The organism is Isoptericola sp. F-RaC21, assembly GCF_038593535.1.
GTDB lineage: Bacteria > Actinomycetota > Actinomycetes > Actinomycetales > Cellulomonadaceae > Isoptericola.
Genome location: NZ_JBCFYX010000004.1, coordinates 393,819 through 451,489, shown reverse-complemented (window position 1 = coordinate 451,489; position 57,671 = coordinate 393,819). Strand labels below are relative to the sequence as shown.

Genomic DNA, 57,671 nt, shown 5'->3' with positions numbered 1-57,671 from the left:
GCTGCCAGCGGGCCGTATCGGTCGACGGTGACGCCGCCGATCGCCCAGTACGTGCCGAGCCTGCCGACGGACCTCGCCGCCGACACCGAAGAAGCGACAGCGGCCCTGACACGCCTCGACACGTATGCCCGATCCGTGCTCGGTGCGGACAGCCCGACGCTCGGGCCGATGTCGTCGATCCTGCTGCGTACCGAGTCCACCTCGTCATCCCAGATCGAGAACCTGACTGTCGGCGCCCGACAGCTGGCCCTCGCCGAGATCGACCAGTCGAGCTCGCCGAACGCCAAGGTGGTCGTGGCCAACGTGCGCGCCATGGAGGCCGCGCTCGAACTCGCCGACCGGCTCGACACCGACGCGATCCTCGCCATGCAACGCGAGCTGCTCGAGGCTCAGCCAGGCTGGGAGAAGCACGCCGGTCGATATCGCGAAGGGTTGGTCTGGGTCGGCTCCAGCGGACTCACCCCGATCGGGGCCAGTCACATCGCCCCGCAGGCCGAGCAGGTGCCGAGGGCGATGGATGACCTGGTGGCGTTCATGCGTCGCGACGACCTGCCCGTGCTCGTCCAGGCCGCCATCGCGCACGCGCAGTTCGAGACCATTCATCCGTTCGCCGACGGCAACGGTCGCACCGGACGCGCCGTCGTGCACGCGCTGCTGAAGTCCAAGGGAGTGATGACGAGCACGACCGCGCCGGTCTCGGCGGGACTGCTGCGTGACACCGAGGCCTACTTCCATGCGCTCGGTGCCTTTCGCGCCGGCGACGCGAGACCGATCATCGAGAGCTTCGGCAACGCGAGCCGCTTCGCCGCCTCCTCCGGCGCGCAGCTGGTCGATGACCTCGCCGCACAGGTCGAGCGCTCCCGCGAGCAGATGTCGAGAGTGCGCCGCAACGCGGGCGCGTGGAGGGTGCTGCCGCACCTGGTCGCGCACCCGGTGGTGAACGCGAGCCTGCTGATCGAGCAGGTGGGCATGAACGGGATGGGGGCCCAGCGCGCGCTCGGCCAGCTGGTCGATGCCGGAGTGCTGGAAGAGCGCACGGGGATGCAGCGCAACAGGGTCTACCAGCACACGGGCATCATCGAGGTGCTCGACGTCTACGCGCAGCGCCTGCGCCGTGGCTGAGCCGGTCCTCGCGCCGCCGTCTACGTCAGGTTGCGCAGCGCCGCCGGGATCGCCGTGTCCCCGGACGAGAACCGGACGAAGCGCCCGACGGTCGCGGGCTCCCGCAGCGTGGCGGCGACGACCTGGGCGACGTCGGCGCGCGGGACGCTCGTGTCCGTCCCGGCGGGCACGGCGCCCGTCTCGGGCAGGACGGTGATCCGCCCGGTCGGGGGCTCGTCCGTCAGCGTGCCGGGACCGAGGATCGTCCAGTCCAGGTCGGTGGTGCGCAGGTGGTCGTCGGCGGCGAGCTTGGCGTCCGCGTAGGGGAAGAAGCCCGCCGTCTCCGGGACGCCGTGCTCCGGCGTCGAGCCCACCCACGACACCATCACGTACCGGCGCACGCCGGCGCTCGCGGCGGCGTCCATGGAGCGGATCGCGGCGTCGCGGTCGACGGCGTACGTGCGGTCGGGGTCGCCCCCGCCGGCCCCGGCGGACCACACGACGGCGTCCGCGCCGGCCAGAGCGGCGGCGATCTCGTCGGTGCTGGCGTGCTCCACGTCCAGCAGCACGGGGTCGGCACCGAGGTCGGCGACGCGGTCGGTCTGGTCGTCCTTGCGCACCACCCCGACGACGTCCATCACGGGGCCCGTGCCACCGTCGGCGAGGAGCGGGACGAGCTGGCGTGCGACCTTGCCGAGCGCGCCGATGACGACGACCTTCATGACGACCTCCGAGCGGGCGAGGGGGACCGGACTCCCACCGTAAGCATCAGCGCGGGTGCCGCCACCGCGCGTCGACCCGAGGTCACCGTCAGCGGGCGCGAGCGACGCGGGCGGCGAGCGCCGCGAAGGTCAGCGCGAGCGCGGCCTGCACGACGACGGCGACGACGAACCCGGTCGGCAGCCCGGCCCCGGCGCCGCCGGCCCGCGCCGCGACGGACTGGAACAGCCCGCCGAGGACGGCGACGCCGAGGCCGAGGCCGAGCTGCTGCAGCGTCGTGAACAGCCCGCCCGCGACGCCGGCGGCCCAGGTGGGCGTGCGGGACAGGACGGTGCGCAGCACGGGCCCGTACATGAGCGCCTGCGCGGCCCCGAGGGCCATGAGCAGCGGCTGCAGGGCCGCCGTCGAGCCGGAGTGCCCGCCCACCTGCCCGCTGCCGACGACGAGGGCGAGCCCGCCCAGCACGGCCGCCTGCGCCACGGCGGCGCCGGTCATCGTCCAGCGGCCGGTGCGGCGCTCGATCGCGGGCGTGGCGAGCGCCGTCGCCACGAACGCCCCGCCGAAGCCGAGCAGCAGCACGACCGTGCCCCAGGCGTCGGCCCCCAGCGCGCCCTGCGCGAGCGCCGAGAACTCGTACAGGAACGCCCCGTAGCCGGTGAAGAACAGCAGCGTCATGACCAGCCCGTCCCGCACGACCCGGGCCCGCAGCACGCTCGGCGGCACGACCGGCAGCTCGCCGCGCCGCTCCGCCGCCCGCTGCGACCGGGCGAACAGGGCGAGGACGACGCCGGCCGCGGCGAGCATCCCGAGCAGCGCCGGCGGCCAGCCGGCGGACGCGCCGAGCGTCAGCGGCACCACGAGCAGCAGCAGGCCGGCCGCCAGCAGTGCGGCACCGCGCAGGTCGAGGGCGAGGGGCGCCGTCGAGCGCGACTCGGGCACGGTGCGCAGCGCGAGCAGGGCGGCGATCGCGATGGCCCCGGTGGCGGCCTGCACGGCCCGCCAGCCCAGGTGGTCGCCGGCCACGCCGGCCACCGCGCCCGCCAGCACCTGCCCGGCGATGGTCGCGACGCCGCTCACGGCCGTGAACAGGGTGACGCCGAGGGCGCGCAGCCGGTCGGCCGCCGTGGCCTGGATGGTGGACAGCACCTGCGGCGTGAACAGGCCCGCGGCGACGCCGAGGCCCGCGCGCAGCGCCACGAGCGCCGGCAGGCCGGGGGCGAACGCCGCGAGCACGGAGAGCGCCGCGAACACCGTGAGGCCGACGGCGAGCAGCCGACGCCGGCCGTACCGGTCGCCCAGCCGCCCGGCCACCACCAGCGTGGCGGCGAACGTCGTCGTGTACGCGGAGAGCACGAGCTGGCCGCCCGACGCGGCGACGCCGAGGTCGGCCGTGATCGCCGGCGCGAGCAGGTTGACCGACCCGAACGTCATGTTCACGGGCAGGTACGCGACGAGCAGGACGGCGAGGCCGAGGCCGGTGAGGGCGCGAGGTGACGCCGCCGCGGCGGTGCCGGCAGGGGCGACGGCCGGGGTGCCGGCCGTGGTGGTGGTCGTGGTCATGCTCCGACGGTGCGCCGGCGCCCATCCTGGTACCAGGAGCCTGCTGATCGTGGTACCGGCACCACCTGGATGCGCCCGCTGCGCGGGGCGACACTGGGACGGTGACCGCGACGACCCCCGACCGCGCCGCCCTCGGCGGCTTCCTGCGCGAGCGCCGCGGGCGCGTGACCCCCGGCGACGTCGGGCTGCCCGCGAGCGGCCGCCGCCGCACGCCCGGCCTGCGCCGCGAGGAGGTGGCGCAGCTCGCCGGGGTGGGGGTGACCTGGTACACGTGGCTGGAGCAGGGGCGGGCGAAGAACGTGTCCGACCAGGTGCTCGAGGCCGTCGCCCGGGTGCTCCGGCTCGACGACGCCGAGCACCGCCACCTCATGGTGCTCGCGGGCCGCGAGCCCGCCGTCGCGCCCGCCGCGGGGACGCCCGTGCGGCCCGAGCACCTCGCGGTGCTGGAGCGGCTGCTGCCGTACCCCGCGGCGCTGCAGACCGACGCCTACGACCTCCTGGCCTCCAACCGCACGTACCGCTACCTGTTCGACGACCTCGACGCCCGCCCGGCCGGCGACCGCAACTGCGCGTGGCTGATGTTCACCCACCCGCGGTGGCGCGGCAGCCTCGTGGACGACGAGGACGTGCTGCGCGACATCGCCGGCCGGCTGCGCGGCAAGGAGCCCGAGTACCGGGAGGACCCGCGGTGGCGCACGCTGCTCGCCCGGCTGCGCGAGGCGTCGCCGGACTTCGTGCGGCTGTGGGACGCGTACGACGTCGCGGGGGACCGCACCCAGCTGCGCCGGTACGACTCGCCGCGCGCCGGCCGGCTCGACGTGCACTTCCAGAGCCTGTGGCTCGACCGCGCCCGCGGGGACCGGATCATCGTCATGACGCCCGCGGACGAGGACTCCCGTCAGCGGCTAGAGCGGCTCGACACGCTGGTGGGAGCCGCGCCGTCGGTCACGACGGCGGACGACGCGGCGTCGGAGCGGCTCGCGACGAGGTAGCACGCGCCGGCGACGACCGCGGCCGCCGTCATCGTGAGGCCCAGCGGCAGCGCCGTGCCCTCGCCGCCCAGGCTGACGAGCGGGCTCGCGACGGCCGCCAGCCCGAACTGCAGCGCGCCGAGGACGGCGGAGGCCGACCCGGCCGCGCCGGTCACGGCGCCGAGCGCGAGCCCGGTGGCGTTGCCCAGCACGAAGCCGACGGACAGGGCGGTCACGAAGAACGGGGCGACGAACCACCACGCCGACACGGGCAGTAGCGCCAGGGCCAGCACGGCGAGCGAGCCGACCAGCACGCCGGCTAGCCCGATCCCGAGCAGCCGCCGCGGGCCGACGGTCGGCACCAGCTTCGCGGACACGCCGCTGCCGACGGCGATCGCCACGGCGTTGATGGCGAAGAGCAGCCCGTACATGGCCTCGGAGACGCCCATCATCGTCTGGTACACGAACGGCGACGCCGAGATGTAGGCCATGAGGACGGTGAAGCCGAACGCGAACGCGCCCGTGTACCCGAGGTAGCGGCGCGAGCGCAGCGCGCGCAGCCCGCCGCGTCCCGAGGAGCGGCCGCGCTCGGAGCGCGGGAGGGACTCGGGCACGGCGGCGAGCACGCCGACGAGCATGACGACGGCGAGCACGAGCACGACGGCGAGGATGCCGCGCCAGCCGAGGGCGTCGGCGAGGAAGCCGCCCGCGACGGGGGCGACGACGGGGGCGACGCCGCCGATGATCATCATGAGGCTGAAGGCCTTGGCGGCGGCCGGGCCCCTGACGAGGTCGGAGATGACGGCGCGGCCGATGACCATGCCGGCGGCGCCGGCGAAGCCCTGCGCGACGCGGCCGACGGTCAGCACCTCGACGGTCGGGGCGAGCACGGTGACGGCGCTCGCCGCGACGCACAGCACGGACCCGAGGATCAGCGGCCCGCGGCGCCCGAAGCGGTCGGACAGCGGCCCGAAGGCGAGCTGGCCGACCGCCGAGCCCAGCAGGAAGCCCGTCAGCGAGAGCTGCACCGCGGTGGCGGTCGCGCCCAGGTCGGCGGTCATCTGCGGGAACGCCGGCAGGTACAGGTCGGTGGCCAGCGGCGCGATGGCGGAGAGCAGGGCGAGGACGACGAGCAGGCCGCCGGTGAGGCGGTCGCCGGAGCGCTCGGGGACGGCGGGCATGGTGGTGCTCCAAAACAATTGTGGGGACACAACTATTGTGCCACGACGACTAGCGTGGTCCCATGACCGACGCCGACCGGCCGCACGACGAGCTGCTCGCCGACCTCGTGGACGCGATCCTCAACGTCGAGCGGGAGCTCCACCACCGCCATCGCGGCGAGCCCGACGTCATCCCGCTCAACGACACCGAGCGGCTGGTCATGCGGTACGTCGACCGGCATCCCGGCGCGCCCGCCGGGGTCGTCGCCGACGGCACGCGGCTGCTGCGCAGCAACCTCAGCCACGCGCTGCGCGGGCTCGAGGCCAAGGGCCTCGTCGTGCGGACGCCGGACCCGGACGACGCCCGGTCGTCGCGCCTGCACCCGACGCCGCTCGCCGCGACGAACCTCGCGCGCCTGCGCCACGTGTGGGCCGGCGCCGTCGCGGGCGCGCTGCCGCCCGGCTCGGACGACGACGTCGCCGCAGCCGTGCGCCTGCTCGAGGGCGTCGCGACGAGCCTGGCCGCCCGCCGGGCGGAGGCGGGCTGACCGCTCGCGCGCCGCCGTCGTCGACGGGAAGGGCCGCCCGTCGCGGAATGGCCGTGTCGGGTACCCCGGGTGCGGGGGGATGATGGTTCCCGTGCGCACCATCCACCAGAGCCGCAAGCTCCGCGGCGTCCGCTACGACGTCCGCGGTCCCATCCTCGTCGAGGCCCAGCGCCTCGAGGCCGAGGGCCACCGCATCCTCAAGCTGAACATCGGCAACACGGCGCCGTTCGGCTTCGAGGCACCGGCGGCCATCCAGGCCGACGTCGTGCACCACCTGCCCGAGGCGCAGGGGTACAGCGACTCGCGCGGCATCTACGAGGCGCGCACCGCCGTCGCGCAGTACTACCAGTCGCGCGGGCTGCGCGACACGACGGTGGACGACGTGTTCATCGGCAACGGCGTCTCCGAGCTCATCTCGATGGTGCTGCAGGCGTTCGTCGACGAGGGGAACGAGATCCTCGTCCCGGCGCCCGACTACCCGCTGTGGACCGGCGCCGTCACGCTCTGCGGCGGCACCGCCGTGCACTACCGGTGCGACGAGGAGAACGGCTGGATGCCGGACCTCGAGGACCTCGAGTCGAAGATCACCGAGAACACGCACGCCATGGTGATCATCAACCCGAACAACCCCACCGGCGCCGTGTACAGCAAGGAGATGGTGGAGGCGATGGTCGACATCGCCCGCCGCCACGACCTCGTGGTCCTCACCGACGAGATCTACGAGAAGATCCTGTTCGACGGCGCCACCCACCACCACGCCGCGGCCGCCGCGGGCGACGACGTGCTGTGCCTGACGTTCAGCGGCCTGTCCAAGGCGTACCGCGTGTGCGGCTACCGCGCCGGGTGGGTCATGGTGTCGGGCCCCAAGGAGACCGCGACCGAGTTCCTCGAGGGCCTCACGCTGCTGGCCAACATGCGCATGTGCGCCAACGTGCCCGCGCAGCACGCCATCCAGACGGCGCTGGGCGGCTACCAGTCGATCGACGAGCTCATCGTGCCCGGCGGTCGGTTCTACGACCAGGCGATGCTGGCCGACAAGCTGCTCAACGAGATCCCCGGCGTCACCTCCGTGCGGCCGAGGGGCGCGCTGTACTGCTTCCCGCGCCTCGACCCGGAGATGTACCCCATCGACGACGACGAGCAGTTCGTCATCGAGCTGCTGCGGGCCAAGAAGATCCTGGTCACCCACGGCACCGGGTTCAACTGGTTCGAGCCCGACCACTTCCGCCTCGTCACCCTGCCCGACGAGGAGGTCCTCACCGAGGCCATCGGCCGCATCGGGGAGTTCCTGGCCACGCGGCGTCGGTAGCGGCGCGGATCCGCGCGTCAGGTCTTCCTCTCCGGAAGGGCTCGGCGACAGCATCGCCTGGCCGGGGCGGGTGTCTGGTCGAGTGAATCGTTCTCTCCCTGGTTCTGCTGGGATCGTCTCCGCTACGATCGATCCTCGATGAAGCGATTCACAGGGGAATCCACGTCCCGGACGGACCTCGATCCGACGCTGTCGCCGTACACCGGCTGGACCCGGCGCACCTGGGAGGCCCACGCCGACGCGATGCTGCGCGCCGCCGCCGCGTACGGGTCCGCCGGGCACGCCCGGCTCCGGCTCCCCGGGCCGGAGAGCGCGAGCGGTCGGGACAGCGACGAGCTGGAGGGGTTCGCGCGCACGTTCCTCCTGGCGGCGTTCCGCCTCAAGGGGGCAGCGGACGGCGAGTGCGAGGACCTCGTCGAGTGGTACGGCGCGGGCCTCGACGCCGGCACGGACCCGCGGTCGCCGGAGCGCTGGCCGGGGCTCGACGACGCGCGGACGGCGCAGCCGCGCGTCGAGGCGGCGTCGGTCGCGCTCGGTCTGGCGCTGACCCGGGAGCGGCTCTGGGACCGGCTGGACGAACGCGTCCGGAACAACGTCGTGGACTGGCTCCGGCCGGCCGTCGGCGCGCACTACCTGGAGCACAACTGGCTCTGGTTCCAGATGGTCACGGAGGCGTTCCTGCGCAGCGTCGGGGCCCTGGTGCCCGGCACGGTCGACGGCGCGGTCGGCGAGGCGGACCGCGCCTGGGGGCTGCGGCGCCACGAGCTGCTGTACCGCGCCGACGGCTGGTACAGCGACGGCGACGGCCGCGACTTCGACCACTACAACGGCTGGGCGTTCCACCTCTACCCGCTGCTGTGGACGACGATCGAGCCCGACCGTGACCTCGCCGACGAGTACCGGGCCCGCTTCGAGCCGCGACTGCGCCGGTACCTGGACGACGCCGTGCACCTGGTGGGCGGCGACGGGTCGCCGCTGATCCAGGGGCGCTCGCTGATCTACCGGTTCGCCGCGGCGGCGCCGTTCTGGATGGGCGCGCTGACGGGCGCCACCGACCTGGCGCCCGGCCTGCTGCGGCGGGCCGCCTCGGGGATGGTGGCGCACTTCGCCGAGCGCGGCGCGCCGGACGAGCGCGGGCTGCTCCCGATCGGCTGGCACCACGAGTGGGTCGCGATGCGCCAGACGTACAGCGGCACCGGCTCCCCGTACTGGGCGTCGAAGGGGATGCTCGGGCTCGCGCTGCCGGCGTCGCACCCCGTCTGGACCGCGGTGGAGGAGCCGCTCCCGGTGGAGCGCGGCGACGCGACGCGCGTCGTCGCCGCCCCCGGCTGGGCCGTGAGCGCCACCCGGGACGACGGGATCGTGCGCATCGCGAACCACGGCACGGACCTGGTGCCGGAGGGCCGGCGGGAGGCGGAGCACCCGCTCTACGCACGCGTCGGCTACTCGACGGCGACCTTCCCGCCGCTGCTCGGGCCCGACTCGACGTCCCCGGTCGCCGGCGCGGTGAGCGTCCTCGATGACGCGGGGCGCGGCAGCCACCGCACCGGCTTCCAGGCGCGGGGCACGGCCACCGGCGACGGCGTCGCCGCGGCTCTCTCCCGACACACGGCGTTCTGGCTCGACGACGACGGCGACGGCGGCGCGCAGGACGGGCCGCGGGTCTCCGTGGCGTCCGTGCTGCGCGGGTCGTGGGAGGTGCGGGTCGTCGAGCTGGCGGGGGCCGGCAGCCGTCGCGTCCGCGTCGGCGGGTGGGCCCTGGCCGGGGAGGACGACCCGACCGACGTGCCCGGCTCCGACCGCGACGCAGGCGGTGCCTCCGACATCGTCGACGGCTCCGGTCTCCGGAGCCGCGTCGTCGACCTCGCCGGGTCGAGTGTCGAGACCGGCGCGTACCGCGACCGGGGCGTCAGCCCGCTGGGCGACCGCGTCGCGGTGCCGTGGGCGGTCGTGGAGGTGTCTGCGGGCGCGCCGGCCGTCGTCGCCGTCGGCCTCGCCCGCGGCGACCTGGACCGGGCGCCCGGCCTGACGCGCCAGGCCGCCGGACTCATGATCGAGTGGCCCGACGGCACCCGCACCGAGCTGGTCGGTTCGGACGAGGACGGCCTGCGGGAGTGGCGCCTGGCGTCCGCGGACCTGCGCGCGCCCGTGCCGCCCCGCGCGACCGTGGTCGAGCGGCCGCGCCTCGTCGTCGCCGTCGACCCGGACATGCTGGACCGCCTCCTCGACCCTGCCGACCTGGCGCGGCTCGAGCGGCTGACGGACCTCGTGCGCAGCCCGGCCGGCGGCCGGCTGGAGGCGCCCGAGGCCGCCGAGGCGCTGGCCTCCGCGGACATCGTGCTCACCGGCTGGGGCAGCGGTCCTGTGACCCGCCCGCTGATCGAGATCGCGCCGCGCGCCCGGCTGCTGGTGCACGCGGCCGGGACGGTGCGCCCGGTGATCGACGAGGGGTCGATCCGCCGCGGCATCCAGGTGTCGTCGATGGCGGACCTCAACGCCCTCCCGGTCGCGGAGTACGCGACGGCGATGATCGCCCTCGCGGCGAAGCGGATCCTGCCGGCCGGGGCATACGGCCCCGACCGGAAGCCGGAACCGCTGGGCGCCGAGGACGGCGGCTTCGGGGGCGTGGTCGGGATCATCGGCGCCTCACGTATCGGCCGGGAGGTCATCGCCCGGCTGCGCTCGTCGGACCTCACGCCGCTCGTCGCCGACCCGTACCTCGACGACGCGGCGGCACGGCGCCTGGGCGTGGAGCGGGTGGAGCTTCCCGAGCTGTTCGCCCGGAGCCGGGTGGTCTCGCTCCACGCGCCCCTGCTCGACAGCACCGTGGGGATGGTGAGCGCCGAGCTGCTCGCCGCGATGCCGGACGGCGCCACGCTGATCAACACCGCCCGCGGCGCGCTCGTGGACGAGCCGGCGCTCACCGCGCAGGTGGCGACCGGGCGGATCTCCGCGATCCTCGACGTCACGTACCCCGAGCCGCCCGCGGACGACTCGCCGCTGTGGACGCTGCCCGGGGTGCTGCTCACCCCGCACGCCGCCGGCACCGCGGGCAACGAGCTGCGCCGCGTGGGCCGGGGCGCCGTGGACGAGATCGAGCGCTACGTGCACGGGCGGCGGCTGCGGCACGAGGTGACCGCGGACGCCTACGGCCGCACGGCCTGAGCGTCCAGGCGCGCTACCCGCGGCGGCGGGCCGAGGTCACCAGGTCCGCGGGCGCCCGCTCGCGCCGACGTCGCCCAGGTGGAAGCCGTCGCGGACCGCGCCGTCCGTGCCGTGCAGGGCGAGCGGGTCGGCGCCGCCGCCCTCGGTGCGCAGGCCCACCTCGATCTCGACGACCTGCGCGGCGCCCGCCCAGCCGGCGAGGTCGACGGCCACGCGGTTCCAGCTGGCCGGCCAGGCGCGCGCCGTCGCTTCGCGCTCGGTCCCGTCGGCGGCCCGTACTCGGAGCCACAGGCTCGCCGCGGTGTCGGGGCGCTCGCGGCACAGGTCGACGAGCGCGTAGGCGAAGGCGGACCCGGACAGGTCCCGCGGGTGGTCGAACGGGAGGACGACGGACGGCGCCACCCCGGTCTGCGTCGCCTCGACGTCGAGCACGCCGGACGCCACCTGGGCGTGCGGCACCGGCATGCAGCGCAGCCGACCCCGGGGCGAGAGCGTCGGGTCGCCCGCGCCCGGGCGCAGGGCGGCGAGGTCGAACGGGGGCAGGTCGACGTCGGCGGCCACGGGAGCCAGGGCGGGCGGCGACCACGGCGCGGCGGGCTCGGGCGAGCCGCCGGCCTGCTCGACGGCCGGCTCCACGACGGCCTCGTGGTGATGCGTCCCGGGCCCGAGCGGCGTCGGCACGTGCCCCGGGAGCCGCAGCGTGCCAGTGCTGCCGGTGGGGACCGTGACGTCGACGCGGAGGCGGCGGCCCACGCGGCGCACGGCGACCGACAGGTCCCCGCCGGGCAGCGGCGTCGTCACGGCGAGCCGGCCGACGCCGTCCACGAGGCGGGGCGCGAGGTCGAAGGTGCCGTACCCGGCCGACATCGGGCGCAGGCCGAGCAGCCCCTCCCACACCCAGGCGGCGAAGGGGCCGCCGAGGCCGACGTGGTCCAGCGACCCGGTGCCGGTGTTGGCCGGGTCGACCCACCAGCACTCCCAGAACGTGCCCGGCCCGCTCGCGAGCATCGCGCCGATGCCGGGCTCGGCGGGCTGGGCGAGCGCGTCGAACAGCACCTGGTGCCGCCCGGCCGAGCTCAGCGCCCGGACCACCCAGCGGACGGCGCCGAACCCCGCGGACACGCGGTCGCCCCGTCGGCGGACGTCCGCCTCGATCCGCCGGGCGGCCTCGGCGGCCTCGGCGTCGTCGAGCAGGCCCGCCTCGATCGCGGCGGCGTAGGAGCCCTGCGAGCCGTTCCCGACGATGCTTCGCTCGGCGTCGACGAAGCGGCGCCGGGCGGCCACGACGAGCCCGTCGGCCTGCGTCGCGCGGCGGGCGGCCTCGGCCGGGTCGCCGGCGTCCGCCTCGAGCCGGGCGAGCACGCGCAGGCACTCGATCGTCGCCGCCGTGTGGAGCAGGGGCGCGGGCGTCTGCTCGAGCGCGAGCCAGTCCTGCCCGTAGCTGATCGGGGCGCGGGAGACCACGCCGTCGTCGTCGCGGCAGCCGAGCTGGAAGTCCGCCCACCGTCGCAGCGTGGGCAGCGCATGGCGGACGAGCTCGGTGTCGCCGTGGTGCAGCCAGTGCCCGAGCAGGACGCGGTGGAGCGCGGCGCCCCACACCGGCTCGCCGCGCAGCCGGTCGGCGCGGACGTCGGGGGACACGGCCGGGATCTCGCCCGAGGGGAGGGCGCTGGTGACGAGGTCGTCGACCCACTTGCCGAGGAAGGCCTCGGCGTCGAAGGCGGCGAGCTCGTACTCGGCCACCGACGCCGTGTCCCCCGTCCAGGCGGCCTGCTCGCGGGTGGGGCAGTCCTCGGGGACGCCGTGCACGTTGTTGAGCAGCGTGCGCTCGGCGCGCTCCATCAGCGTGGTCAGCAGCGGGGAGTCGGTGTCGACGACGCCGGACGGCCGGAGGTCGGTGTGCAGCACGTCGACCTCGACGCGCGCGGTCGCCCCGGCCGGCACCCCCGTCACCTCCACGTACCGGAAGCCGTGGTAGGCGAACCACGGCTCGACCTGACGCGAGGCGCCGTCGCCCTCCCACTCGAGCACCTGGCGTGCGCGCCCGTGGTCGAACGGCATGGTGAGGTTGGTGGTGTCGATGCGCCCCGCGGCGTCGAGGTGCTCGCCGTGCACGACGCGAACCTCCGCGCCGGCCGGCAGCGGGCGGTCCAGGACGAGGCGGGCCCGGCCGGCCACGTTGGCCCCGGCGTCGAAGACGCGGACGTCGGGATCGGCGACGTGGCGCCGGAAGGCGTCGAGGGTCCGGACCACCCGCACGGGCGGCGTGGGGTCCGGGCGGACGGTGCGCGGCAACGGCGGCACCGCGTCCGCGGGCACCTCCCGGACCGCGGCCGTCGACCCGCCCTCCGCGCGCGACGCGTGCCGCTCGAGATAGAAGGGATCGTCGACGACGACGCGGCTCGATCGCGCCACCGAGCGTCGCGAGGGCGCCACCCGCACGAGCGTCCTGTCGTGCTCGCGGGCCACGAGCTCGACCAGCACGCGCGGATCGTCGCCCGTGCGGGCCCACTCCCCGGCGCCGAGGGTCACGGCGAGCTCCCGGGCACCGCGGGCCACGAGGTCGGTGACGTCGTAGCACCGGTACAGCGCGCGGGCGGTGTCGGTCCGGGTGGGGTCCAGGCGCCCGGCGTTCACCGCCGCGCCGCCGAGCTCCGCTCGGACCAGGCCCTGGCCCGTGACCATCAGCCAGGCGCGCACCGTCCGGGGAAGAGGCGGGAGGGGCGTGACGACGGTGGTGCCGCGGGGCGCGGACAGCCACGTCGCCGTCCAGTCGGCCTCGGTGAGGGCGGCGGTCTCGAGCGCGGCCTCGGCCGTGGCCCACGTGTCCCCGACCTGCGCGCTCACCGACCAGGTGTACGAGGTGAACGGCTCGAGCGGAGCGCCGACGCGTACCGTCGTCGGCGCGCCCGGCGCGAGCGTCGTCTCCCAGTGCGTGCCACCGCCCGGCCCGAGCACCCGGACCCGCGTGCGCGGGCTCTCGGGCGCGGCGCCCGTCAGCGACCAGGCGAGGCGCGGGCGCCCCGAGACGGCCACCGCGACGTGGCGGTCGACGCCGGGCTCCGCGCCGTCGACCCGGAGGCGCACGGGGACGCTGCCCGGCGTCGTCGCCGGGGCGGGCACGGCATGGTCGTCGGTGACTCGAAGCGGCATGAGTAAATGGTTTCACCTCCACCGGCGCGCGGGCAAGTCGCCGGGTCCGCGGCGTGCCAGGCGCGAGTTTTCGTGGAATCTGCAGCGCTCTTCCGTGCTGGCGGACCCGCTGTGCTCCCGAGGGGTTGACAGTCCGCTCGCGTGGCCTGCATGATCCGGTGAATGGATTTATCCACGGTGGATGAGTCCCCGCATCATCGAGGAGGATGGATGCCCGCCATCAAGGAACGGCCGGCGCCGGCCGACGAGGCCACGGTGCCGCCTCCCGTGGCGCCCGTCCGGCAGCGCCGTCGCAGGGTGTCGTGGGGTGTGTATCTGGCGCTGATCCCGGTGTTCGTGATGTTGGGGGCGTTTCAGTACTACCCGGCGGTCAACGGGATCGTGCATTCGTTCTTCGACTGGAAGCCGGCGGCTGTGTCGGAGTTCCTGGGGTGGGAGAACTATTCGACGATGCTCGCGGATGCGGTGTGGTGGGACTCGTTCCGCAATCTGGGGATCATCTTCGTGTTCGGTGTGGTGATGTGGGTGATCCCGCTGACCGCGGCGGAGCTGTTGGTGAGCCTGCGCAGCAGGCGTGCGGCGTTCGCGTATCGGACGTTGTTGATCGTGCCGATGGCGTTCCCGGGCATGGTGACGGCGTTGGTGTGGCAGTTCTTCTACCACCCGAACAACGGTGTGATCAACGTGTTGTTGGAGCAGCTCGGGCTGGGCTCCTTGGCCCACAACTGGGTGGGCGATCCGGACACGGCGATGCTCGCGTTGTTGTTCGTGGGGTTCCCGTTCATCGCGGGGCTGCCGTTCCTGATCTTCTACTCCACGTTGCAGAACATCCCGGCGGAGGTGCTGGAGGCGGCGCAGCTGGACGGTGTGGGCCGACTCGCGCGGGTGTGGCGGATCGATCTGCCGTTGATGGCGGGTCAGATCAAGATCCTGTTCTTCCTGGCGATCGTGGGGACGTTGCAGTACGGGTTCACGGCGTACGTGGTCACGGGCGGTGGTCCGGACGACGCGACGGTGGTGCCGATCCTGCGGATCTTGAACGTCGCCTACCAGGGGCAGGACTGGGGCTATGCGGCGGCGCTGTCGACGACCTTGTTCGCCATCACTTTGGTGCTCAGCTGTTTCGTCGTGTTCGCGCGGCGTCGCAACCGGGCTTCGGCCTGACGACCGGTCTGAGAGGACACGACATGACTTCTGTTGTCGCCCCTGCGGGCGTCTCGACCCGTGCGCCCGCCGTCACGCAGCGGCTGCGTCGTCCGCGCCCTCAGGTGGGGGTGCACGTGGGGCTGGTGGTGCTGGTGGTCGCGAGCCTGGCGCCGTACGTGTTCATGCTGGTGACGTCGCTGAAGGACAACCAGCAGTATCACGAGAACTTCTGGGCGCCGGCGTTCCCGTTCCACTGGGAGAACTACGCCACGGCGTGGGAGCAGGTGCGCCCGTACCTGATCGCGTCGGTGATCGTGGCCGCGGCGTCGGTGGTGGGGATCGTGGCGGTGTCGCTGCTCGCGGCGTTCGTGTTCGCCCGGTTCTCGTTCCCGGGCCGGAACGCGTTGTTCGCGCTGATCGCGGCGTTGATGATGGTGCCGTCGATCGCGAGCCTGATCCCGTTGTTCGTGATGATGCGGAACCTGGAGCTGTTGAACACCTACTGGGTGCTGATCATCCCGCACATCGCGACGGGTGCGGTGCTGGGCACGATCATCATGCGCACGTTCATCGCGGGGATCCCGCAGACGTTGTTCGACGCGGCGCAGCTGGACGGCGCGTCGCACCTGCGGATCTTCCGCTCGATCATGATGCCTTTGTCGCTGCCGGTGATCGGCACGGTCGCGCTGGTGAACGTGCAGGGCGTGTGGAACGACTTCTTCTGGCCGCTGCTGACGATCAGCGAGAACGACCTGCGCACGATGTCGGTCGGGTTGTTGTTCTTCCAGGGCCAGTCGGGCACCGAGTTCGGGCCCCTGTTCGCGGGCTATCTCCTCGCGAGCCTGCCGCTGCTGCTGCTGTTCGTGTTCTTCTCCAAGTACTTCCTCGCCGGGGTCCAGGGCGGCATCCCCGGCTCCCACTGACCTGTTCTGTCTTTCTCATCCACTCAGCACGTCGAAGGAGACGTCATGCCCATCCGACACCGTCGCCCCTGGGCGATCACCGTGGCCGCGGCCACGTGCCTCGGCCTCGTCACCGCCTGCTCGGGCGGTGGGGGCGGTGACAGCGACGCGGCCGTGACCATCACGCTGGCCGGCCCCAACCAGTGGAACAACCAGGCCGACTCGTTCGGCGAGCCGTGGGAGGACCTCGTCGCCCGGTTCGAGAAGGCCGAGCCCGACATCCACGTCGAGACGACGGTGCTGCCGCTGGCCAGCTACAGCGACACCCTGTCGACCCAGCTCGCCGCGGGCACCGCCCCCGACCTGGTCTTCGCGCAGACCCCGCACACCCCGGAGCAGGTCACGCCACTCACGGACTACCTCGACAAGCCGAACCCGTACGAGGACGGCAACGAGAAGTGGCTGGACCAGTTCGACGAGAACTACTTCGGCGACGCGCAGCGCAACGGCGCCGGCGACTTCGAGTCGGTGCCGCTCAACCTGGTGATCGCGGGCATGTTCTACAACAAGGACGCGTTCGCGAAGGCGGGGGTCGAGGCGCCCATCACGACGTTCGACGACCTCATCACCGCCTGCGGCAAGCTCACCGACGCCGGCTACACCCCCATGGCGATGGACAACGGCTCGCTGGGCGCCGGCTGGATCAGCGAGAGCATCTACGCGATGCTCCTCGACAAGTACGTCGACGACTGGGACGTGTACGCGTCCGACGGCAGCGAGGGAACGGCCGGGAGCGTCACCTGGAAGAGCCAGGCCCGCGCCATCCTCACGGGCGAGCTCGACGCGGAGAAGACGCCGGAGATCGCCGAGGCCGTCGAGCTCACGAAGAAGGTCTACGACAGCTGCGCCACCCCGAACTGGTCCGGCATCGCGTCGTCCCCGACCTTCGTCGGCGCCGACGAGTTCCTCGCGGGCGACGCGGCGATGGCCTGGGGCACGAACTTCGCGACGGACGCGCTGGGGGACGTGGACTGGGACTGGTCCAGCTTCGGCTTCCCGACCATCACGAAGGACACCACGCCGCTGTCCACCGACGCGCCCGCGCAGTTCGGGGCCGCCGCCGGCGGCACCAGCTACATGATCCCCACCAGCACGACGGGTGCGGAGCTCGACGCCGCGGTGAAGTTCCTCCAGTTCGCCACGAGCACCGACGGGGGCCAGCCCTGGCTCGAGGCGAGCGGCGGCATCCCGTCGACGGTCGACGCGAAGCCGGCGCCCGGGCTCGAGGACCTCATGGCCGGCGAGTGGGCGGAGAAGCGACGCTTCAACCTCAACGGGCGGTCGATGGCCAGCGCGGGCAAGAACCTGCTGGACGGGTACCTGCTCGGGTCGAAGACGCTCGACCAGCAGCTCGCGTCGCTCGAGGACGAGTGGACCGCCTGGGCGCAGGAGACCGCGGAGAAGTCGGGCTGGACGGAGGACTGGGCCACCCAGAAGTAGCAGCACCGCACAGGACCGTACGGACGCACGACGACAAGACACTCGACGGTGAGGACTTCGACCATGCGTGAACGACCACGGCGGCTGCTGGCCGCGACGACGGCGACCGTGACCCTCGCGACCCTTGCCGGGTTCGCGGGCTCCCCGGCGCAGGCGCAGGACGGCGCGACCTACTACGTCGACGGCCGGGACACCGCGGCCTGCTCGGACACCGGGCCCGGCACCGACCCGGCCGCGCCGTGGTGCGGCTTCGGCCCGGTCAAGGGGCTGGAGCTCGGCCCGGGCGACCGGCTGCTCCTGGCCCGCGGGGCGTCCTTCGACGAGCAGCTCGTCGTCGACGCGCCGCACGGCGAGGCCGGCAGCCCCGCCCGGATCGGGGCGTACGGCGAGGGCGACGCGCCGCGGCTCGTGGCCAACGGGACCAACACGGCGGCGGTCGTGCGGAACGCGAACCACACCGTGGTGAGCGACCTCGACATCGGCCAGAAGGACAAGGAGACGGGCCGCGGGGTGTTCCAGTACGGGCTGCGGCTCGACTACTCCACGAAGGGCCACACGGGCGTGACGGCGGAGCGCCTGAACATCCACGACAACCGCGTCGTCGGGCTCTTCGTGCGCAGCACCGGCGCGGTCAGGCTCGCCGACACCGTCGTCGACGGCGTCACGCTGCGGGACGTCGAGACCACGCACAACGCGCACGGCGTCACGTTCTCCCACCAGGGGAGCGTGACGGACGCGAGCGGCGGCGGCACGGTCGAGACCACCGCCAACCGCGTCTTCCGGAACGTGCTGATCGAGGGGCTTCGGCAGAAGGACGACGACAACAACAACCCGCCGCCGGACGAGGTGCCCTCCCAGATCGACGCGGGCTGCCCCGACAGCCTGGCGATCTCGCAGGCGTCGGACGTCATGGTCCGCGACTCGGTCCTCGACGGGTCCGCGGGCTGCCGCACCAACTACGGGACGGCCGCCCTCTACCTGGGCAGCGTCCGGGACGTCGTCGTCGCCAACAACGTGTTCGTCAACACGCCGAACACGCAGAACCCGGACATGGTCGCCATCGACCACGAGGCGCGCACGCACCACGTGGTCATCGCGGGGAACTACTTCGCCGACAACTACGGCGGCGGCATCGAGTACCTCGCGATCCACGGCGCCAACGACTACTCGACCGACAACGAGATCCGCGCCAACACGTTCCTGCGCAACGGGTACCACAGCTACATCCCGTACCCCGGCGGCGGGTCGGTCTCGCAGGTGGGGAGCGGGCCGGCGCCGGAGGCCCTCGTCTCGGACAACCTCGCCTCCGAGCCGAACGGGTTCCTCACCGCGCACCTCGGCGGCACCACGTCCGCCATCACGAACGAGGACAACCTGCAGCTCGAGGAGGGGTGGATCAGCCACTCCGCGATCGACCTCGACGCCGACGGCAGCGCGTGGTCCCATGAGCGGAAGGTCGGCGGCGCCTGGCGGGACCTCGCGCCGGGCGACGACGCCGCGTCCGGCTCGGCCACCCGGTTCGCGCTCGCCCCGGGGAAGGCGGCCGACGTCGCGCTCGCCTGGACCGCCCCGCGCGACGGCGTGGTCGCCGTCCGCGGCTACCCGATCGCGACGTCGGGCTCGGCGCCGGTGCGGGTCACGGTGGACGGCCAGGTCGTCGCGGAGGCGACGGTCGACGAGCTCGGCGCCGTGCTGACGGCCGACGACGTCGAGGTCGCCGCCGGCCAGGTCGTGCGGTTCGAGGTGCCCGCGGGCAGCCCGGCCGTGAGCTGGACCCCGGCGGTCTCCTACCTCGGCGGCGAGTCCGCCGACGGGCCGGGCGAGTGGCGGTTCTCCGCCGCCGGCGACGCGCAGGGCTGGACGTCGTCCACCGAGGCCACGGTGCGCGCGGGCTCGCTCACGGCGCCGAACTCGGCCGACGGCCTGTCGCTGACCTCCCCGGACGGGCTCGGGCTCGACCCGGCCGACGTGGTGCGCCTGCAGCTGTGGAACGCCGGCGACGCGACGTCGGGCACGGTCCGGCTGCGCGACGCGGACGGCGAGTTCGACGACGCGCACGCGGTGGAGTTCCAGGTCAACGGGCACGAGGAGAAGGGCCTGGCGCAGGGGTTCACGGACGTCGTGGTCCCGATCGACGACGTCGACCTGGACTCGATCGACCAGCTCCGCGTGGACCTCGCCCCCGGCGAGGGCGCCGTGACGGTCAGCTCGGTCGAGGTGACCGACACCGCCGGCCCGCGCTGGGACTTCACCGACTCCGGCGAGGGCTGGACGATCAACCCGGACATCTCGTGCCCGAGCGCGGGCGTGCCCGCCGAGGACCCGGCGATCGACGTCGACAACACGAAGAGCACCTTCTCCAAGGTGTCCGACGTCGCCTGGAACTTCCAGCGCCGCCAGACCTTCCAGGTCCGCACGGGCACGCTCGCCCAGCTGGACGTGTGGGTGACGAAGAAGGACGACCCCCAGGGGTGCCTGCGCCTGAGCGTCTCCGACCCGGACGGCGAGAAGCTGTTCGAGGGCACGGTCCCGGCCGACCAGGTGACGGAGGCCGGCGGCTACGTCAGCGTCTATCCCGGCCTCACCGGGCTCGACCCGGAGAAGATGTACTCCTTCGAGATCTCGAACCCGCACACGACGCCGGACGCCGGCACGTACGGCGTGGGCTACAACGACCAGGGGAACTACCTCGAGGGCACGGAGTACTACAGCGCCGACGCGGGCGGGTCGTGGCGGGGGCCCGAGGCCTCGGGGCTGCGGGCCCTGAACTTCCGCACCTTCTCGGCTCCGAAGGTCGAGCAGGTGCCGGCCGACGACGGCTTCGTGCCGGTCACCGTCTCGCGCGGCTCCGTGAGTGCGTCCACGGGGTACGAGCCGGCGCTGCTGTCGCCGGCCGGGCTCGACGTCGACGCCGACGAGGTGGACACGGTGCACGTGCGGATGTCGAACCCCGACAACCGCCAGACGGCGTACGTCCTGTTCACCACGACCGACGACCCGGAGTTCGACCGACCCGGCACCGGCACCCCGCCGGGCAACGAGCCGGGGCGCCGCGGCGTCACCATCCCGCTCGTGCCGGGAGCCGACTTCCACGACTACGAGGTCGACATGTCGGCGATCCCCGGCTGGTCGGGCACGATCGACCGCATCATGATCCAGCCGTCCTACCGTTGGAACTACCGGATCGGCCCGCTGACGAACACCTGGCACGGTGCGATCGGGTGGGTCTACCTGGACGAGGGCGCCGGGCCGGACGTCGCGCGGGCCGCGGCCACCGTCACCGGTACACGAGGAGAAGAATGACGTCGACCATGCAGCAGGTGGCGGTGCGCGCGAGCGTGTCGCCGGCCACCGTCTCGAAGTTCCTCAACACTCCGCACCGGGTCGCGCCGCAGACCGGGCAGCGGATCGCCCAGGCGATCGAGGAGCTCGGGTACGTGCGCAACGACGCCGCCCGGCAGCTGCGCGCCGGCAGCAGCACCACGATCGGGCTGCTCGCGTTCGACGTCGGCAACCCGTTCTTCGTGGACCTGGCGCGCCGGGTGGAGGGCTACGCGGCGAGCCGCGGCCTGTCGGTGCTGCTGGCCAACAGCGACGGCAGCAACGAGCGCGAGCGGGGATACCTGGAGCTGTTCGAGCAGCAGCGGGTGCACGGCGTCCTCGTCTCGCCGATCGGCGACGTCGAGCGTCAGCTCGAGCGTCTGCACCAGCGCGGCATCCGTGCCGTGATCATCGACAAGCAGGTGCGTCCGGACCTCAACTCCTCGGTGTCGATCGACGACGTCCAGGGCGGGTACACGGCCGCGGCGCACCTCCTGTCCCGCGGGTGCCGCCGGCTGATGTTCGTCGGCGGCCCCACGGGGCTGCGCCAGGCGGACGACCGCCTGGCCGGGGCCAGGCGGGCCGTCGCCGACCGTGAGGGCGTGACCATCGAGACCGTCGACGTGCCCGACCGATCCATCGACGCCGGCCGCGCCATCGGCGAGCGGATCCTGCTGCGCCCGCCGGCCGACCGGCCGGACGGCGTGTTCGCGATGAACGACCAGCTGGCGTTCGGGCTCCTGCAGACGCTCGTCGTGGAGGGCCGGGTGAAGGTGCCGGACGAGATCGCCGTGATCGGCTACGACGACATCGACTTCGCCTCGGCGGCGGTGGTGCCGCTGAGCTCGATCCGCCAGCCGCGGGCGGACTTCGCGCGCACCGCGGTGGAGCTGCTGGAGGCGGAGCCGGGCGGAGACCCCCGGCAGGTCGTGCTGGAGCCCGAGCTCGTCGTGCGCGAGAGCACCCGCGTGCGATGACGGCCACGACCCCTCACCCGGCCGCGCGCGCCGGGGCCGGGCTCGGCGACCCGGCCCGGTGGCGTGCGGTCCGGGACCAGCCGGCGACGGCGTCCGCCGCCGCCGAGATCCTGGCGCACGCGGACGCCCGCGAGCGCGAGCCCGTGCCGCCCGTCCCGTTCCGCGTGTACGCCGAGTTCGCGCGCAGCGGTGACCGGACCTCCTTCGAGGCGGCGTTCCGGGGGCGGCGGAAACGGCTCGCGGACCTGGCGCTCGCGGCGCTGCTCGACCCGGGCCGCGACGTCGGGGCGCTCGCCGACACCGTCTGGGCGATCTGCGACGAGTACGCCTGGGCTCACCCGGCGAACGTCGAGGGCCTGCTCGACGCCGACCCGCCGCTGCCGCACGACCAGCAGGTCGACCTGTGCGCGGCGGAGACGGCGGCCGCGCTCGTCGAGGTCACCGGCCTGCTCGCGGACCGGCTGCCGCCGGTGGTCGTCCGGCGGGCCCGCGACGAGGCGCGCCGCCGGGTGCTCGAGCCCTTCCTCGCGCGCGAGCACTGGTGGGAACAGGCGCCCACCAACTGGGCCGCGGTGTGCGCGGCGGGCGTGCTGCTCGCCGGGCTGCCGGTGCTCGGCGACGCCGACCGCGCCCGCGTGACGGAACGGGCGCTCGCGGCGTTCGACACCTATCTGAGCGGCTTCGACGAGGACGGGGTCTGCGCCGAGGGCGTCGACTACTGGCACTACGGGCTCGGCTACTTCGCCGCGGCGGCGGAGGCCCTGCGCGAGCTCTCGGGCGGCGACGTCGACCTGTGGGCCGACCCGACCGGCCGGCTCGGCCGCGTCGCCCGGTTCCCCCAGCAGGTGCGGCTCACGGGCGACGTCGTCGCGTCGTTCGCCGACACCCGCCCCCGGGCGCGGCTGGACCGCGGACTGCTGTCGCTGCTCGACGCGCGGCTGGGTGGCGTCGAGGTGCCCGCCGGGCCGGACCTGCCCCAGGAGGGCGACCAGCGGTACGGCCGGTGGGTGCTCGCGTCCCGGAGCCTGGTCTGGAACGCGCCGGCGTCCCGGCCCGCGCCCGACCGCTCGTCGTCGACGTACCTGCCGCACGCGCAGTGGCTGGTGGTGCGCGACCGTGCCGACGCCGGTGGGACCGGGCGCGACGTCGGCCTGGCCGCCCGCGGCGGGCACAACGACGAGCTGCACAACCACAACGACGTCGGCAGCTTCGTGCTCGCGGCCGACGGCGAGATCCTGCTCGCCGACCCGGGCGTGGGCGTCTACGACCGCGACTACTTCTCCGAGCGGCGGTACGACAACCCGGCGACGGGCTCGCACGGCCATTCCGTGCCGCTCGTGGACGGCGTGCGCCAGCACGGGTGGTCCGCGGACGCCGCGGCGCGGGTGCTCGACGTCGACCTCGACCCCGATCGCGCGCCCGGCCGGGCGCGGTTCGCGATCGAGTACGCGGCCGCCTACGACCACCCGGACCTGCGCAGCCTCACCCGCACCTGGACGTACGCCGACGGGCGCCTCGACCTCGACGACGCGTTCGCCGCCGCCCGCCCGCTGCCGGTGGTGCTCCGCCTCGTCGGCCTGCTGCCCTTCCGCCTGGTCGGCGACGGGCGCGCCGAGGTGGTCGGCGAGCGGGTCCGCCTGGACCTGGACCTCCCGCCCGGCGTGCGCGCCGAGACGAGCCGGTTCGACGTCGAGCGTGGGCTGCGGGCCCCGATCCACGTGCTCGACCTCGTGCTCCCGCCGTCGGCCGAGGCCGCCGTGCGCACCACCGCCCGGGTCTCCCGCACCGCGTGAGCGGGCGACCACCCACCCGACCAGAAGCGAGCCCATGACCACCCCTGACGTTTCCGCGCGCCCCACGACGATCGCGCTCGACGCCCGCGCCGACCTGCTGCCCCTCGACGGCCGCCCGATCCGCGGCGGCGGCACCGACCCGCGGGGGCGCCGCCTGGAGGCCAACCCGTGGTTCCTCACGCTCGACGGCGAGCCGCTGCCGGTCGTCTCGGGCGAGCTGCTGCCGCAGCGCTACCCGGAGGCGGAGTGGGAGGACGCGGTGCGGGCGCTGCGCGACGCCGGGTGCACGGCGGTGAGCTCGTACGTGTTCTGGGGGCTGGTCGAGCCGGAGCCCGGTCGCTTCGACTTCACCGGGCCGAACGACGTCCGCCGGTTCGCGCAGATCTGCGCCGACCTCGGGATGCTGTTCCTCCCGCGTATCGGCCCGTTCAACAACTCCGAGTACCTGGTGGGCGGCCTGCCGCCGTGGCTGTTCGGCATGGGCGTGGTGGAGCGGTCGAACGACCCGGGCTACCTCGCGCTGGTGCGGCGCTACTTCGAGGCGCTGTCGCGCGAGCTGGAGGGGATGTACTTCGACGACGGCGGGCACGTCCTCGTGGTGCAGCTGGAGAACGAGCTGTCGCACGCGCCCAACGACTGGGGCACCCTCTTCGGCTACACCGCGTCCGAGCACCGCGGCCCGACAGGCGCGGAGTTCACGGAGCACATGGCGGCCCTGCGCCGCATCGCTGTCGAGTCGGGCATCACGCCGCCGTTCTTCTCCATGACCGGGTGGCGCACCGCGGGTGAGGTGCCGGACGGCGAGTTCCTGCCCACCTACGGCGCGTACCTGGACCTGCACCCCCGCTCGGGACCGAACGCCCGCCTGACCACGTTCCTGCCGGGCGACTACCCCTACCGCGGCCGGTACCCGATCGCGTTCTGCGAGCTGGGCACCGGGTCGCCGCACCGCGCCGCGTACCGCTCGCGGACCCCCGCCGACATGACGGTCACGACGGCGTCGACGGCCATCGGCGGCACGGAGTCGATCTTCCTCGGCTACTACCTGTTCCACGGCGGCACCAACCCGGTGCGCGGCGACGGCTTCGGCTGGACGCCGAAGGAGACGACGTTCACGCAGCGCTCCTACGACTTCTGGGCGCCGGTGAGCGAGTTCGGGGAGCGGCGCGAGTCGTTCTACGCCCTGGCGCCGCTCAACCACCTGGTGCGCGAGTTCGGGCGCGACCTCGCCGGGCTCCCGGTCGTCGACCCGGCCGACCCGGTGACCGACCCCGACGAGGACCGCCTGCGCGCCGTGCTGCGCGGCGGGCGGGACCGCGGGTTCGTCTTCCTCGCCAACTACGGGAACAACACGCCGATGTCGGCGCGCGAGGACGTGCGCCTGACGGTGCGGCGGTCGGACGGCGACCTCGAGGTGCCGCGCCGCAGCCGGCTCGACGTCCGGTCGGGGGCGAACCTCGTGCTGCCCGTCGGGCTGGTCCTGGGCGCGGGCGTCACGCTGCTGTCCGCCACCGCGCAGCCGGTCGCGCGGCTCGGCACGCCCGAGGCGCCGGTGGTGGTGCTCGCGTCCCCGGGCGACGAGGCGGAGTACGTGCTCGCGGCGGGCGCCGAGGTCGTGGCGCCGACCGGCGGCGCGGTGCGCGCCGAGGCCGACGGCACCAGCGTCGTCGTGCGGGCCGGCGCCGACGAGCCGGTGCTCGTGCGGGGGCCCGGTGGCGACGTGCGCGTCGTGACGCTCACGTGGGCCGAGGCGGAGCACGCCCAGGTCGCGGGGACCGGCGCCGCCAAGCGCCTGGTCACCTCGCCGGACCACTTCACGCTCGACGGCGACGGCCCCGACGACTGCATCGTCACCGTGTCGAGGCTGCGGGCGCTCGGCGAGGCGGACGCCGCGGAGGCCGAGGTGCGGGTGGTCTCGGCCGACGGCGACGTGCGCGTGCGCGTCCCGCTCCCCGCGCCCGGGCTGCGGCCCGAAGCCGTGGTCACCGAGGCGATCTCGCCCGGCCGGGTCGTGCTGCGGGGGACCGGGGACGGGCCGTGGGCGGACCTGTGGGTCGACGTCGACTACACGGGCGACCTGTGCCGCGTCTTCGACGCGGGCACGGGCCTGCTCGTGGCCGACGACTTCCACAGCGGCACGTGGCGGATCAAGGCCGGGCGGTTCGCCGACGCGCTCACGGGCGCCGGGCTGCAGCTGCGCGTGGAGCCGAAGGCGCGCAAGGAGGCGGTGGACGACCCGGACGGCATCCTCCTGGACAGCGTGCTGCGCACGGAGGGTGCCGCCGCCGCGGTGGAGGAGCTGACGCTGCTCCAGCGGGTCACGGGGACGGCGTCGATGGCGGAGACACGCTAAAGCAACTCAAAGTTGCTTTAGTTCGCGGGCTCGACTAGCGTCACGGCGCGAGCCCGTGGACCGACCGCGGGCGCCGACGTGCGGGCGAGCGCCCGAGGACGAGGGGATCGACATGAAGACCGTGCGCCACGCTGGAGCGGTGCTGGGGGCAGTGCTGCTGGTGGGCGGGCTGGCGGCCTGCGGCGGGTCCGAGCCGGAGTCCGGGGCGGAGTCCGGGTCTACCGCGGAGTCGGCGCCGGCGGCCGCGCCCGTCGAGACGGGGCCGGCGACCCTCGAGCGCACGCCCGACGAGATCGGCGAGGCGCTCGACGCGCTCGCCGCGAAGGTCGGCGGCGACGACGTGCAGGTCACCGAGGTGAACGTGAACCCCGCCGACATCACCCTCATGGCGGTCGACCCGGCCGCCCCGGACGAGCTCAACCAGTGGGACTACCGGGACGGCGCCGTCGGCGAGTCCACGCCGGTCGACTACGGCGGCGACACCGAGGCCCTGAAGCAGAACCTGTTCGGGCTGGACGAGGTCGACCCCGCCGTCGTCGTCGAGGCGATCGACGGCGCGCCGGAGGCGACCGAGATCGAGGACGGCGTCTCCGAGAGCGTCGGCATCCTCATGATGCCGGGCGCCCACGAGGGCGCGATCATCCAGGTCAACGTCGGCGGCGAGCGGGACAGCAAGATCGCCCGCTACTCGCTGGACGGCGAGCTCGTCGAGGTCCTCTGACGGGGACGACGACGGGGCGCGCGGCCCGGGTCAGGACGCGAACGCGCCGGCCCGGGCCGCGGCCACGGTGGCGTCGGTGACCTGCCGGGCGAGCTCGTCGTCGAGCAGCTCCTCGGAGAGCATGAGCCGGAAGTAGACCGGAGCCACCAGGAAGTCGATCACCTGGTGCGGGTCGGTGCCCGGGTCCAGCTCGCCCCGCTCCACCGCGCGCCGCACGATCTCGGCCGACAGCGGCCGGCGCGTGGCGAACAGCTCGTCCTTGAACGCCGCGATCCCGGGCACGCGCATCGCGTCGGAGGTGAGCGCCGTCCGCGCCACCCGGCCGACCGGGCCCGCGAGCAGACTGACGATGGCGCTGGCGTAGGCGAACAGGTCCGACCGCAGGCCGCCCGTGTCCACCGCGGGCACGGGCTGGGCGGCGAGCTCGCTGACCGCGGCCACGAGCAGCGAGTCCTTGTCCTCCCAGCGGCGGTAGACCGTCGTCTTGTGCACGCCGGCACGGGCCGCGACGCGCTCGATCGTCAGCGCGGTGTAGCCCACCTCGACCAGCTCGGCGAGCGTGGCCGCGAACACGTCCTCGCGCACCCGGGCGCTGCGCCCCCCGGGGCGCGGCCGCTTCCCGCTCCCCGTGCCGACCTCCGGGCCGCTCGCGCCGTCCTCCATGCCGACAGGATGCCGCACGCGTCACCGTCGGGGCAGCACCCGTTCGACGTGCGCGCGGGTGGCCGCGAACGCGGCGGCCATCTCGCGTGCGTGGCCGGGGTACTCGGCGTGCCCGGCGGAGAGCACCGCCAGCTCCAGCTCCGCCCCGGTGCCGGCGCGCTCGGCGGCGGCGAAGCCCGCTGCGACGCCGAACTGGCCGGGCGGCGGCACGTGCGCGTCCCACAGGGCGCACTCGACCCGCACGGGAACGCGCGCGTACGTGGCGGCGACGGACGCGTCGGTGAGGGCGAGGACCGCGCGGGCCCGGGGATGCTCGGCCACGTACCGGCGCTGCGCCTCGCCGCTGCCGGTGCACGGCACGGCGAGCCGCTCGTCGTACTGGCCGAAGCTCGGCACCTCGAGCGTGGCGCCCACGAACCGGTCGTCCCACGGCACGGCGAGCGCGCCGACCCCGCCGCCGAAGCTGCCGCCCACGTAGTACAGCGGCAGGTCCGCGGGCACGCCGTCGATGCCGGCCAGCGCCTCCTGCAGCGCGGTGGCGGCGTGCCACAGGTCGACGGCGCAGCGGCCCAGCACGTACGTCTCGACGTCCTCGATGCCGGCCAGCACGTGCGCGTCGCTCGTCGCGGGCGCGCCGACCCCGGCGTTCAGCGACACCAGGCCGCGCGCCACCGGGTAGATCACGGCCGCGCCGCGCGGCACCCGCTCGAACGACGGCGCCTCGCGGCCGCCGTAGCCGTGGCCGTGCACGATCCCCACCCGGACCGGCCCGTCGGCCGGCAGCGCGAGCCACGCGCGCAGCCGCAGGCCGCCGTCGGCGGTGAACGTCACGACCGACACGTCGTGCGCCCCCTGGCGGCCCACCGGCTCGGCGACGACGTCGGCCGGCACACCCCGCGCGGCGGCGTGCCACGACCGCCACAGGTCGGCGAAGCCGTCCGGCTCGGCGGCGGGCGGCACGGCGAGCAGGCCGTCGCGGTCGTACCCGTACGTGCCGTCGATGGGGCTGTCGGGGAACCAGGCGTCGTAGGGGGCGGGCAGGGTCACGGGATCTCCAGGGCGGGAACTGAGGCGGGGTCGGTCACGACGGCGCGTGACAGACTGTGCCGCGGATCGAAGGGGGTGCGGGTGCTCGTCGCAGAACGCAGGTCGCGGATCGTGGCCGAGGTGCGCCGCCGGGGCGCCGCGAGCGTCACCGAGCTGGCGCAGGAGCTGGGCGTCAGCGCGATGACGGTGCGCCGGGACATCGAGGCGCTCGCGGACGCGGGCGAGCTCGACCGGGTGCGCGGGGGCGCCACGACGCGCGGGGACGCCGGCGCGGTGCAGGAGCACGGGTTCGCCTCGCGGGTGCAGCAGCAGGCCGGGGCCAAGCGGGCCATCGCCCGCCGCGCCGCCCAGCTCGTCGAGCCAGGCATGGCGGTGGGCCTCTCGGGCGGTACGACGGCGTGGGTGCTCGCGCAGGAGCTGCGCGCCGTCCCCGACCTCACGGTCGTGACGAACTCGCTGCCGGTGGCCGAGGCGTTCCGCCGGCCCGACCGCGCCGACGAGCCGTACACGCAGTCCGTGGTGCTCACCGGCGGCGTGCGGACGCCGTCCGACGCGCTCGTGGGCCCGGTGGCGGTGCGGTCGCTGGAGCACCTGCACCTCGACGTGGCGTTCCTCGGCGTGCACGGCGTGGACCTGCACGCGGGCCTCACCACGCCCAACCTGCTCGAGGCCGAGACAGACCGCGCGCTGCTGGCCGCCGGCCAGGACGCCGTCGTGCTCGCCGACCACACCAAGTGGGGCGTCGTCGGGCTCACGACCATCGTCGACCTGCACGAGGTGGAGCGGCTCGTCACGGACGACGGCCTGGACGACGACGCCCGCGAGCTGCTCGAGGCGCACGTCGGCGAGCTCTGGGTCGTCCCGGTCGACCGGGACTGACGGCGCCCTCCCACGGCCGGTCAGCGGGCGGTGCTCGCGCGCGCCACGACGCGCGCGTCCACGACCACGTGCTGCACCGGCAGGTTGGCGCCGGGAGGGGTGGCGATCTGCCGCTCCAGCTCGCCCAGGGCGCGCTCGACGAGCGCCTCCTTGTCGGGGGAGACGGACGACAGCGACGGCGTGGTGAACCGGGCGCCGCGCACGTCGTCGATGCCGACGACGGCGACGTCCTCGGGTACGCGCCGCCCGGCGTCGTGCAGCGCGGGCAGGGCGCCGAAGGCGACCGAGTCGTTGGAGCAGACGATGCCGTCGAGCTCGACGCCGCGCGCCAGGAGGTCGGCGACCGCGCGCTGCCCCTCGGCGGGGGTGAACGACTCGACCTGCGCGACGAGCGCCGGGTCGTCCGCGATCCCCAGCGCGGCGACGGCCTCGCGATAGCCGGCGTACCGACGGTCGGCCGCGTCGGACGGGCGGGCGTCGCGCGGGCCGACGAACGCCACCCGGCGGCAGCCGACCGACGCGAGGTGCTCGGTGGCGGCGTACGACGCGGCCCGGTTGTCGATCGTCACGTGCGTGAACGGGCTGACGAGGATGTGTTCGCCGAGCAGCACCAGCGGCCCGGGGGAGGTGCGCCGCGTCAGGTCGGCCACGGACAGGGCGCGCGGGATGTGGATGAGGCCGTCGGTCGGGGGCAGCCCGATGCCGTTGGCGACGTCCACCTCGCGCTCGTGGTCGCCCGCGGTCTGCTGGATGAGGATCGACAGCCCGCGCTCGTCGGCGCGCCGCACCAGCAGCGCCGTGAGCTCGGCGAAGTACGGCTCCTCGAGGTCCGGCACGGCGAGCGCCACGATGCCGGTGCGCTCCTTCCTGTGCACGGCGGTCAGCGTAGCCCGGGCGGAGGTGGCGGCGCCGCGTGCCGTGCGGGTGAGTCCTGCGTGCGGCACGGTCACTCCTGCACGCGCAGCGCGACCACGCGGGCCTGCGCGGAGCCGTTCGTGCCGCCGACGACGAGGCGGGCGGCGCGCAGCGGGCCGACGTCGGCGGGCAGCGGGTGGGTGCGCAGGCGCCACCGGTTGTCGGTCTCGTCGGCGACGGTCACCCAGTCGCCGCCGTCCTCGCCACCGGCGGGCAGCACCTCGACGCGGTAGTCCCTGACGAGCGTCGGCATGATCTCGTCGGGCGTGCGGTGGTGGTGCAGCGTGTTGAGCTCGACGTCCAGGTCGTCGTCGAAGACCACGCGCACCTCGCGCCCGGTGACGGGCTCGTCCCAGTCCAGGCGCAGCCACTCGTCGCGGCCGGCCACCATCGGGGACGACGCCCACAGGTGCGGGCCGCCGTGGTTGCGGTGGTACCCGCTCGTGGCGCGCTCGGGCGCGAGGGCGCGGGTGTCCGGGCCCGCGCGGAACACGACGGACCGCCCGCGCAGCGGCTTGGTGGGCCACTGCACCAGCAGCTCGTCCGAGCTGATCTGCACGTTCTGGTCGTCGTTGTCCACGCGGTGCACCAGCGTGAGCACCCCCGCCGGGAGCGGGGAGGTGAGCCGCACCGCGACGTCGGGGTTGGCGCGCAGCACGACGACGGCGTTCTGCGGGGTGTCGGGGGCGAACGGCACGTGCGCGGTGACCCAACGCTCGTCGCCGGCGGGGACGACGACGTCGGTCTTGGCCTCCAGGTGCGCGGGCACCACGTTCTGCGGCTTGCCGGTGGAGAACACCTCGACCGACAGCGTCGTGTCGCGGCGGGCGGAGACGAGCAGCTCGACCGTGTCGAGGCGCGGGTCCACGGGCAGCACGATGCCGAGGTCGACGTCGAGGTCGTAGACGTCGAAGTCGTAGGGGTCGCCGTCTGTGGGGTCGGCGACCGGCGCGGCGATCCGCGTCGTCGTGCTCGACGCGGTGACGCGGGCGCGGCGGGCCAGGTCGTGCGGGTCGGTGTTCGCGATGCCGATGGCGGGCGCGTCCCAGCGCAGCAGGGTCTGGCGCAGCTCGTCGAGGTGGTCGGTGTAGATGCCGCGCGGGGTGGTGCCGTGCTCCACGCACAGCGCCGCCGCCGTGCCCGCGGCCTGGCCCATCGCGCCGCAGGTCGCCATGACGCGCGCGGCGCCGAACGCGATGTGCGTGGCCGACACGTCGCGCCCGGCGAACAGCATGTTCTCCACGTTCACCGAGTACAGGGAGCGGTAGGGGATCTCGAAGACGCCGTCGGAGAACCGCTGCAGCGCCCCCGCGCCCTCGGCGTACATGCCCTGGGCGGGGTGCAGGTCGATCGACCAGCCGCCGAACGCGACGCCGTCCTCGAACGACGTCTGGCCGACCACGTCGCCCTGGTGCAGCGTGTAGTCGCCGATCAGGCGGCGGTACTCGCGCTTGCCGGGCACGTTGCCGATCCACTCGAGCGTGAGGTTGTCGGCGTCGAACTTCCCGGAGTTCTTGATGTAGTCCCAGATGCCGAGGATGACGCCGCGCAGCTCGTCGCGGATGCGCTCGTTGTCGTCGACGATGTCGAGCTCGCCGCCCCACTCGATCCACCAGTAGTGCGCGCCGGAGTCGCCGCTGCGGATCACGCGGTTCATCGGGATGGGCGTGGTGGTGATGTCGATCGCCGTCTCCGGCGCCACGTACTTCACCGGGCGGCCGAGGTCCTTGGTGTAGAAGAGCAGCGTGGAGCCGAGGAACTCGCGCACGGGCTCCGGCGGCGCCCACTCCTCGCCGAACTCGGCCTGCGACTCCTTGCCGAGCCGGTACCGCGCGCCGGCCAGGTGGCCGACCAGCCCGTCGCCGGTGCAGTCGAGGAAGACCGGCGCGGTGAACGTCGTGAGGATCTCCGAGCCCATGGTCCAGCCCGTGACGGACTCGATGCGGCGGGTGTCGTCGGGGCCGGTCGCGACCACCTCGCGCACGTCGGTGTTGAGGAAGAGCCGCAGGTTCTCCTCGCGGCGCACGGTGTCCAGCACGACGTCGTCCCAGTAGACCGGGTTGCCCTCGGGGTTGCGGTACTGGTTCTCGACGTACATCTCGCCGACGATCCCGGTCTCCCGGGCCCAGCGCTGGTTGCCGTGCGCGGTGGCGCCGCACACCCACACCCGCACCTCGGACGAGGAGTTGCCGCCCAGCACCGGCCGGTTGTTCACCAGCACGACCTGGCGGCCCAGCCGCGCGGCGGCGACCGCCGCGCTGACGCCGGCCAGTCCTCCTCCGACGACGACGACGTCCGCCTCGACGGTCTGCGTGCGCATGTTTCCTCAGTTCCTTCGTCTACTTCATCGGTGGTTGAGCGTGTCGCGATCGACCCCGTTGGTTGAGCCTGTCGAAACCCGGTTCCTGGATTTCGACAGGCTCAATCAGCGAGGCCGGAGGCCGGCGACGACGTCGGCGAGCGGGCTGCCCTCGATCGGGGTGCCGGTGCGGGGCACGCGGGCGTGGAACAACGTGCCCGACGTCGGCCCGGTCTCCGCGGCGCTCAGGTAGAGCACGTCGGCCCCCGCGGACGGGCCGGTGCGCAGCGTGCGCGCGGCGAGGCGCTGCTGGCCCACCTGCACGTCGCCGAGGCCGGCGAACCGCCAGGTGCCGCCGGTCAGGCCGCGCTCGGCGCGCACCACCTGGGTGCGGACCCGGCCGTCGACCGTGCCCTGCACCACGGCGTACGCGCGGGTGACGCCGGCCGCGGACGTCGCGTCCAGCGCGGCGACCGTGTCGATGCCGTCGCCCAGCGACTCGGCGTCGATCACCGTCTCGCGCTGCCACGCGGTGCCGTCGAAGCGGGCGAACCGCACGTCGAACCGGTCGGGGGTGCCGTCGGCCTTCGCCTCGGCGTACCGGTAGACGACGCCCGCGAGCGTGTCCCCGTGCACGGCGAGCTTCGCCGTCTGCACGGTCGGCGCGTCGGACTGCATCGTCTCGCCGGGGCGGAACGGCTGGTAGACCACGGCGCCGCCGGCCGTGGGGGCGACGGGCGTCGTGATCGGCGCGCCGGCGGCGTCGTGCCACGAGTCGTCCGCCGGGTCGTACACCGCGTACGAGCCGAGGTGCCGGTACGGCCCGGCGGCCCAGCGGTGCCACTCCCACAGCACGTGCAGCCGTCCGTCCGTGCCGACCTCCAGGTCGTCGGGGTACACCGAGTACCCGACGCCGGACGCGAAGACCGCGACCCGCGACCACGCGTCCGTGGCCGTGTCGTACCGGTACAGGCGCCCGTCGCGCACCGTGGCCTCGTCCCGGCCGCCGCGCACCATGACGTACGCGTCGCCGTCGGTGCCGCGCGCCGTGACGGGGTACGTCATGGGCACGCCCTGGTCGGGCAGGTCGGCGCTCGCCTCCACGAGGGACGTGACGTCGCCCGGCGTGGCGGACCGGTAGTACTGCCACGGCACGTGGTGCATGGACACGAAGGCGTGGATGGTGCCGTCGCCGTCCACGACGATCGACGGCTGGTCGTGCCCGCTGTCGTCGAGGAAGGTGGCGCACGAGCCGTCGTCGGCGCGCAGGCAGCCGACGGTCCACTCGCCGTCCGCCGCCTTCGCCGCGAGGTGCACCTCGTGGCGGGACGCCTCCGCGGCCGGCGCGTCGAACGCCATGTAGGTGACCCCGTCGACGACGTCGAGCGGCGTCCACCACCCGGCGTTGTTCGACGGGTCCACCGGGTAGGGGAGCTGCTCGATCGACTCGGCGTGCTTCGCCGGCGCGTGCGGGGCAGCCGGCGCGGGCGACGCCGCGGCGGCGAGCGACGTGCCGGCGACCAGCGCGAGCGCCGCCGTCGCGAGGGCGGCCCCACGGGCGGTCCGGCGCGCCATCAGGCGACCAGCTTCTGCGCGGCCTCGCCGGCCTTCTGCATGGCCGTCTTGGCGTCGGTCTTGCCGACCAGCACGGCCTGCACCTGCTCGGCGACGACGGTCTCGATCTGCGAGTACGCGGTGAACTTCCAGAACGGGTTGCTCGTGGACGTCGCGGTGATGCGGTCGTTGAACTGCGTGCCGAACGTGTCGGCGGCGACGACGTCGGACTGCTGCGCCTCCGTGGTGACGGGCGGCAGGCCGCGGACCTCGTAGTCGGCCAGCACGGTGTCGAGGTCCGACGTCGCGAACTGGGCGAAGTCGGCGGCGGTCTCGGCGCCCTCGCCGTCGACGACGGCGATCGCCCCGCCCCACACGAGGGCGCGCGGGGTGTCCCCGTCCTTGAGCACCGGGCGGGACAGCGGCACGAGCTTGCTGCCGAGGTCCTTGTCGGGCGACTCCTCGGTGACCGCGCCGCGGCCGACGGGGGCGTCGTCGTAGATCGCCGCGCGGCCCTGCGCGAACAGGGAACGGGCGTCGAAGCGGTCGACGTCGGCGGCGATGAGCTTCTGGTCGTACAGCGACTTGTACCAGGTCACGGCCTCGACGGACGCGTCGTCGCCGATGGTGACCGTGTCGCCGTCGACGAGCGGGCTGCCGAACGTCTCCATCCAGATGAGGATGTCCTTGAGCTGCGCGGCCTTGGTGGACGCGGCGTAGGGGATGAGCCCGCCGCCGAGGCCCTTGAGCGACTTGAGCGCCTTCTCGAACTCGTCGACCGTGGCCGGGAAGGCGTCGGGGTCGAGGTCCGCCTTCTTCAGCAGGTCGGAGTTCGCGACCAGCCCGATCGCGCCGATGGTCCACGGCAGGCCGTACTGCGTGCCGTCGAACTGGGCGGCGGACAGCGCGGCGTCCGTGTACCCGCGGCCCTCGGTCAGCGCCGTCAGGTCCTGCAGCTTGCCCATCGCGGCGAGCGAGCCGAGCCACGCGACGTCGACGTGCGCGGCGCCGGTGAACTGGCCGCCCTTCACCTGCAGGGTGAGCTGGTTGATGTACTCGTTGTAGGGGAACGAGACGTCCTTGATCGTGACGCCCGCCTTCTCCTGGTAGGCCTTGACGATCGCCTCGAGCGCCGGGGCCGCGGCCTCCTCCGTGAAGGACCACGACGAGAACGCGAAGTCGGTCTTCGTGCCGCCGGTGGCGGCGGCCGAGGCGGCGCTGCCCGTGGACGCCCCGGGGGCCGACGGCGCGCAGGCGGCGAGGGCGGCGGTGCCGGCGCCGATGCCGAGCAGCTGGAGCACGCGACGTCGCGACATGGCGCTCTGGGGAAGGGTGAGGGACATGAGGATCCTCCGCATCGAGGGTCGTTCGGGGTGGGGAAGGGGGTGGAGCGCGGGTGCGGTCAGCCCTTGACGGCGCCGGCGGTGAGGCCGCCGACCAGGTACTTCTGCAGGGCGATGAAGGCGATCGCGACCGGGAGCGACACGACGAGCGACGCCGCCATGAGCTCCGGCCACGCCGTCGAGGCCTCGCCGATGAAGGTGTTGACCAGGCCGGGCGGCAGGGTCTGCTTCTCCGGGCCGGCGAGGGTGAGGGCGAAGACGAAGTCGTTCCAGCCGCGGACGAAGGCGAACAGCCCGGCGGCGATGAGGCCCGGGGCCGCCAGCGGCAGCACGATCGAGTGGATGATCCGCAGGCGGGACGCGCCGTCGACGCGGGCCGCCTCGATCAGCTCGTCCGGGATGGTGTCGAAGAAGCCCTTGAGCATCCACACGCACAGCGGCAGCGTGAAGGTGGTGAAGCTCAGCACCAGCGCCGTGTACGTGTTCAGCAGGTTGTATGCGCTGAACACGCTGTACAGCGTCACCAGCAGCAGGGCCTGCGGGAACATCTGCGACGCCAGCACCAGGTACATCAGCGAGCGGCGGCCGCGGTAGCGGAACTTGGAGAACGAGTACCCCATGTACGCCGAGACCAGCACCGACAGCACCGCGGTGATGACCGAGACGATGACGCTGTTGCGCAGGTAGCCGAAGAGCTGGTCGTTCGAGGCGAGCGCGGCGAACGCGTCCAGGGTGGGCGCCGACGGGAAGAACTTCGGCGGGTAGCTGAAGACCTGGTCGCGCGGCGTCAGGGACGTGGCGAGCAGCCAGTAGACCGGCAGCAGGCCGAAGCCGCCGCAGATCACGACGGTGGCCCAGGCGGCGACCCGCACGCCGGGCCGCTCGGACCGCAACGCGCCGCGGCGCAGCCGCTGCGGCGGGCGGGCCGCGTCGGCCGGGGACGACGCCGAGGGCGGGGTGGGGGCGGCGGGGAGCTGCGTCGTCGCGCTCATCGCTCCTCTCCCTTCTCCGAGAAGCGGACGTACACGACGACGAGCGCCATGAGCAGCACCATCCACAGCAGGCCCAGCGCGCCGGCCTTGCCGAGGTCGTAGCCCTGGAAGGCGGTCTCGTACACGGCGGTGGCGAACGTCTGGGTGGCGCCGGCGGGGCCGCCGCCGGTGAGCACGTAGATGATGTCGAAGTGCTGGAAGTTCCAGATGAACTCCAGCAGCACCACCAGGCCGACGATGCCCTTGAGGTGCGGCAGCGTGATGGCGAAGAAGCGGCGCACGGTGCCCGCGCCGTCCATCTCGGCGGCCTCGTGCAGCTCGACCGGCACGGTCTGCAGGCCGGCCAGCAGCATGACCATCATCCAGGGGAACGACTGCCAGGTCTTCGCCAGGATCACGGCGCCCATCGCGGTGCCCGGCTGGGCCAGCCAGGCCTGCGGGTCGTCGACCAGGCCGACCGACTGGAGCAGCGCGTTCATCACGCCGTAGTTGGCGTTGAAGATCCACATCCACAGGAACGACACGACGACGCCGGGCACCAGCCAGGGGATGAGCATGAGCCCGCGCAGCACCTTGGCGCCGCGGATCCTGGTGTTCAGCGCGAGCGCGAGCGCGAAGCCGATCACGAACGGCAGCAGCGTGGTGCCGAGCGTGAAGACGAGCGTCTGGCGCAGCAGGCGCAGGAAGTCGCCCTGCAGCACGTCGACGATGTTCTGCAGCCCGACGAACGTGCGTCCCGGCAGCACGAGGCTCTGCTCGAAGAACGCCGTGACGAGCGCGGCGATCAGCGGGTAGAGCACCACGCCGGCCAGCAGCGCGACGCCCGGCAGCAGCAGCAGGACGGCGAACTGTCCGTCGCTGAGTCGTCGTGGTGTCGTCTGTGACTTTGTGTGTTCAAGAGTGTGAGTTTGTGAACTCGTCATGTCCACGTCCCTGTGGGTCATCCTCGGCAACGAGGGCGATGAGCTGGTGTCCGCGACACACTCTGGCCGATCCTGGCCGATCCGGTCAAACGTCTGCGGTCTCGGTGCGGTAACAACTTGATGCTCTAGTGAACAAGTAACAACACAAGATCACAACGGAGTGAACATGCGAGAGGCCGCCGAGCCGACCGGGGGTCGGGCTCGGCGGCCTCTCGCGGGGCGCCGCGGGTCGCTCAGGCAGTGAAGGGCAGCTGCTCGCGGCGTACTTCGTGGAGCAGGGGCTCGCCGGCGGCCCACCGGTCGATCTCGTCGACGGCGGCGTGACTCAGGCGCGCCACCTCGGTGCCGAGCGAGCCGGCGACGTGCGGCGTGAGGAAGACGTTGCCGAGGCCGAGCAGCGGGTGGCCCGCCGGCAGCGGCTCCGGCTCGGTGACGTCGAGGACGGCGAACAGGTCGGGGCGGCCGGCGAGCGTGCGGGCGAGCGCGTCGTGGTCGACCAGCCCGCCGCGGGCGGTGTTGATCAGCGTGGCGGACGGCGCGAGCAGGGCGAGCTCGTCCGCGCCGAGCATCCCGCGCGTGCCGTCGGTGAGCGGGGCGTGCACGGAGACGACGTCGCTGGCGGCGAGCAGCCGGGGCAGGTCGACCAGCTCCACGCCCGCCCGGCGCGCCTCGTCGGCGTCGTAGTACGGGTCGTGCACCAGCACGCGCACGTCCAGCGGGCGCAGGCCCTCGGCGACCAGGCGCGCGATCAGGCCGAACCCGACGAGGCCGATCGTGCTGCCGTCGAGGCCGCGGATGCCGTCGCGGCCGGGCACCGCGTGCTCGCGCGCGGCCGTGAGGCCGAGCCGCAGCACGTTCTTCACCGCCAGGTGGACCATCGACACCGTGAAGTCCGCGACGGCCCGCGCGTTGGCGTGCGCCGCCGACGTGACGCGAATCCCGCGGTCCCACACCGCCGGGGTCACCATGGCGCGCACCGAGCCGGCCGCGTGCGCCACGAGCTCCAGCCGCGGCATCCGGTCCAGCAGCGCGGCGTCCAGCTCCGGGGCGCCCCAGCCGGTGACGAGGACGCGCGCCGCGGCCAGGGCCGCGTCGTCGGCGGAGGCGAGGTCCGCCACCGCGCCGTGCGACGCCAGCCGGTCGCGCACCGTCGCGTCGAGGACCGACCCGGCCCACGCGTCGTCGACGGCGGTGAGGATCGTCGTGGGCGTGGCGGGTGTCGTCTTCGGCATGGCCTGACCTTAGCGGGGCGCCTGCCGGTGCGACCGGGCTCAGCGCGCGGCCGGGCGACGCACGACCCGCAGCCGCCACCCGAGGGCGGCGGCCACGAGGGCGACGACGAGCCACGCGAGCCCGTGCACCAGCGCGTCGTGGGCCTTGGCCAGGATCTCCAGGGCGTACTCACGGTCGGAGCGGTCGAACATCGTCGAGAGGTACCAGCGGTTGCCCCAGCGGAACCCGTCGGCGACGGCGAGGAGCACCGCCAGCACGGCCACGGCCTGGAAGAGCCCTCGCCACCGATGTCTGCGCACGGCCGTCACCCTACGAGCGGGGGACGGGGCGTGTCAGCCCTCCGGCACGGTCGCGACGGCCTCCACCTCGACGAGCGCGCCCGGCCTGGCGGGCGCGACGGCGAGCACGGTGACGGCGGTGCGTGCGCGCCAGACCTTGCCCGAGGCGGCGTAGGCCGCGTTCGGGTCGACGGACGGGTCGAGATAGATGGTCAGCTTGGCGACATGCTCCACGTCCGTGCCGGCCTTCTCGAGGACGGCGATGACGTTGCGCAGCGCCTGCTCGGTCTGCGGGCCGAGGCCGCCCTCGACGATGGCGCCGTCGGGGCCGGTGCCGTTCTGCCCGCCCACGTAGAGCGTGCGGCCGGCGGGCAGGATCATGCCCCACGCGAACGCGGGGTTCTGGTGCAGCGAGGGTGGGTTGACCGGGGTCGGCGTCGACTGCGCGTTCACGGGTGCGTCCCTTCGTCGGGTGTGGCCCCAGCCTCCCGCCAGGGTCTGACACGCGCCTCTAGGGTGGGCCCGTGCCCGGGACCAGCCGCCTCGACGCCGCCGCGCTGCTCTCCGGCCCGCGCGGCCGGCGCCTGTGCCAGGAGCTCGCGCAGGCGCAGGACGACGACGTGCGGCTGGCGGTGTTCCGCGCCGCCCACGACCTGGACCCCGGGGCCGGGACCTCGCGGGTGCGGTACGGCGCGCGTCGCGGCTGCCGCCCGCGTCGCGGCCGCCGCCCACGGCCGGCGACAGACGACGTGGTCCGGCGGCTGGGCGACGCCACGTTCGCCGTGCCCGACGAGAGGCAGGTGCTGGACGTCCTCGGCGCGGCGGTCGACAACGCGCGCTACTGGCAGGAGCCGGACGGCGAGGACGTGCTCGCCGCCCTCCCCGAGGTGCGCGAGGCGCTGGCACCGGCCGCCGACGCGCTGCTCGCGGCGTCGGCGGTGGACTGGTGGTCCACACCCGTGCCGTCGGAGGCCCAGCGCGAGGTGGTCTGGTACGACGAGGGGCGCCTCGGCCTGCCCGGCACGACGACGGCGGAGCGGCCTGACCTGGTCGCGGCGTGGCGCGCCGAGACCGTGGAGGACGAGCGCACCGCGGCGCGCGAGCGTCCGTCCGACCCGCGCGCGAGCTGGGGCGGCGCGTGGTGGTCCGTGCCGCCGCACGAGCTGCTCCGCACCAGCCGCGCCCTCGGCGCGAACGGCCCGGTGGGCCTCTGGCTGGTCGAGGACGGCATGGGGTGGGAGCGCGGGAGCGTTCGCCCGGCGCTGCCGGACGCCGGGGTCGAGGTGCTGGAGCTGGACGGGCCGGACGACTGGGCCGACCTGTGCCGCCGGCACCCGCTGGAGGTGACCGCCTCGCGGCGGCACGACTGGTACCGCACCACGGGACGCGACGGCGCCTGGGTGCTGCCCGACTGGGCGGCGGTGGCCCGGGAGGTGGACGCCGTGCATCTCACGGTGCGCGGGTACCTCACGACGGCCGGGCTGCCGGTGCCGGTGTCCGACGGCGTCGCGTCGGTGCTCGCCGGCTGGGACCCGGATGCGACGTGCTGGTTCGCGGGCGCGACGGCGGACCCGGGTGCCGCCCGCGACTGGCGGTACGACGACGCCGGAGGAGCCTGGCGCGCCTCCTGACCGGGAGCCGGCCCGTCGGGGGCTCAGGTTGCGGCGCCGTCGCGCCGGGGAAGACTCGCTGTCCATGGACAACTGGGACTACGACCAGCTCGCCGACGACTACGGATGGTTGTTCGGCACCGCCGCGATCATCGTGTACCTGGCGATCCTCGTGATCTTCCTGATCGCGTACATCCGGATCATCCAGAAGGCCGGCTACTCGGGCTGGTGGGTCCTGGTCGGCATCGTGCCGGTCCTCAACGTGGTGATGTTCCTCGTGTTCGCGTTCTCCCGCTGGCCGGTGCTGCGCGAGCGGGACGCGCTCCGGGCGGGTCAGGGCTACCCGCGCTGACCAGCGCGGTCGTCGTCGCGCACCCGGCCGCTTGGAGGAACCCTCCAAAACGATCGGGGGGACATTGGCACCGACGCCGGGGGGTGCGCCCCCTGGACGACAACCTACGCTGGCGTAGGCTACGAAGGCGTAGGTTCCGGTGGGTCGCCGTTCCGGCGGGTCTTCCCGGGACCTCCTCCCATGCCGGAGCAGCCCTGCCCCACCCGGGGGCCGTCAGCGAAGGAGACCGCGTGCCGCAGACCACCACCGGCGAACCCGACGAGACGCCCGTTGAGGTGCCCGCCGACGTCGCGCCCGCTGACGTCGACCCCCTGGTCCAGCTCGTCTCGCCCACCGGCGAGCGTGTCGTCGAACCCGACAACGCGACCTACCGCTCGCGTGTCGACCACCTCACCTCCGAGGACCTGCGCGCCCTGTACCGCGACATGGTGCTGACGCGTCGGTTCGACGACGAGGCCACGGCCCTGCAGCGGCAGGGCGAGCTCGCGCTGTACGCGCAGGGCCGTGGCCAGGAGGCCGCCCAGGTCGGGTCGGCGTACGCCCTCTCGCCGCAGGACTACGTGTTCCCCTCCTACCGCGAGCACGGCGTGCTCCAGGCCCGCGGCGTCGACCCCGTCGACCGCCTGCGCCTGTACCGCGGCGCGGACCACGGCGGCTGGGACCCGGCCGAGCACAACGTGCACCTGTACACGCTCGTCATCGGCTCCCACGTGCTGCACGCCACGGGCTACGCGATGGGCGTGCAGCGCGACGGCGCGGTCGGCACCGGCGACGACGCGCGCGACGCCGCCGTCGTCACCTACTTCGGCGACGGCGCCACCAGCCAGGGCGACGTCAGCGAGGCGCTCGTCTTCGCGGCCGTGAACAACGCGCCCGTCGTGTTCTTCCTGCAGAACAACCAGTGGGCGATCTCGGAGCCGACGTCGCGCCAGTCGCGCGTCCCGCTGTACCTGCGCGGCGAGGGCTTCGGCATCCCCAGCGTGCGCGTGGACGGCAACGACGTCCTCGCCTGCTACGCCGTGACGGCCGAGGCGCTCGAGCGCGCCCGGACCGGCGGCGGCCCGACCTTCGTCGAGGCCTACACCTACCGCATGGGCGCCCACACCACCTCCGACGACCCGAGCCGATACCGCGCCCGGGCGGAGGAGGACCACTGGGCCCGCCGCGACCCGATCGACCGCCTCGCCGCGCTGCTGCGCGCCGAGGACGGCTGGGACGACGACTGGGCGGCCGGCATCGAGCGCGAGGCCGACGCCCTGGGCGAGCGGCTCCGCGCCGAGGTGCGCGAGCTCGGCGCCCCGCCCACGAGCGCGATGTTCGAGCACGTGTACGCCACCGACCACGCCCAGGTGCGGTCGGAGCGGGCGTGGTTCGAGCAGTACGAGAACGAGACGCACGAGACGACGGGGGCGGCCCGATGACCTCAGCAACCCCGCAGACCCTGACGTTCGCCCGGGCCATCACCGAGGGCCTGCGCTCGGCGCTCGAGTCCGACCCGAAGGTCCTCGTCATGGGCGAGGACGTCGGCCGCAACGGCGGCGTCTTCCGCGTCACGGACGGCCTGCAGAAGGACTTCGGCGAGGACCGCGTGGTCGACACCCCGCTCGCGGAGTCCGGCATCGTCGGCACGGCGATCGGCATGGCGCTGCGCGGCTACCGGCCGGTGTGCGAGATCCAGTTCGACGGCTTCGTCTTCCCGGCCTACGACCAGATCACGACGCAGCTCGCCAAGATGCACTACCGGTCGCGCGGCCGCCTGCAGGTGCCCGTCGTCATCCGCATCCCCTACGGCGGCGGCATCGGCGCGGTCGAGCACCACTCGGAGAGCCCGGAGGCGCTGTTCGCGCACACGCCGGGCCTGCGCGTCGTGTCGCCGTCCACCCCGCAGGACGCCTACGACATGATCCGCGCCGCCGTCGCGTCGCCGGACCCGGTGCTGTTCTTCGAGCCCAAGGGGCGCTACTGGTCCAAGGGCGAGGTCGCGACCAGCCCGTACCCGACGGTGGCCGCGGCCGGCGGCGCCGACGTGCTCAACCGGGCGCGCGTCGCCCGGCAGGGCAGCGACGTCACGCTCGTCGCCTACGGCCCCACGGTCGCGACGGCGCTCAAGGCCGCCGACACGCTGGCGACCGAGGGCACCAGCGCCGAGGTGGTCGACCTGCGCGCGATCTCCCCGCTCGACGTCACGGCCGTGGCCGAGTCCGTCAAGCGGACCGGGCGCTGCGTCGTCGTGCACGAGGCGCCGACCTTCCTCGGCTCCGGCGCCGAGGTCGCGGCCCGCGTGAGCGAGGAGTGCTTCTACTCCCTGGAGGCCCCCGTCCTGCGGGTGGGCGGCTTCCACGCGCCGTACCCCGTCGCGAAGCTCGAGCACGAGTACCTGCCGAGCGTCGACCGCGTCGTGGACGCCGTCGACCGCGTCCTGGCCCACTGACCCCCTGACCCGAGGAGACCGATGAGCACGCAGCGTTTCCCCCTCCCGGACGTGGGCGAGGGCCTCACCGAGGCCGAGATCGTCGAGTGGCGCGTCGCCGTCGGCGACACCGTCGCCGTCAACCAGGTGATCGTGGAGATCGAGAGCGCCAAGTCGCTCGTCGAGCTGCCGTCGCCGTGGGCCGGCACCGTCACGGCGCTGCTCGCCGAGGAGGGCACCACCGTCGACGTCGGCACCGCGATCATCGAGATCAGCACCGGCGCCGAGGCGTCCGGAGGCTCCGACGAGCCCACGGGCGACGGCTCCGGCGAGGCCGCCGCCGACGCGTCCGGCGAGGGCTCCGGCTCCGTGCTGGTCGGGTACGGCACCGGTGACGGTGCGGGCTCCGGCCGCCGCCGGCGTCGCCGCGTGTCAGACGCCCAGCCCGTCGAGACCACGCCCCTGTCGGTCGAGCCTGTCGAGACCACGAGCCCGTCGGTCGAGCCTGTCGAGACCACGAGCCGGGTTTCGACAAGCTCAACCAGCGGTGGTGGGGTTTCGACAGGCTCAACCAGCGGTGGTGGGGTTTCGACAGGCTCAACCAGCGGCGGCGGGGTTCCGACAAGCTCGACCAGCGGCCCGGCGATCGAGAAGCCGATGGCGAGCGTGCCGGCGTCGGCGGGCGCGCGCGTCCTGGCCAAGCCGCCGGTGCGCAAGCTGGCGAAGGACCTGGGCGTGGACCTGGCGTCCGTGCACCCCACGGGCCCGGGCGGCATCGTCACGCGCGAGGACGTCGTCGCGCACGCCGAGGGCGCGGCGCCGAAGGCCCTCGCCACGTACCCGGACGACGACCAGCCGTGGCTCGCGTCGGGCACCGTCAGCCAGGACGGCCGCCAGACGCGCGTGCCGGTGAAGTCGGTACGCAAGCGCACGGCCGAGGCGATGGTGGCCAGCGCGTTCACCGCCCCGCACGTCACGGTGTTCCAGACGATCGACGTCACGAAGACGATGAAGCTGGTCGCCACGCTGAAGGAGGACCGGGACTTCGCGGACGTGCGCGTCACGCCGCTGCTCGTCGCGGCCAAGGCGATGCTGCTCGCGGTGAACCGGCACCCGCAGATCAACGCGAGCTGGGACGAGGCCGCACAGGAGATCGTCTACAAGCACTACGTGAACCTCGGGATCGCCGCGGCGACGCCGCGCGGGCTCGTCGTGCCGAACATCAAGGACGCGCACACGCTCGACCTGCTCGGCCTGGCGAAGGCGATCGCGACCCTCACGTCCACCGCCCGCGCGGGCCGCACCTCGCCCGCCGACATGTCGGGCGGCTCGATCACCATCACCAACGTCGGCATCTTCGGCACCGACACGGGCACGCCGATCCTCAACCCCGGCGAGGCGGGCATCCTCGCGTTCGGCGCCATCCGCAAGCAGCCGTGGGTGCACAAGGGCAAGGTCAAGCCGCGCTGGGTCACGCAGCTCGCGCTGTCCGTCGACCATCGCCTGGTCGACGGCGAGCTCGCCGCCCGCTACCTGGCCGACGTCGCGAAGGTGCTCGAGGACCCGGCGCGCGGGCTCGTCTGGGGCTGAGCGCGGGGGCGCCGCCGTCCGGGGGATTCCTGGACGGCGGATGACCGAATCTGGATGGTTCGCTAAGGTAACCGACCGGTTCCACACCGAAGTCGGGGCCGAACGCGACCGAAAGGCCAGTTCGATCATGGAAAGCTTCAACGAAGCGCTCGCCGGGTTCAACGACGGCTTGTGGCTCTACCTCGTCGTCCCGGTGCTCGCGGCGCTGTGTCTGTACTTCACCGTCCGCTCCGGGGCCGTGCAGATCCGCCTGCTGCCGGACATGTTCCGGTCCGTCGTCGGGAAGTCCGCCCCCGCGCCCGGTCAGAAGCCGGTCTCGTCGTTCCAGGCGTTCGCGATCTCGGCCGCGGCGCGGATCGGCACGGGCAACATCGTGGGCGTGGCCACCGCCATCGCGCTCGGCGGCCCGGGCGCGGTGTTCTGGATGTGGGTGATGGGGCTCGTGGTCGGCGCCGCGAGCTTCGTCGAGTCGACGCTGGCCCAGCTCTACAAGGTCCGGGACGGCAAGGACTTCCGCGGCGGGCCCGCGTACTACATGGAGCGCGGGCTCGGGAAGCGGTGGATGGGCCTGCTGTTCTCCGTCGTGATCATCGTGACGTTCAGCTTCGTCTTCAACTCGGTGCAGGCCAACACGATCTCGGGCGCGGTCGGCACCTCGGCCGAGCAGATCCTGGGGGAGACGCCGTCCTGGCTGGCGCCGGTCGTCGGGGTGCTCCTCACGGCCGTCGTGGCCGCGATCGTCTTCGGCGGCCTGCACCGCATCGCCAACACCGCCCAGCTGCTCGTTCCCCTCATGGTGGTGCTCTACCTCGGCCTCGGCGTGCTCGTGGTCGCGCTGAACGTGGAGAAGCTGCCCGACGTCCTCGCCGACATCGTGGGCAGCGCCCTCGGGTTCAGGGAGGTCGCCGCCGCGGGCCTCGGCACGGCGATCTCGCAGGGCGTGCGACGTGGCATGTTCTCCAACGAGGGCGGGCTCGGCTCCGCCCCCAACGCCGCCGCCACCGCCACGGTGAGCCACCCGGTGAAGCAGGGCCTGGTGCAGACCCTGGGCGTCTACGTCGACACCCTGTTCGTCTGCTCGATCACCGCGTTCATCGTGCTGGTGTCGAATCCGACGTACGGCGAGAACTCCGGCCCGACGATGACGCAGGAGGCGCTGCAGTCCAGCCTCGGCGACTGGTCGCTGCACCTGCTGACGGTGATCCTGCTGCTGCTCGCCTTCACGTCGGTGCTGGGCAACTACTACTACGGCGAGGCCAACGTCGCCTTCCTCACCCGCCGGCGCGGGGCGATGACGGCGTTCCGGGTGGTGTTCCTGGTCATCGCCTTCCTGGGGTCGATCGGCTCGGTGCAGCTCGTGTGGACGCTCGCCGACACCACGATGGCGGTCATGGCGCTGGTCAACCTCGCGGCGATCGCGCCGCTGAGCACGATCGCGTTCCGCCTCATGCGCGACTTCACCGCGCAGCGCAAGCAGGGCCTCGACCCGCAGTTCACGCGCGACCGGCTGCCCGGCGTCACCGGCATCGAGTGCTGGGAGCCGCACGAGCGCGAGCGCGAGCAGGTGGCCGTCGGCTGACGCGGGCTCCTCGGCGCCGGCCTCAGCAGGGGCCGGCGCCGAGATCGTCCGCCTCGGCGCGCAGCTCGTCGGGGGAGCTGGCGAAGTACGCCTCGGGGTCGCGCGCCAGCTCCGCTTCGGCCGCGTCGGCGAGCAGCAGCTTGGCGGTGCGGGCGTTCGCGGTGACCTGGCAGCGCTCGACGGCGGTCGGGGGCACGTCGCCGTCGTCGAGCGACCAGAAGGCGCGGTCGAGCTTCGACTCGGCGTCCTCGGCGTACCAGACGACGAAGTCGTCGGACGCCGGGTCGCCCTGGGTCAGGGCCCACGCGAGGAACGCGGTGCCCTCGTCGTAGGCCGCTCGCCACGCGGCGGGGTCCCGGTCCTCGTGGTTCTCGAAGATCTGGACGGCGCGCTCGTAGTCGCCCTGCTCGTACGCGGACACCCCGACGCGCGACTCGACCTCGAGGGCCACCTTCGGCACCCACACGAGCACGAGGACGAGCGCCGCGACGCCGGCGACCAGCCAGGAGGCGATCAGCCACCCCTCGGCGGCGTCGCCGAGCGCGTGCCGGTCCCGGAGCGCCATGGCCCGCATCCGGGCGCGCCACCGGTCCTCGGTGCGGGGCCGGGCGCCGCCGGACCGTGCGGCGAGGCGGGCCCGGATCGCGGGCAGCCAGCGCGGCAGGGTCGCGAGCAGCGCGCCTGCCACCACGACGAGCGCCAGGACGACGACGCCGAGCGCCGTGCTGTCGCTCGCGACCAGCGGGGGATGGACGACGGCGCTCATCGGCGGGCCTCCTGCGCGACCTCGAGCACGATGCTCCGCTGGACGAGGAGGGCGACGGCCTCGGTGAGGCAGGCGGCGACCAGGCGGTCGACGTCGGGCCAGCCGCGCCGCACGAGGCGGTCCGCGTACGCGTCGCGCCGGTGGTGCGGCAGGTTGACCGTGCCGTCGTCGGCCCGGTCCGTGAGGGCCATGGCCCGGTGGGACATCCGGCACAGCCGCCGCGCCTGCGCGACGTCGGACGCGGACCGTCCGGCGCGCAGGTACAGCGGCGTGAAGTACCGGGCGGCGCCGCGCGGGAAGTCCGTGCCGTGCTGTCGCGTCAGGTCCCGGGCGAGGCGGCGCCACACGAGGTAGGGCACCGTGCTCGCGGCGGCGCACCGCTGAGCGGGCGACAGCGAGGCGGCCTCCGCCTCACGAGAAAGCAGCCGGCCGAGGGCGTCGACGTCTGCCCCCGCGACCGCCTGGTCCGCGACGGCGCGGGCCTGCGGCAGCCAGCGCACCGGCCGTCCGAGGTCGTCCAGCTGCTCGGTCTCCTCCTCGCCTGCCTCGGCGGAGCGCTGGTACCGCCGGAGGACGGGCGTGGCGCCGGTGCCGCCGACCCACATCGGCACGCCGCGACGCCGGCCGAGGGCGTAGAACAGCGCGACGATCACGACCCACCCGGCGGCGTAGGCCCACCACGGCAGCACGCCGCCGGCGGCCAGCGCCAGGCCGACGAAGAACCACAGGCTGAACACCAGGCCGAGCACCCACCCGTAGCGGCTCATCGACCTCCCGCCCAGGATCGCCGCGACCGTGAGCACCACCACGACGGTGACCAGCGGCGCCGCCACCATGGCGATGAGCACCCAGGCGTAGGCCGCGGGCGGCTCGACCCACAGGAGCTGGCCCACCCAGAGCATGACCCCCGCGACCGCCCACGGCACCCCGATGCCGACGAGCAGGATCGCGACGAGGGAGCTCTCCTTCTTCGTGATGTAGGTGTCGCTGAAGCGGTATCCCCTGGCCACGCGTCCTCCGTCTCCGACCGGTGCCGGGGGAGTCTACGGACCGTCAGAGCGGCATGCCGACGTACTGCGTCTCCTGGTACTCGGCGATGCCCTCGAAACCACCCTCGCGCCCGGTGCCGGACTGCTTCATCCCGCCGAACGGCGCGGCCGCGTTGGAGATGACGCCGGCGTTGAGGCCCAGCAGCCCGAACTCGAGCCGCTCGGCGAACGCCAGCCCGCGGCGCACGTCGGACGTGAACACGTACGAGGCCAGCCCGTACTCCGTGGAGTTGGCGAGCTCGACCGCCTCGTCCTCGGTGCGGAAGGTGGCGACCGGCGCGACGGGGCCGAAGATCTCCTCCGTCATGCAGCGGGCGTCGGCGGGGACGTCGCGCAGCAGGGTGGGCTGGAAGAAGTGCCCCGGGCCGTCGACGCGGGAGCCGCCGACGACGACCTGCGCGCCGCGCGCGACGGCGTCGTCCACCAGCGACGCGACGGAGTCCACGGCCTTGGCCTCGACGAGCGGGCCCAGCGTGGTGCCCTCGTCCAGGCCGTTCCCGACGACGACGGCGCGGAACCGCTCGGCGAGCCGGGAGACGAACTCGTCGGCCACGGACTCGTGCACGTAGAACCGGTTGGCGGCGGTGCAGGCCTCGCCGCCGTTGCGCAGCTTGGCGGCCATGGCGCCGTCGACGGCGGTGTCCAGGTCGGCGTCCTCGAACACGATCAGCGGGGCGTTGCCGCCCAGCTCCATCGAGGTGCGCAGCACGTTGTCCGCGGCCGCCTTCAGCAGGCCCTGGCCCACTGCGGTGGACCCCGTGAACGACACCTTGCGCAGCCGCGGGTCCGCCAGGACCGGCTCGCTCACCGACGAGGCGGAGGCGGACGGCACCACGTTGAGCACGCCGTCGGGCAGCCCGGCCTCGACCATGAGCTGCGCGAACAGCAACGAGGTCAGCGGTGTGAGCCGGGCCGGCTTGAGCACCATGGTGCAGCCGGCGGCGACGGCGGGCGCCACCTTCCGCGTGGCCATCGCGAGCGGGAAGTTCCACGGCGTGATGAGCAGGCACGGGCCCACCGGGCGGCGCTGCACCAGCATCCGCAGGGAGTTCTCCGGAGTGTGCGCGTACCGGCCCTCGTCGTGCGTGGCCTGCTCGGCGAACCAGCGCAGGAACTCGCCGCCGTACGTCACCTCGCCGCGAGCCTCGGCCAGGGGCTTGCCGAGCTCGAGCGTCATGAGCAGCGCCAGGTCCTCGCGGCGCTCCTGCACGAGCGCGAACGCGCGGCGCAGGATCTCGGCCCGCTCGCGCGCCGGGGTGGCGCCCCACGACGCCTGCGCCGCCGCGGCGGCGTCCAGCGCGGCCCGGGCGTCGTCGCCCGTCGCCGAGGCCACGTGGACCAGCGTCTCCTCGGTGGCCGGGTTCTCGACGGCGAAGGTGCCGCCGTCGGACGCGTCGCGCCAGGAGCCGCCGATCAGGAGGCCGGTCGGGACGTCCACGCTGGTCGAGCCTGTCGAGACCGTCGTCGTCGAGCTGGTCGTCGTCATCGGGTTCCACCGTCCTTCTGCTGGGTGCGGGAGATGACACGGTCCGCGAGCTGCGCGGAGCCGCGCGCGATCAGGGTGACGTCGGCGCCGACGACGACGTACGACGCCCCGGCGTCAAGGTAGCGGTCCGCCATGGCCGGGTCGAAGGCGTTCACCCCGACCGGTGTGCCGGCGCCCAGGCAGGCGGCGATCGCGCCGAGGACGGCCTCGACCACCTCCGGGTGGTCCTGCTGGCCGAGGTGGCCGAGGGACGCGGCCAGGTCCGCGGGGCCGATCAGCACGGCGCCGACGCCGTCCGTGCCCGCGATGGCGGCGGCGTCGTCGATCGCCGCACGGGTCTCGAGCTGCACGACGAGCGTGATGCCGTCGTCCGCGCCGGCGAGGTAGCCGGGCACGCCGTTCCAGCGCGAGGAGCGGGCGAGCGCGCTGCCGACGCCGCGGACCCCGGCGGGCGGGTAGCGCACGGCGCGCACGGCGGCCGCGGCCTCGTCGGCGGAGTCGACCATCGGCACCAGCACGTTGGTGGCGCCCAGGTCGAGCACCCGCTTGAGGCCGACCGGGTTGCCGGACGGCACGCGCACCAGCGTGGCCACGGGGTACGCGGCGGTGGTCTGGAGCTGGGCGAGGACGGTCGTGAGGTCGTTGGGTCCGTGCTCGCCGTCGACGAGCACGACGTCGAGGCCGCTGCCGGCGAGGATCTCCGCGGCCACCGGGCTGCCCATCGACGACCAGGCGCCGACCAGCGGCCGTTCCGTCGCCGCGAGAAGCGTCCTGAGGGACTGATCGGTACTCAGACGAAGCGGCATGTCACGGCCCCCAGGCTCCCGGTTCCGGTGTGGTACTCGGCGTGCACGGTGTCGCCGGGGTGCACCCACGTGGGGCGGGTGAACGACCCGGCCAGGACGGTCTCGCCCGCGGCGAGCGAGTCGCCGTGCGCGGCGAGCTTGTTCGCGAGCCACGCGACGCCCGCGGCCGGGTGGCCCAGCACGCCGGCGGCGACGCCCGTCTCCTCGATGGTCTCGTTGCGGTACAGCAGGGCGGACACCCACCTCAGGTCGACGTCGTCGACCCTCACGGGCCGCCCGCCCACCACCATGGCACCCATGGCGGCGTTGTCGCTGATCGTGTCGACGATGGTGCGGCCCGGCATCTCGACGCGGGCGTCGAGGATCTCCAGCGCCGGCACCACGCGGTCGGTGGCCCGCAGCACGTCGGTGACGGTGACGCCCGGCCCCGCCAAGGGGGCCGCGAGCACGAACGCCAGCTCCACCTCGACGCGCACGTTCGAGTACGCCGCGTGCTCCACGACGCTGCCCGACTCGAGCACCATGTCGTCGAAGATGACGCCGTAGTCCGGCTCGGTGATGCCCGTGGCGGCCTGCATGGCCTTCGACGTCAGACCGATCTTGTGCCCGACGACCCGCCGCCCGCGCGCCTCCCCGCGCTCGCGCCAGGTGCGCTGCACGGCGTACGCGTCGGCGACCGTCATGCCCTCGTGCCGCGCGGCGAGCAGCGGCACGGGGGTGCGGGTGCGGTCGGCCTCGGCGAGCTCGTCGGCGATGGCGACGACCGCCGCGTCGTCGAGGGTGCGCTCGCCGTCCGGCGTCGCGGCCGTCACAGCGTCGCCCCCAGCTTGAACCCCTGCACGCCGCCGCCGTCGCCCGTGCCGTCGTCGGGCCGCCGGGTGTAGGAGAAGCCGTCGGCGCCGACGGTCACCTCCATCTCGGAGTCGTCGGTGCGGGCCACGACCGGCTGCGGGTTGCCGTCCAGGTCCAGCACCAGCGACGCCTCGGTGTACCAGCTCGGCACGACGGGGTTGCCCCACCAGTCGCGGCGCTGGTTGTCGTGCACGTCCCAGGTGACCACGGGGTTGTCCGGGTCGCCCGTGTAGTAGTCCTGCGTGTAGATCTCGACCCGGTGGCCGTCGGGGTCGCGCAGGTACAGGTAGAACGCGTTCGACACGCCGTGCCGGCCGGGCCCGCGCTCGATGCAGTCGGAGCGGCGCAGCGCGCCGAGCTTGTCGCAGATGGCGAGGATGTTGTGCTTCTCGTGGGTCGACCACGCCATGTGGTGCATGCGCGGGCCGTCGCCGCCGGTCATGGCCGTGTCGTGCACGGTGGGCTTGCGCCGCATCCACGCCGCGTAGACGGTGCCCTCGTCGTCCTGGATGTCCTCGGTGACGCGGAAGCCCAGGTCCTGCATGAACTTCACGGCCCGCGGCACGTCGGGGGTCACCTGGTTGAAGTGGTCCAGGCGCACGAGCTCGCCGGGGGTGTGCAGGTCGTAGCGCCACGACAGCCGCTCGACGTGCGTCGTGTCGTGGAAGAACTCGTACGGGAAGCCCAGCGGGTCGACCACGCGCACCGAGTCGCCGATGCCCTTCGTGAAGCCGCCCGGCTCGCGGCGCACCTCGCAGCCGAGCTCGGTGTAGAACGCGACGGCCGCGTCGAGGTCCTCCGGCGTGCGCACGCGGTAGGAGAACGCGGCGACGGCGGCCACGTCGCCCTGGCGCAGCACCAGGTTGTGGTGGATGAACTCCTCGGTGGAGCGGAGGTACACGCTGCGCTCGTCCTCCTCCGTGACGTACAGGCCGAGCACGTCGACGTAGAACTCGCGGGAGGCCGCGAGGTCCGTGACGACGAGCTCCATGTACGCGCAGCGCAGGATGTCGGGCGCGGGGCTCGTCGGCGTCGGCGTCGGGTTGTCGCAGGTGATCGGCGCCTCCTGGCTCACGTAGAAGCCCGAGGAGGTGAGGGTGCGGTCGTTCAGGTGCGTCATTGCAGCGTCCTCAGGGGGTGGGGTTACTTGCCGAAGGTCGGGTTGTGGACCTTGCCGAGCGTGATGTGCACGGCCTGCTGGTCGGTGTAGAAGTCGATGGAGCGGTACCCGCCCTCGTGCCCCAGGCCGGACGCCTTGACGCCGCCGAACGGGGTGCGCAGGTCGCGCACGTTGTTCGAGTTCAGCCAGACCATCCCGGCCTCGACGGCCTGGGAGAAGTTGTGGGCCCGCTTGAGGTCGTTGGTCCAGACGTACGCGGCGAGGCCGTACTTGACCCCGTTGGCCAGCTCGAGCGCCTCGGCCTCGGTGTCGAACGGCGTGATCGCCACGACCGGGCCGAAGATCTCCTCCTGGAAGATCCGGGCGTCGGGCTTCACGTCCGCGAAGACGGTGGGGGCCACGAAGTTGCCCGTCTCGAAGCCCTCGGGGCGGCCGCCGCCGGCGACGAGGCGCCCCTCGGTCTTGCCCAGCTCGACGTAGCTCATGACCTTCTCGAAGTGCTCCGGGTGCACGAGGGCGCCCACCTCGGTCTCCTTCTCGTGCGGGTAGCCGACGCGCACGCGCTTCGCCTGGGCCGCGTACCGCTCGACGAACTCGTCGTAGACGGCGCGCTCCACGAGGATGCGCGAGCCCGCCGTGCAGCGCTCGCCGTTGAGGGAGAAGACGCCGAAGATCGTCGCGTCGATCGCGGCGTCGAGGTCGGCGTCGGCGAAGACGACGGCGGGGGACTTGCCGCCCAGCTCCATCGACAGGCCCTTGAGGTACGGGGCGGCGTTGCCGAAGATGAGCTGGCCCGTGCTGCTCTCGCCGGTGAAGGAGATGAGCGGGACGTCGGGGTGCTTGACCAGCGCGTCGCCGGCCTCCTCGCCCAGCCCGTTGACGAGGTTGAACACGCCCTGCGGCAGGCCCGCCTCCTCGAAGATGTCCGCCCACAGCGACGCGGACAGCGGCGTGAACTCGGCCGGCTTGAGCACCACGGTGTTGCCGGTCGCGATGGCCGGGGCGAGCTTCCACGACTCGAGCATGAACGGCGTGTTCCACGGCGTGATGAGGCCGGCGACGCCGATCGGCTTGCGGTTGACGTAGTTGATCTGGCGGCCGGGCACCTTGTAGGTGTCGTCGGCCTGCGCCACGATCAGGTCCGCGAAGAAGCGGAAGTTCTCGGCGGCGCGGCGCGCCTGGCCGAGGGCCTGCGTGATCGGCAGCCCGGAGTCGAACGACTCCAGCTCGGCGAGCCGGGCGTCGCGCGACTCCACGAGGTCGGCGATCCGGTGCAGCACGCGCGAGCGCTCGCGCGGCAGCATCCGCGGCCACGGGCCCTCGGCGAACGCGCGTCGGGCGGCGGCGACGGCGGCGTCGACGTCGGCCTGCTGGCCCGCGGCGGCCTGGACGTAGGTCTCGTTGCTCACCGGGTCGAGGACGTCGAACGTCTCGCCGCCGGCGGAGTCGACGAAGCGGCCGTCGATGTAGTGCCGGATCGCGGTGGGCAGGTCGGCGGGGCGGTGCGTCTGGGTCATCACTTCTCCGAGAGGGGCGGTCGGTGGCTCGCCTGGCGCGCGAGCACGGCGTCGAGGGTGTTGGTGCGGTGGCGGCGGGCGGCGAGCTCGACGTCGAGCGCCTCTGTGCGCCCCGCGTGCAGCCCGCCGATCAGGTCGAGGATCCCGTCGTGCTCCGCGACGGACTCGCGTGCCCGGCCGGGCACGAACGCGAACGACGAGTCGCGCAGCACGGTCATGCGCCGCCAGCCGCGGTGGACGAGGTCGAGCACGTGCGGGTTGGGGCACGGCTCGAACAGCACCGCGTGGAACTCGAGGTTGAGCTCCGTGAACCGGTGCGGGTCGAAGTCGGCGAGGCAGCGGCGCATCCGCTCGTTGACCTCGCGCGCGGCGTCGAGCTGCGCGGCCGACAGGTGCGGCGCGGACAGCGCCGTGGCGAAGCCCTCGACCAGCGCCAGCGTCTCCATCGTGTGCTGGTACTCGGTCTCCTTGATCAGGGCGACCTGGGCCCCGACGTTGCGCTCGAACGTCACCAGGCCCTCCGCCTCCAGGCGGCGGATCGCCTCGCGCACCGGCACCACGGACATGTCCAGCGCGCCCGCGAGCTGCGCCAGCACGAGGCGGTAGCCGGGCACGAAGCGACCGTCCTCGATCCGCTCGCGCAGGTACGTGTACGCGCGCTGCGACTTGCTCACCGAGACCGTGGTCGGGGTGCTCATCCGGCACCCCCGGACTCCGCGTCGTAGCGCGCCCGCCACTCGGCGTTCATGGGGAACAGCCCGTCGACGGGTGCGCCCGCGGCGACCTGTCGCGCGACCCACGCGTCGGCGGCCTCCTGGGCCTCGGCCTCGGCGAGCACGTCCTCGACGAGCGCGGGCGGGATGACGAGGACGCCGTCGCCGTCGCCCACGACGACGTCGCCCGGCTGCACCGCGGCGCCGCCGCAGGCGACCGTCACGTCGGTCTCCCACGGCACGTGCTTGCGGCCGAGGACGGACGGGTGCGGGCCCTGCGAGAAGACGGGGATGCCGATCTCGGCGACGGCGTCGGCGTCGCGCACCCCGCCGTCTGTGACGATCGCGGCGGCGCCGCGCACGTGGGCGCGCAGGGCGAGGACGTCGCCCACGGTGCCGGTGCCGCGCTCGCCGCGCGCCTCGACGACGATCACCTCGCCCGGCTCCACGGCGTCGAACGCGCGCTTCTGCGCGTTGAAGCCGCCGCCGTGCGAGGCGAACAGGTCGGGGCGGAAGGGGATGAGCCGCAGCGTGCGGGCCGTGCCCACGAACCGGTCGCCCGGGCGGCCGGCGTGCACGCCCTCGACGAAGACGTCGGTGTAGCCGCGCTTGCGCAGCGCGGCCGACAGGGTCGCGACGGCGACGCCCGCGAAGCGCTCGCGCATCGCGTCGGTGAGGACGAACGCCGGCTCGGGCTGTGCGGGTGGGACGGGCGCGGGCGTGCCCCAGGCCTCGGCGCGCTGCGTGTCGTCGACGGCGGGCTTCGACCCGAAGTCGCCGAACGCGTGCGTCCCGGCGGTGACGGTGGTGACGAGCCGCCCGCTGCTGGGAGCTCCGGGCGCCTCGGGGGCGTCCACCTCGACCTCGACGACCTGCCCCGGCCCGACGACGGACGAGCCCGCCGGGGTGCCGGTGAGGATGACGTCGCCCGGCTCGAGCGTGAGGTGCTGGGAGAGGTCGGCCACGAGGCGGCCGACGTCGAACAGCAGCGTGCCGGTGGTGTCGTCCTGGACGAGCTCGCCGTCCACCCAGGTGCGCACGCGCAGGCCGGCGGGGTCGACGTCGGACGCGGGGATCCAGCGCGGGCCGAGCGGCGTGAAGCCGTCGCCGCCCTTGTTGCGCAGGTTGGAGCCCTTGTCGGCGGCGCGCAGGTCGTAGAGGCCGAAGTCGTTCGCCGCGGTGACGGCGTCGACGTGCGACCAGCCGTCGGCGGGGGAGACCCAGCGCGCGGCGGTGCCGATGCGGACCGCGACCTCGCCCTCGAACGCGAGCAGCTCCGTGCCGAGGGGGCGCTCGATCGTGCCGCCCGTCCCCGCGAGGGACGAGGCGGGCTTGAGGAAGTAGGACGGCTGGCTCGGCGTCCGGCCCCGCTGCGCTGCGCGGGACGGGTAGTTCAGGTGGACGGCGATGATCTTGCCGGGTCTGGGCTGGTCGTCGGTGACCACGGGCACCCCACTGTCGGTCGAGGCTGTGATGTCGTATCCAGGATGATATACGATCCTGCGCATCGCACCACCGCACCACTGACGGACTGACAGAGAGGTCTTCCGGACATGTCCCAGCACGGGTCCACCGGCATCGCCGCCGCCCCCAGCGACACCGCACGTCGTGAGCTCCGCCGCGTCGCCTTCGCGACCGTCATCGGCACCACCATCGAGTGGTACGACTTCTTCCTCTACGCCAGCGCGGCCGGCCTCGTGTTCGGCGCGCTGTTCTTCGAGCCGGCCGGCTCGTCGATCGGGACGCTGCTCGCGTTCGCGACCGTCGGCATCAGCTTCCTCTTCCGGCCCCTGGGCGCCTTCCTGGCCGGGCACTTCGGCGACAGGATCGGCCGCAAGGCCATGCTCGTCGTCACCCTGATCCTCATGGGCGGCGCCACCACCCTCATCGGCGTCCTGCCCACCTACGACCAGATTGGCATCCTCGCCCCGGTGCTGCTCGTGCTGCTGCGCATCGTGCAGGGCCTGTCCACCGGCGGCGAGTGGGGCGGCGCCGTCCTCATGGCCGTCGAGCACGCGCCGGTCGGCCGGCGCGGCCGCATGGGCGCCTTCCCGCAGATCGGCGTGCCCATCGGGCTGCTGCTCGCCTCCGGCGTGCTCGCGCTCATGACCGGCGTCATCTCGCCGGGGGACGCCTTCGTCGAGTGGGGCTGGCGCATCCCGTTCCTGCTCAGCGTGGTGCTCATCGTCGTCGGGATCGTCGTGCGCCGGTCGGTCGAGGAGAGCCCCGTCTTCCTCGAGATCGCCGAGAAGAAGGCGGCCGCGAAGACGCCGATCCTCACCCTGTTCCGCAAGCACTGGCTGCTCGTGCTGCTCGCCGCCCTGACGTTCGCGGGCAACAACGCCGCCGGCTACATGACCACCGGCGGCTACCTGCAGAACTACGCGACGACGCCGATCGCCGAGGGCGGCCTGGTCGGCATGGACCGCACGCCGGTGCTGCTCGCCGTCGCCGGCGCGTCCGTCGTCTGGCTCGTGTGCACGTTCGCCGCGGGCTCGGTCTCCGACCGGATCGGGCGCCGGAACACCTACATCATCGGGTGGCTGGCGTTCCTCGCCACCGTGTTCCTGCTGTTCCCCCTGGTCAACACCGGCAACCCGTGGCTGCTGTTCCTCGGCGTGGCCCTGTTCGCCGTCGGCAACGGGTTCACCTACGGGCAGCAGGCGGCGTACTTCGCCGAGCTGTTCCCGGCGTCGATTCGCTACTCGGGCGTGTCCATCACGTACGCGATCGGCGCCATCCTCGGCGGCGCGTTCGCCCCGACCATCGCCGCCTGGCTGGTGCAGACCACGGGCACCGCGACGTCGGTCGCGTTCTACATCGCCGGCGTCATGGTGGTCGCGTTCGCGGCCACGCTGCTGCTGCGCGACCGCACGGGCATCCCGCTGGGGCCGGAGCACGAGGACGAGCAGTCCGTCAGCCCGATCTACGGGGTCTCGAAGGCCTGACGGCCGCGCCCGGGGAGCGGCTCGGTCACCGGTACTTCGCGCGCACGCTCAGGTACTTGCGCTCCGTGGCCGAGCCCCAGGTGCCCGTGGCCGACACCGACAGCACGCGCTGCAGGGCGGCGACGGTCTTGTCGTGCGCGGCACGGGACTTCGGCCCCCACTTGCCGTCGGCGGTGACGCCCACGGCGCGCTGCGCCGTCTTCACGCCGTACGGGAACTTGGTGCCGTGCATGCGGGAGGCGGCGCGGATCGCCTGCAGGCGCTGGTCGGTGTTCGGGCCCCACAGGTTGTCGCTCTGCGCCCACGGGAAGTGCGCGACCCGCTGGAGCCGCTGCGTGGTGCGCGAC

The 57,671-nt window shown here is 73.7% G+C and carries 46 protein-coding genes (2 of these 46 cut by a window edge); 21 read left to right on the top strand and 25 right to left on the bottom strand.

Annotated elements, in window-relative coordinates; genetic code table 11:
* On the top strand, positions 1 to 1,122 hold the 3' portion of the coding sequence (locus AAG589_RS16900) for a Fic family protein (protein WP_430568439.1). 90 nt of this gene lie to the left of the window's left edge; only the last 1,122 of its 1,212 coding nucleotides appear in the window; its start codon lies off the left edge, out of view; its stop codon occupies positions 1,120 to 1,122.
* Positions 1,123 to 1,142: 20 nt separating this feature from the next.
* On the opposite strand, the gene AAG589_RS16895 is transcribed toward AAG589_RS16900, so the two are convergent.
* Both AAG589_RS16895 and AAG589_RS16890 read right to left on the bottom strand, forming a co-directional pair.
* A complete protein-coding gene (locus AAG589_RS16895) occupies positions 1,143 to 1,823 on the bottom strand; it encodes an SDR family oxidoreductase (protein ID WP_430568438.1) in 681 nt (226 codons plus the stop codon).
* An 88-nt stretch (positions 1,824 to 1,911) separates the two neighbouring features.
* Complete coding sequence (locus AAG589_RS16890) at positions 1,912 to 3,381, bottom strand: MFS transporter (RefSeq protein WP_430568437.1); 1,470 nt, start codon at positions 3,379 to 3,381, stop codon at positions 1,912 to 1,914.
* A gap of 101 nt (positions 3,382 to 3,482) precedes the next feature.
* Here AAG589_RS16890 and AAG589_RS16885 point away from each other — a divergent pair, with 101 nt between their 5' ends.
* The gene (locus AAG589_RS16885) at positions 3,483 to 4,373 is read left to right on the top strand and encodes a helix-turn-helix transcriptional regulator (protein WP_430568436.1); all 891 of its coding nucleotides are present in this window, start codon (positions 3,483 to 3,485) and stop codon (positions 4,371 to 4,373) included.
* Here the strand turns inward: AAG589_RS16885 and AAG589_RS16880 are convergent.
* Complete coding sequence (locus tag AAG589_RS16880) at positions 4,280 to 5,533, bottom strand: multidrug effflux MFS transporter (protein WP_430568435.1); 1,254 nt, start codon at positions 5,531 to 5,533, stop codon at positions 4,280 to 4,282. The genes AAG589_RS16885 and AAG589_RS16880 overlap by 94 nt on opposite strands.
* 62 nt (positions 5,534 to 5,595) lie before the next feature.
* On the opposite strand from AAG589_RS16880, the gene AAG589_RS16875 reads away from it, so the two are divergent.
* From AAG589_RS16875 to AAG589_RS16865, 3 genes are all read left to right on the top strand, one after another.
* The gene (locus AAG589_RS16875) at positions 5,596 to 6,060 is read left to right on the top strand and encodes a MarR family winged helix-turn-helix transcriptional regulator (RefSeq protein WP_430568434.1); all 465 of its coding nucleotides are present in this window, start codon (positions 5,596 to 5,598) and stop codon (positions 6,058 to 6,060) included.
* 91 nt (positions 6,061 to 6,151) lie between these two features.
* Positions 6,152 to 7,369, top strand: a complete 1,218-nt coding sequence (locus AAG589_RS16870; protein ID WP_430568433.1) for a pyridoxal phosphate-dependent aminotransferase — start codon at positions 6,152 to 6,154, stop codon at positions 7,367 to 7,369.
* A 138-nt stretch (positions 7,370 to 7,507) separates the two neighbouring features.
* Positions 7,508 to 10,534 (top strand): DUF2264 domain-containing protein, encoded by a 3,027-nt coding sequence (locus tag AAG589_RS16865; protein WP_430568432.1) that lies wholly within the window; start codon positions 7,508 to 7,510, stop codon positions 10,532 to 10,534.
* A 36-nt stretch (positions 10,535 to 10,570) separates the two neighbouring features.
* Here the strand turns inward: AAG589_RS16865 and AAG589_RS16860 are convergent, their stop codons facing one another.
* Positions 10,571 to 13,687 (bottom strand): family 78 glycoside hydrolase catalytic domain, encoded by a 3,117-nt coding sequence (locus tag AAG589_RS16860; protein WP_430568431.1) that lies wholly within the window; start codon positions 13,685 to 13,687, stop codon positions 10,571 to 10,573.
* Positions 13,688 to 13,897: 210 nt separating this feature from the next.
* On the opposite strand from AAG589_RS16860, the gene AAG589_RS16855 reads away from it, so the two are divergent.
* From AAG589_RS16855 to AAG589_RS16820, 8 genes are all read left to right on the top strand, one after another.
* Positions 13,898 to 14,851 (top strand): carbohydrate ABC transporter permease, encoded by a 954-nt coding sequence (locus AAG589_RS16855; protein WP_430568430.1) that lies wholly within the window; start codon positions 13,898 to 13,900, stop codon positions 14,849 to 14,851.
* 23 nt (positions 14,852 to 14,874) lie between these two features.
* Positions 14,875 to 15,756: a carbohydrate ABC transporter permease gene (locus tag AAG589_RS16850; protein ID WP_430568429.1), complete on the top strand. Its 882-nt coding sequence runs from the start codon at positions 14,875 to 14,877 to the stop codon at positions 15,754 to 15,756.
* A 45-nt stretch (positions 15,757 to 15,801) separates the two neighbouring features.
* The gene (locus AAG589_RS16845; RefSeq protein ID WP_430568428.1) at positions 15,802 to 17,235 is read left to right on the top strand and encodes an ABC transporter substrate-binding protein; all 1,434 of its coding nucleotides are present in this window, start codon (positions 15,802 to 15,804) and stop codon (positions 17,233 to 17,235) included.
* Positions 17,236 to 17,298: 63 nt separating this feature from the next.
* Positions 17,299 to 20,538, top strand: coding sequence for a hypothetical protein (locus AAG589_RS16840; protein WP_430568427.1), 3,240 nt, complete (start codon positions 17,299 to 17,301; stop codon positions 20,536 to 20,538).
* Positions 20,535 to 21,533: a LacI family DNA-binding transcriptional regulator gene (locus AAG589_RS16835; protein WP_430568426.1), complete on the top strand. Its 999-nt coding sequence runs from the start codon at positions 20,535 to 20,537 to the stop codon at positions 21,531 to 21,533. Before AAG589_RS16840 ends, AAG589_RS16835 begins: the two co-directional genes overlap by 4 nt.
* Positions 21,530 to 23,326 carry a heparinase II/III domain-containing protein gene (locus tag AAG589_RS16830; RefSeq protein WP_430568425.1) on the top strand — a complete coding sequence of 599 codons (1,797 nt, stop codon included), beginning with the start codon at positions 21,530 to 21,532 and terminating at the stop codon, positions 23,324 to 23,326. Before AAG589_RS16835 ends, AAG589_RS16830 begins: the two co-directional genes overlap by 4 nt.
* 34 nt (positions 23,327 to 23,360) lie before the next feature.
* Entirely contained in the window at positions 23,361 to 25,679 is a 2,319-nt protein-coding gene (locus AAG589_RS16825; protein ID WP_430568424.1) for a beta-galactosidase, read from the top strand.
* Positions 25,680 to 25,791: 112 nt separating this feature from the next.
* Positions 25,792 to 26,400 (top strand): hypothetical protein, encoded by a 609-nt coding sequence (locus AAG589_RS16820; RefSeq protein WP_430568423.1) that lies wholly within the window; start codon positions 25,792 to 25,794, stop codon positions 26,398 to 26,400.
* A 30-nt stretch (positions 26,401 to 26,430) separates the two neighbouring features.
* Here the strand turns inward: AAG589_RS16820 and AAG589_RS16815 are convergent, their stop codons facing one another.
* Together AAG589_RS16815 and AAG589_RS16810 are read right to left on the bottom strand one after the other, a co-directional pair.
* Positions 26,431 to 27,063, bottom strand: a complete 633-nt coding sequence (locus AAG589_RS16815) for a TetR/AcrR family transcriptional regulator (protein ID WP_430568422.1) — start codon at positions 27,061 to 27,063, stop codon at positions 26,431 to 26,433.
* 21 nt (positions 27,064 to 27,084) lie between these two features.
* Positions 27,085 to 28,110, bottom strand: a complete 1,026-nt coding sequence (locus AAG589_RS16810; RefSeq protein ID WP_430568421.1) for an acetylxylan esterase — start codon at positions 28,108 to 28,110, stop codon at positions 27,085 to 27,087.
* 81 nt (positions 28,111 to 28,191) lie between these two features.
* Here AAG589_RS16810 and AAG589_RS16805 point away from each other — a divergent pair, with 81 nt between their 5' ends.
* Positions 28,192 to 28,989, top strand: coding sequence for a DeoR/GlpR family DNA-binding transcription regulator (locus AAG589_RS16805; RefSeq protein ID WP_430568420.1), 798 nt, complete (start codon positions 28,192 to 28,194; stop codon positions 28,987 to 28,989).
* 20 nt (positions 28,990 to 29,009) lie between these two features.
* Here AAG589_RS16805 and AAG589_RS16800 read toward each other — a convergent pair whose 3' ends face one another.
* The 9 genes from AAG589_RS16800 to AAG589_RS16760 form a co-directional block, all read right to left on the bottom strand.
* The gene (locus AAG589_RS16800; protein ID WP_430568419.1) at positions 29,010 to 29,864 is read right to left on the bottom strand and encodes a LacI family DNA-binding transcriptional regulator; all 855 of its coding nucleotides are present in this window, start codon (positions 29,862 to 29,864) and stop codon (positions 29,010 to 29,012) included.
* A 71-nt stretch (positions 29,865 to 29,935) separates the two neighbouring features.
* The gene (locus tag AAG589_RS16795) at positions 29,936 to 32,224 is read right to left on the bottom strand and encodes an FAD-dependent oxidoreductase (protein WP_430568418.1); all 2,289 of its coding nucleotides are present in this window, start codon (positions 32,222 to 32,224) and stop codon (positions 29,936 to 29,938) included.
* A gap of 105 nt (positions 32,225 to 32,329) precedes the next feature.
* Positions 32,330 to 33,778, bottom strand: coding sequence for a BNR-4 repeat-containing protein (locus tag AAG589_RS16790; protein ID WP_430568417.1), 1,449 nt, complete (start codon positions 33,776 to 33,778; stop codon positions 32,330 to 32,332).
* Entirely contained in the window at positions 33,778 to 35,100 is a 1,323-nt protein-coding gene (locus AAG589_RS16785; protein WP_430568416.1) for a sugar ABC transporter substrate-binding protein, read from the bottom strand. The genes AAG589_RS16790 and AAG589_RS16785 overlap by 1 nt, the downstream gene beginning before the upstream one ends.
* 59 nt (positions 35,101 to 35,159) lie before the next feature.
* Complete coding sequence (locus tag AAG589_RS16780) at positions 35,160 to 36,092, bottom strand: carbohydrate ABC transporter permease (protein WP_430568415.1); 933 nt, start codon at positions 36,090 to 36,092, stop codon at positions 35,160 to 35,162.
* Positions 36,089 to 37,036, bottom strand: coding sequence for a carbohydrate ABC transporter permease (locus tag AAG589_RS16775; RefSeq protein WP_430568414.1), 948 nt, complete (start codon positions 37,034 to 37,036; stop codon positions 36,089 to 36,091). The genes AAG589_RS16780 and AAG589_RS16775 overlap by 4 nt, the downstream gene beginning before the upstream one ends.
* Positions 37,037 to 37,248: 212 nt before the next feature.
* Complete coding sequence (locus tag AAG589_RS16770) at positions 37,249 to 38,247, bottom strand: hydroxyacid dehydrogenase (protein ID WP_430568413.1); 999 nt, start codon at positions 38,245 to 38,247, stop codon at positions 37,249 to 37,251.
* A gap of 39 nt (positions 38,248 to 38,286) precedes the next feature.
* Positions 38,287 to 38,547 (bottom strand): hypothetical protein, encoded by a 261-nt coding sequence (locus tag AAG589_RS16765; RefSeq protein WP_430568412.1) that lies wholly within the window; start codon positions 38,545 to 38,547, stop codon positions 38,287 to 38,289.
* A 33-nt stretch (positions 38,548 to 38,580) separates the two neighbouring features.
* Positions 38,581 to 38,979, bottom strand: a complete 399-nt coding sequence (locus AAG589_RS16760) for a RidA family protein (RefSeq protein ID WP_430568411.1) — start codon at positions 38,977 to 38,979, stop codon at positions 38,581 to 38,583.
* 71 nt (positions 38,980 to 39,050) lie between these two features.
* On the opposite strand from AAG589_RS16760, the gene AAG589_RS16755 reads away from it, so the two are divergent.
* The 6 genes from AAG589_RS16755 (at position 39,051) to AAG589_RS16730 (ending at position 46,067) form a co-directional block, all read left to right on the top strand.
* On the top strand, positions 39,051 to 40,157 hold the full coding sequence (locus tag AAG589_RS16755; protein ID WP_430568410.1) for a hypothetical protein: 1,107 nt from the start codon (positions 39,051 to 39,053) through the stop codon (positions 40,155 to 40,157).
* A 64-nt stretch (positions 40,158 to 40,221) separates the two neighbouring features.
* The gene (locus AAG589_RS16750) at positions 40,222 to 40,488 is read left to right on the top strand and encodes a DUF805 domain-containing protein (RefSeq protein ID WP_430568409.1); all 267 of its coding nucleotides are present in this window, start codon (positions 40,222 to 40,224) and stop codon (positions 40,486 to 40,488) included.
* A gap of 230 nt (positions 40,489 to 40,718) precedes the next feature.
* Positions 40,719 to 41,909 (top strand): pyruvate dehydrogenase (acetyl-transferring) E1 component subunit alpha, encoded by a 1,191-nt coding sequence (gene pdhA / locus AAG589_RS16745; protein WP_446719754.1) that lies wholly within the window; start codon positions 40,719 to 40,721, stop codon positions 41,907 to 41,909.
* Positions 41,906 to 42,919, top strand: coding sequence for an alpha-ketoacid dehydrogenase subunit beta (locus tag AAG589_RS16740; RefSeq protein ID WP_430568408.1), 1,014 nt, complete (start codon positions 41,906 to 41,908; stop codon positions 42,917 to 42,919). The genes pdhA and AAG589_RS16740 overlap by 4 nt, the downstream gene beginning before the upstream one ends.
* 21 nt (positions 42,920 to 42,940) lie before the next feature.
* A complete protein-coding gene (locus tag AAG589_RS16735) occupies positions 42,941 to 44,488 on the top strand; it encodes a dihydrolipoamide acetyltransferase family protein (protein ID WP_430568407.1) in 1,548 nt (515 codons plus the stop codon).
* Positions 44,489 to 44,615: 127 nt separating this feature from the next.
* Positions 44,616 to 46,067, top strand: a complete 1,452-nt coding sequence (locus AAG589_RS16730; RefSeq protein WP_430568406.1) for an alanine/glycine:cation symporter family protein — start codon at positions 44,616 to 44,618, stop codon at positions 46,065 to 46,067.
* A 22-nt stretch (positions 46,068 to 46,089) separates the two neighbouring features.
* On the opposite strand, the gene AAG589_RS16725 is transcribed toward AAG589_RS16730, so the two are convergent.
* Genes AAG589_RS16725 through AAG589_RS16685 form a run of 9 tightly spaced genes read right to left on the bottom strand, consistent with a single transcriptional unit; the run spans position 46,090 to position 55,821 of the window.
* Positions 46,090 to 46,833 (bottom strand): hypothetical protein, encoded by a 744-nt coding sequence (locus AAG589_RS16725; RefSeq protein ID WP_430568405.1) that lies wholly within the window; start codon positions 46,831 to 46,833, stop codon positions 46,090 to 46,092.
* Positions 46,830 to 47,843 (bottom strand): hypothetical protein, encoded by a 1,014-nt coding sequence (locus AAG589_RS16720; protein WP_430568404.1) that lies wholly within the window; start codon positions 47,841 to 47,843, stop codon positions 46,830 to 46,832. Before AAG589_RS16720 ends, AAG589_RS16725 begins: the two co-directional genes overlap by 4 nt.
* A 43-nt stretch (positions 47,844 to 47,886) precedes the next feature.
* Positions 47,887 to 49,368: an NAD-dependent succinate-semialdehyde dehydrogenase gene (locus AAG589_RS16715; protein ID WP_430568403.1), complete on the bottom strand. Its 1,482-nt coding sequence runs from the start codon at positions 49,366 to 49,368 to the stop codon at positions 47,887 to 47,889.
* On the bottom strand, positions 49,365 to 50,174 hold the full coding sequence (locus AAG589_RS16710; RefSeq protein WP_430568402.1) for an HpcH/HpaI aldolase family protein: 810 nt from the start codon (positions 50,172 to 50,174) through the stop codon (positions 49,365 to 49,367). Before AAG589_RS16710 ends, AAG589_RS16715 begins: the two co-directional genes overlap by 4 nt.
* Positions 50,159 to 50,986, bottom strand: coding sequence for a fumarylacetoacetate hydrolase family protein (locus tag AAG589_RS16705; protein ID WP_430568401.1), 828 nt, complete (start codon positions 50,984 to 50,986; stop codon positions 50,159 to 50,161). Before AAG589_RS16705 ends, AAG589_RS16710 begins: the two co-directional genes overlap by 16 nt.
* Positions 50,983 to 52,146: a 3,4-dihydroxyphenylacetate 2,3-dioxygenase gene (hpaD, locus tag AAG589_RS16700; RefSeq protein WP_430568400.1), complete on the bottom strand. Its 1,164-nt coding sequence runs from the start codon at positions 52,144 to 52,146 to the stop codon at positions 50,983 to 50,985. The genes AAG589_RS16705 and hpaD overlap by 4 nt, the downstream gene beginning before the upstream one ends.
* Positions 52,147 to 52,169: 23 nt before the next feature.
* Positions 52,170 to 53,663, bottom strand: a complete 1,494-nt coding sequence (hpaE, locus tag AAG589_RS16695; protein WP_430568399.1) for a 5-carboxymethyl-2-hydroxymuconate semialdehyde dehydrogenase — start codon at positions 53,661 to 53,663, stop codon at positions 52,170 to 52,172.
* The gene (locus AAG589_RS16690; protein ID WP_430568398.1) at positions 53,663 to 54,361 is read right to left on the bottom strand and encodes a GntR family transcriptional regulator; all 699 of its coding nucleotides are present in this window, start codon (positions 54,359 to 54,361) and stop codon (positions 53,663 to 53,665) included. The genes hpaE and AAG589_RS16690 overlap by 1 nt, the downstream gene beginning before the upstream one ends.
* Entirely contained in the window at positions 54,358 to 55,821 is a 1,464-nt protein-coding gene (locus tag AAG589_RS16685; protein WP_430568397.1) for a fumarylacetoacetate hydrolase family protein, read from the bottom strand. Before AAG589_RS16685 ends, AAG589_RS16690 begins: the two co-directional genes overlap by 4 nt.
* A gap of 108 nt (positions 55,822 to 55,929) precedes the next feature.
* Between AAG589_RS16685 and AAG589_RS16680 the strand changes: the two genes are divergently transcribed.
* Positions 55,930 to 57,324 carry an MFS transporter gene (locus AAG589_RS16680; RefSeq protein WP_430568396.1) on the top strand — a complete coding sequence of 465 codons (1,395 nt, stop codon included), beginning with the start codon at positions 55,930 to 55,932 and terminating at the stop codon, positions 57,322 to 57,324.
* A 25-nt stretch (positions 57,325 to 57,349) separates the two neighbouring features.
* Here the strand turns inward: AAG589_RS16680 and AAG589_RS16675 are convergent, their stop codons facing one another.
* Positions 57,350 to 57,671 carry the 3' portion of a hypothetical protein gene (locus AAG589_RS16675; RefSeq protein WP_430568395.1) on the bottom strand. Its footprint extends 542 nt past the window's final position, so only the last 322 of its 864 coding nucleotides appear in the window; its start codon lies beyond the right edge, outside the window; the stop codon is at positions 57,350 to 57,352.

Excerpts from the sequence above, each read along its gene's own strand:
- AAG589_RS16830 (WP_430568425.1), top strand. The coding sequence starts at position 21,530 with ATGACGGCCACGACCCCTCACCCGGCCGCGCGCGCCGGGGCCGGGCTC.
- AAG589_RS16815 (WP_430568422.1), bottom strand. The coding sequence starts at position 27,063 with ATGGAGGACGGCGCGAGCGGCCCGGAGGTCGGCACGGGGAGCGGGAAG.
- AAG589_RS16890 (WP_430568437.1), bottom strand. The coding sequence starts at position 3,381 with ATGACCACGACCACCACCACGGCCGGCACCCCGGCCGTCGCCCCTGCC.
- AAG589_RS16735 (WP_430568407.1), top strand. The coding sequence starts at position 42,941 with ATGAGCACGCAGCGTTTCCCCCTCCCGGACGTGGGCGAGGGCCTCACC.
- AAG589_RS16845 (WP_430568428.1), top strand. The coding sequence starts at position 15,802 with ATGCCCATCCGACACCGTCGCCCCTGGGCGATCACCGTGGCCGCGGCC.
- AAG589_RS16725 (WP_430568405.1), bottom strand. The coding sequence starts at position 46,833 with ATGAGCGCCGTCGTCCATCCCCCGCTGGTCGCGAGCGACAGCACGGCG.
- AAG589_RS16730 (WP_430568406.1), top strand. The coding sequence starts at position 44,616 with ATGGAAAGCTTCAACGAAGCGCTCGCCGGGTTCAACGACGGCTTGTGG.
- AAG589_RS16875 (WP_430568434.1), top strand. The coding sequence starts at position 5,596 with ATGACCGACGCCGACCGGCCGCACGACGAGCTGCTCGCCGACCTCGTG.
- AAG589_RS16710 (WP_430568402.1), bottom strand. The coding sequence starts at position 50,174 with ATGCCGCTTCGTCTGAGTACCGATCAGTCCCTCAGGACGCTTCTCGCG.
- AAG589_RS16785 (WP_430568416.1), bottom strand. The coding sequence starts at position 35,100 with ATGTCCCTCACCCTTCCCCAGAGCGCCATGTCGCGACGTCGCGTGCTC.
- AAG589_RS16865 (WP_430568432.1), top strand. The coding sequence starts at position 7,508 with ATGAAGCGATTCACAGGGGAATCCACGTCCCGGACGGACCTCGATCCG.
- AAG589_RS16680 (WP_430568396.1), top strand. The coding sequence starts at position 55,930 with ATGTCCCAGCACGGGTCCACCGGCATCGCCGCCGCCCCCAGCGACACC.
- AAG589_RS16840 (WP_430568427.1), top strand. The coding sequence starts at position 17,299 with ATGCGTGAACGACCACGGCGGCTGCTGGCCGCGACGACGGCGACCGTG.
- AAG589_RS16795 (WP_430568418.1), bottom strand. The coding sequence starts at position 32,224 with ATGCGCACGCAGACCGTCGAGGCGGACGTCGTCGTCGTCGGAGGAGGA.
- AAG589_RS16855 (WP_430568430.1), top strand. The coding sequence starts at position 13,898 with ATGCCCGCCATCAAGGAACGGCCGGCGCCGGCCGACGAGGCCACGGTG.
- AAG589_RS16835 (WP_430568426.1), top strand. The coding sequence starts at position 20,535 with ATGACGTCGACCATGCAGCAGGTGGCGGTGCGCGCGAGCGTGTCGCCG.
- AAG589_RS16780 (WP_430568415.1), bottom strand. The coding sequence starts at position 36,092 with ATGAGCGCGACGACGCAGCTCCCCGCCGCCCCCACCCCGCCCTCGGCG.
- hpaE (WP_430568399.1), bottom strand. The coding sequence starts at position 53,663 with ATGACCCAGACGCACCGCCCCGCCGACCTGCCCACCGCGATCCGGCAC.
- AAG589_RS16860 (WP_430568431.1), bottom strand. The coding sequence starts at position 13,687 with ATGCCGCTTCGAGTCACCGACGACCATGCCGTGCCCGCCCCGGCGACG.
- AAG589_RS16850 (WP_430568429.1), top strand. The coding sequence starts at position 14,875 with ATGACTTCTGTTGTCGCCCCTGCGGGCGTCTCGACCCGTGCGCCCGCC.
- AAG589_RS16820 (WP_430568423.1), top strand. The coding sequence starts at position 25,792 with ATGAAGACCGTGCGCCACGCTGGAGCGGTGCTGGGGGCAGTGCTGCTG.
- AAG589_RS16770 (WP_430568413.1), bottom strand. The coding sequence starts at position 38,247 with ATGCCGAAGACGACACCCGCCACGCCCACGACGATCCTCACCGCCGTC.
- AAG589_RS16790 (WP_430568417.1), bottom strand. The coding sequence starts at position 33,778 with ATGGCGCGCCGGACCGCCCGTGGGGCCGCCCTCGCGACGGCGGCGCTC.
- AAG589_RS16775 (WP_430568414.1), bottom strand. The coding sequence starts at position 37,036 with ATGACCCACAGGGACGTGGACATGACGAGTTCACAAACTCACACTCTT.
- hpaD (WP_430568400.1), bottom strand. The coding sequence starts at position 52,146 with ATGACGCACCTGAACGACCGCACCCTCACCTCCTCGGGCTTCTACGTG.
- AAG589_RS16825 (WP_430568424.1), top strand. The coding sequence starts at position 23,361 with ATGACCACCCCTGACGTTTCCGCGCGCCCCACGACGATCGCGCTCGAC.
- AAG589_RS16750 (WP_430568409.1), top strand. The coding sequence starts at position 40,222 with ATGGACAACTGGGACTACGACCAGCTCGCCGACGACTACGGATGGTTG.
- AAG589_RS16880 (WP_430568435.1), bottom strand. The coding sequence starts at position 5,533 with ATGCCCGCCGTCCCCGAGCGCTCCGGCGACCGCCTCACCGGCGGCCTG.
- AAG589_RS16690 (WP_430568398.1), bottom strand. The coding sequence starts at position 54,361 with ATGAGCACCCCGACCACGGTCTCGGTGAGCAAGTCGCAGCGCGCGTAC.
- AAG589_RS16715 (WP_430568403.1), bottom strand. The coding sequence starts at position 49,368 with ATGACGACGACCAGCTCGACGACGACGGTCTCGACAGGCTCGACCAGC.
- AAG589_RS16740 (WP_430568408.1), top strand. The coding sequence starts at position 41,906 with ATGACCTCAGCAACCCCGCAGACCCTGACGTTCGCCCGGGCCATCACC.
- AAG589_RS16895 (WP_430568438.1), bottom strand. The coding sequence starts at position 1,823 with ATGAAGGTCGTCGTCATCGGCGCGCTCGGCAAGGTCGCACGCCAGCTC.